The organism is Variovorax sp. AC194 (genome assembly GCF_979257995.1).
Map to the genome: position 1 here is coordinate 3,367,533 of NZ_OZ409823.1, position 55,346 is coordinate 3,422,878.

General features: G+C 67.7%; 52 protein-coding genes, 3 tRNA genes and 1 pseudogene (2 of these 56 cut by a window edge). 40 read left to right on the top strand and 16 right to left on the bottom strand.

What is annotated here, in order from left to right; translation table 11 throughout:
* The 4 genes in view from ACZYRS_RS16125 to ACZYRS_RS16140 are tightly spaced (at most 5 nt apart) and all read left to right on the top strand, a layout consistent with a single transcriptional unit that may run on beyond the window.
* Positions 1 to 807: the 3' portion of a cobyric acid synthase gene (locus ACZYRS_RS16125; RefSeq protein WP_463420051.1), read on the top strand. The gene continues 660 nt to the left of window position 1, outside the view; 807 of the gene's 1,467 nt are visible here — the last part of the coding sequence; its start codon lies beyond the left edge, outside the window; it ends in the stop codon at positions 805 to 807.
* Complete coding sequence (gene cobT / locus ACZYRS_RS16130; RefSeq protein WP_463420052.1) at positions 804 to 1,853, top strand: nicotinate-nucleotide--dimethylbenzimidazole phosphoribosyltransferase; 1,050 nt, start codon at positions 804 to 806, stop codon at positions 1,851 to 1,853. The genes ACZYRS_RS16125 and cobT overlap by 4 nt, the downstream gene beginning before the upstream one ends.
* Before the next feature lie 5 nt (positions 1,854 to 1,858).
* Entirely contained in the window at positions 1,859 to 2,653 is a 795-nt protein-coding gene (locus tag ACZYRS_RS16135) for an adenosylcobinamide-GDP ribazoletransferase (RefSeq protein WP_463420053.1), read from the top strand.
* Positions 2,650 to 3,216: a histidine phosphatase family protein gene (locus tag ACZYRS_RS16140; protein WP_463420054.1), complete on the top strand. Its 567-nt coding sequence runs from the start codon at positions 2,650 to 2,652 to the stop codon at positions 3,214 to 3,216. The genes ACZYRS_RS16135 and ACZYRS_RS16140 overlap by 4 nt, the downstream gene beginning before the upstream one ends.
* Here ACZYRS_RS16140 and ACZYRS_RS16145 read toward each other — a convergent pair whose 3' ends face one another.
* From ACZYRS_RS16145 to nth, 3 genes are all read right to left on the bottom strand, one after another.
* The gene (locus tag ACZYRS_RS16145; protein WP_463420055.1) at positions 3,217 to 4,128 is read right to left on the bottom strand and encodes a hypothetical protein; all 912 of its coding nucleotides are present in this window, start codon (positions 4,126 to 4,128) and stop codon (positions 3,217 to 3,219) included.
* A 121-nt stretch (positions 4,129 to 4,249) separates the two neighbouring features.
* Complete coding sequence (locus ACZYRS_RS16150; RefSeq protein WP_463420056.1) at positions 4,250 to 5,098, bottom strand: Ivy family c-type lysozyme inhibitor; 849 nt, start codon at positions 5,096 to 5,098, stop codon at positions 4,250 to 4,252.
* A 10-nt stretch (positions 5,099 to 5,108) separates the two neighbouring features.
* The gene (nth, locus tag ACZYRS_RS16155; protein WP_463420057.1) at positions 5,109 to 5,756 is read right to left on the bottom strand and encodes an endonuclease III; all 648 of its coding nucleotides are present in this window, start codon (positions 5,754 to 5,756) and stop codon (positions 5,109 to 5,111) included.
* Positions 5,757 to 5,895: 139 nt separating this feature from the next.
* Between nth and ACZYRS_RS16160 the strand changes: the two genes are divergently transcribed.
* The gene (locus tag ACZYRS_RS16160) at positions 5,896 to 7,083 is read left to right on the top strand and encodes an aminotransferase-like domain-containing protein (protein WP_463420058.1); all 1,188 of its coding nucleotides are present in this window, start codon (positions 5,896 to 5,898) and stop codon (positions 7,081 to 7,083) included.
* Positions 7,084 to 7,087: 4 nt separating this feature from the next.
* Here the strand turns inward: ACZYRS_RS16160 and ACZYRS_RS16165 are convergent, their stop codons facing one another.
* Entirely contained in the window at positions 7,088 to 7,315 is a 228-nt protein-coding gene (locus ACZYRS_RS16165; RefSeq protein ID WP_124461569.1) for a hypothetical protein, read from the bottom strand.
* A gap of 75 nt (positions 7,316 to 7,390) precedes the next feature.
* Here ACZYRS_RS16165 and ACZYRS_RS16170 point away from each other — a divergent pair, with 75 nt between their 5' ends.
* Positions 7,391 to 7,714, top strand: a complete 324-nt coding sequence (locus ACZYRS_RS16170; protein ID WP_463420059.1) for a DUF6172 family protein — start codon at positions 7,391 to 7,393, stop codon at positions 7,712 to 7,714.
* A gap of 4 nt (positions 7,715 to 7,718) precedes the next feature.
* Here ACZYRS_RS16170 and ACZYRS_RS16175 read toward each other — a convergent pair whose 3' ends face one another.
* Positions 7,719 to 8,783, bottom strand: coding sequence for an Ldh family oxidoreductase (locus ACZYRS_RS16175; RefSeq protein ID WP_463420060.1), 1,065 nt, complete (start codon positions 8,781 to 8,783; stop codon positions 7,719 to 7,721).
* 14 nt (positions 8,784 to 8,797) lie between these two features.
* A complete protein-coding gene (locus ACZYRS_RS16180; protein WP_463420061.1) occupies positions 8,798 to 9,763 on the bottom strand; it encodes a Bug family tripartite tricarboxylate transporter substrate binding protein in 966 nt (321 codons plus the stop codon).
* A gap of 145 nt (positions 9,764 to 9,908) precedes the next feature.
* On the opposite strand from ACZYRS_RS16180, the gene ACZYRS_RS16185 reads away from it, so the two are divergent.
* The 7 genes from ACZYRS_RS16185 to ACZYRS_RS16215 all read left to right on the top strand — a co-directional run bounded on the left by ACZYRS_RS16185 (position 9,909) and on the right by ACZYRS_RS16215 (position 17,390).
* Positions 9,909 to 10,712, top strand: coding sequence for an enoyl-CoA hydratase/isomerase family protein (locus tag ACZYRS_RS16185; protein WP_463420062.1), 804 nt, complete (start codon positions 9,909 to 9,911; stop codon positions 10,710 to 10,712).
* Between the two features lie 23 nt (positions 10,713 to 10,735).
* Positions 10,736 to 11,830, top strand: coding sequence for an acyl-CoA dehydrogenase family protein (locus ACZYRS_RS16190; RefSeq protein ID WP_463420063.1), 1,095 nt, complete (start codon positions 10,736 to 10,738; stop codon positions 11,828 to 11,830).
* Between the two features lie 2 nt (positions 11,831 to 11,832).
* Positions 11,833 to 13,029, top strand: coding sequence for an acyl-CoA dehydrogenase family protein (locus ACZYRS_RS16195; protein WP_463420064.1), 1,197 nt, complete (start codon positions 11,833 to 11,835; stop codon positions 13,027 to 13,029).
* Positions 13,030 to 13,079: 50 nt separating this feature from the next.
* Entirely contained in the window at positions 13,080 to 14,297 is a 1,218-nt protein-coding gene (locus ACZYRS_RS16200; RefSeq protein ID WP_463420065.1) for a CaiB/BaiF CoA transferase family protein, read from the top strand.
* A 19-nt stretch (positions 14,298 to 14,316) separates the two neighbouring features.
* Positions 14,317 to 15,486 carry an acyl-CoA dehydrogenase family protein gene (locus ACZYRS_RS16205; RefSeq protein ID WP_463420066.1) on the top strand — a complete coding sequence of 390 codons (1,170 nt, stop codon included), beginning with the start codon at positions 14,317 to 14,319 and terminating at the stop codon, positions 15,484 to 15,486.
* Positions 15,487 to 15,509: 23 nt separating this feature from the next.
* Complete coding sequence (locus tag ACZYRS_RS16210; RefSeq protein ID WP_463420067.1) at positions 15,510 to 16,538, top strand: Bug family tripartite tricarboxylate transporter substrate binding protein; 1,029 nt, start codon at positions 15,510 to 15,512, stop codon at positions 16,536 to 16,538.
* Between the two features lie 66 nt (positions 16,539 to 16,604).
* Positions 16,605 to 17,390, top strand: a complete 786-nt coding sequence (locus tag ACZYRS_RS16215) for an IclR family transcriptional regulator (protein WP_198787553.1) — start codon at positions 16,605 to 16,607, stop codon at positions 17,388 to 17,390.
* Between the two features lie 38 nt (positions 17,391 to 17,428).
* Here ACZYRS_RS16215 and serB read toward each other — a convergent pair whose 3' ends face one another.
* Both serB and mfd read right to left on the bottom strand, forming a co-directional pair.
* Positions 17,429 to 18,142 (bottom strand): phosphoserine phosphatase SerB, encoded by a 714-nt coding sequence (gene serB, locus ACZYRS_RS16220; RefSeq protein ID WP_463420068.1) that lies wholly within the window; start codon positions 18,140 to 18,142, stop codon positions 17,429 to 17,431.
* Positions 18,139 to 21,632, bottom strand: a pseudogene (gene mfd / locus ACZYRS_RS16225) (transcription-repair coupling factor). Before mfd ends, serB begins: the two are co-directional and overlap by 4 nt.
* 115 nt (positions 21,633 to 21,747) lie before the next feature.
* Between mfd and ispD the strand changes: the two are divergent.
* A complete protein-coding gene (gene ispD / locus ACZYRS_RS16230; RefSeq protein ID WP_463420069.1) occupies positions 21,748 to 22,461 on the top strand; it encodes a 2-C-methyl-D-erythritol 4-phosphate cytidylyltransferase in 714 nt (237 codons plus the stop codon).
* Positions 22,458 to 22,952: a 2-C-methyl-D-erythritol 2,4-cyclodiphosphate synthase gene (gene ispF / locus ACZYRS_RS16235; protein WP_463420070.1), complete on the top strand. Its 495-nt coding sequence runs from the start codon at positions 22,458 to 22,460 to the stop codon at positions 22,950 to 22,952. The genes ispD and ispF overlap by 4 nt, the downstream gene beginning before the upstream one ends.
* Positions 22,953 to 22,970: 18 nt before the next feature.
* On the opposite strand, the gene ACZYRS_RS16240 is transcribed toward ispF, so the two are convergent.
* Both ACZYRS_RS16240 and ompR read right to left on the bottom strand, forming a co-directional pair.
* Positions 22,971 to 24,383, bottom strand: coding sequence for a sensor histidine kinase (locus tag ACZYRS_RS16240; protein ID WP_198787558.1), 1,413 nt, complete (start codon positions 24,381 to 24,383; stop codon positions 22,971 to 22,973).
* Between the two features lie 74 nt (positions 24,384 to 24,457).
* A complete protein-coding gene (gene ompR, locus ACZYRS_RS16245; RefSeq protein ID WP_007837017.1) occupies positions 24,458 to 25,189 on the bottom strand; it encodes an osmolarity response regulator transcription factor OmpR in 732 nt (243 codons plus the stop codon).
* 172 nt (positions 25,190 to 25,361) lie between these two features.
* On the opposite strand from ompR, the gene ACZYRS_RS16250 reads away from it, so the two are divergent.
* A complete protein-coding gene (locus ACZYRS_RS16250; RefSeq protein WP_198787559.1) occupies positions 25,362 to 25,718 on the top strand; it encodes a hypothetical protein in 357 nt (118 codons plus the stop codon).
* A 59-nt stretch (positions 25,719 to 25,777) separates the two neighbouring features.
* Positions 25,778 to 26,479, top strand: coding sequence for an SIMPL domain-containing protein (locus tag ACZYRS_RS16255; protein WP_198787560.1), 702 nt, complete (start codon positions 25,778 to 25,780; stop codon positions 26,477 to 26,479).
* A 30-nt stretch (positions 26,480 to 26,509) separates the two neighbouring features.
* Here ACZYRS_RS16255 and ACZYRS_RS16260 read toward each other — a convergent pair whose 3' ends face one another.
* On the bottom strand, positions 26,510 to 27,280 hold the full coding sequence (locus ACZYRS_RS16260) for a 3-hydroxybutyrate dehydrogenase (protein WP_463420071.1): 771 nt from the start codon (positions 27,278 to 27,280) through the stop codon (positions 26,510 to 26,512).
* A gap of 26 nt (positions 27,281 to 27,306) precedes the next feature.
* On the opposite strand from ACZYRS_RS16260, the gene ACZYRS_RS16265 reads away from it, so the two are divergent.
* The 6 genes from ACZYRS_RS16265 (at position 27,307) to rimO (ending at position 33,338) form a co-directional block, all read left to right on the top strand.
* Positions 27,307 to 28,302 (top strand): alpha/beta fold hydrolase, encoded by a 996-nt coding sequence (locus tag ACZYRS_RS16265; protein WP_463420072.1) that lies wholly within the window; start codon positions 27,307 to 27,309, stop codon positions 28,300 to 28,302.
* Between the two features lie 14 nt (positions 28,303 to 28,316).
* Complete coding sequence (locus ACZYRS_RS16270) at positions 28,317 to 30,557, top strand: RelA/SpoT family protein (protein WP_463420073.1); 2,241 nt, start codon at positions 28,317 to 28,319, stop codon at positions 30,555 to 30,557.
* Positions 30,558 to 30,605: 48 nt separating this feature from the next.
* Positions 30,606 to 30,682, top strand: a tRNA-Val gene (locus ACZYRS_RS16275).
* A gap of 171 nt (positions 30,683 to 30,853) precedes the next feature.
* A complete protein-coding gene (locus ACZYRS_RS16280; protein ID WP_198787564.1) occupies positions 30,854 to 31,222 on the top strand; it encodes a hypothetical protein in 369 nt (122 codons plus the stop codon).
* 70 nt (positions 31,223 to 31,292) lie between these two features.
* Positions 31,293 to 31,853: a polyhydroxyalkanoate synthesis repressor PhaR gene (phaR, locus tag ACZYRS_RS16285; protein ID WP_093433111.1), complete on the top strand. Its 561-nt coding sequence runs from the start codon at positions 31,293 to 31,295 to the stop codon at positions 31,851 to 31,853.
* 78 nt (positions 31,854 to 31,931) lie between these two features.
* Positions 31,932 to 33,338, top strand: coding sequence for a 30S ribosomal protein S12 methylthiotransferase RimO (gene rimO / locus ACZYRS_RS16290; protein ID WP_463420074.1), 1,407 nt, complete (start codon positions 31,932 to 31,934; stop codon positions 33,336 to 33,338).
* A gap of 78 nt (positions 33,339 to 33,416) precedes the next feature.
* Here rimO and ACZYRS_RS16295 read toward each other — a convergent pair.
* Both ACZYRS_RS16295 and ACZYRS_RS16300 read right to left on the bottom strand, forming a co-directional pair.
* Positions 33,417 to 33,501: transfer RNA gene (locus ACZYRS_RS16295), tRNA-Leu, on the bottom strand.
* Positions 33,502 to 33,665: 164 nt separating this feature from the next.
* Positions 33,666 to 33,750, bottom strand: a tRNA-Leu gene (locus tag ACZYRS_RS16300).
* 81 nt (positions 33,751 to 33,831) lie between these two features.
* Here ACZYRS_RS16300 and rnr point away from each other — a divergent pair.
* A complete protein-coding gene (rnr, locus tag ACZYRS_RS16305; RefSeq protein ID WP_463420075.1) occupies positions 33,832 to 36,102 on the top strand; it encodes a ribonuclease R in 2,271 nt (756 codons plus the stop codon).
* Positions 36,103 to 36,149: 47 nt separating this feature from the next.
* A complete protein-coding gene (locus ACZYRS_RS16310) occupies positions 36,150 to 36,917 on the top strand; it encodes an SDR family oxidoreductase (RefSeq protein ID WP_463420076.1) in 768 nt (255 codons plus the stop codon).
* 15 nt (positions 36,918 to 36,932) lie between these two features.
* On the opposite strand, the gene ACZYRS_RS16315 is transcribed toward ACZYRS_RS16310, so the two are convergent.
* Positions 36,933 to 38,393, bottom strand: coding sequence for an NAD(P)H-hydrate dehydratase (locus ACZYRS_RS16315; protein ID WP_463420077.1), 1,461 nt, complete (start codon positions 38,391 to 38,393; stop codon positions 36,933 to 36,935).
* Positions 38,394 to 38,423: 30 nt separating this feature from the next.
* Here ACZYRS_RS16315 and ACZYRS_RS16320 point away from each other — a divergent pair, with 30 nt between their 5' ends.
* Positions 38,424 to 38,852: a hypothetical protein gene (locus ACZYRS_RS16320; RefSeq protein ID WP_463420078.1), complete on the top strand. Its 429-nt coding sequence runs from the start codon at positions 38,424 to 38,426 to the stop codon at positions 38,850 to 38,852.
* Here ACZYRS_RS16320 and ACZYRS_RS16325 read toward each other — a convergent pair.
* Positions 38,842 to 40,095 carry a D-amino acid dehydrogenase gene (locus ACZYRS_RS16325; RefSeq protein ID WP_463420079.1) on the bottom strand — a complete coding sequence of 418 codons (1,254 nt, stop codon included), beginning with the start codon at positions 40,093 to 40,095 and terminating at the stop codon, positions 38,842 to 38,844. The genes ACZYRS_RS16320 and ACZYRS_RS16325 overlap by 11 nt on opposite strands.
* A 77-nt stretch (positions 40,096 to 40,172) precedes the next feature.
* Entirely contained in the window at positions 40,173 to 41,498 is a 1,326-nt protein-coding gene (locus ACZYRS_RS16330; protein WP_463420080.1) for an amidase, read from the bottom strand.
* 215 nt (positions 41,499 to 41,713) lie between these two features.
* Between ACZYRS_RS16330 and rpsB the strand changes: the two genes are divergently transcribed.
* From rpsB to lpxB, 14 genes are all read left to right on the top strand, one after another.
* On the top strand, positions 41,714 to 42,472 hold the full coding sequence (rpsB, locus tag ACZYRS_RS16335; protein ID WP_198787571.1) for a 30S ribosomal protein S2: 759 nt from the start codon (positions 41,714 to 41,716) through the stop codon (positions 42,470 to 42,472).
* An 81-nt stretch (positions 42,473 to 42,553) separates the two neighbouring features.
* Positions 42,554 to 43,477, top strand: a complete 924-nt coding sequence (gene tsf / locus ACZYRS_RS16340; RefSeq protein ID WP_463420081.1) for a translation elongation factor Ts — start codon at positions 42,554 to 42,556, stop codon at positions 43,475 to 43,477.
* A 97-nt stretch (positions 43,478 to 43,574) separates the two neighbouring features.
* Complete coding sequence (gene pyrH, locus ACZYRS_RS16345; protein WP_093433099.1) at positions 43,575 to 44,297, top strand: UMP kinase; 723 nt, start codon at positions 43,575 to 43,577, stop codon at positions 44,295 to 44,297.
* Between the two features lie 11 nt (positions 44,298 to 44,308).
* Complete coding sequence (frr, locus tag ACZYRS_RS16350) at positions 44,309 to 44,869, top strand: ribosome recycling factor (protein WP_198787573.1); 561 nt, start codon at positions 44,309 to 44,311, stop codon at positions 44,867 to 44,869.
* Between the two features lie 8 nt (positions 44,870 to 44,877).
* A complete protein-coding gene (gene uppS, locus ACZYRS_RS16355; RefSeq protein WP_463420082.1) occupies positions 44,878 to 45,606 on the top strand; it encodes a polyprenyl diphosphate synthase in 729 nt (242 codons plus the stop codon).
* Positions 45,607 to 45,625: 19 nt separating this feature from the next.
* Positions 45,626 to 46,471, top strand: coding sequence for a phosphatidate cytidylyltransferase (locus tag ACZYRS_RS16360; protein ID WP_198787575.1), 846 nt, complete (start codon positions 45,626 to 45,628; stop codon positions 46,469 to 46,471).
* A complete protein-coding gene (gene ispC, locus ACZYRS_RS16365; RefSeq protein WP_463420083.1) occupies positions 46,468 to 47,655 on the top strand; it encodes a 1-deoxy-D-xylulose-5-phosphate reductoisomerase in 1,188 nt (395 codons plus the stop codon). The genes ACZYRS_RS16360 and ispC overlap by 4 nt, the downstream gene beginning before the upstream one ends.
* A gap of 24 nt (positions 47,656 to 47,679) precedes the next feature.
* Complete coding sequence (gene rseP / locus ACZYRS_RS16370) at positions 47,680 to 49,050, top strand: RIP metalloprotease RseP (RefSeq protein ID WP_463420084.1); 1,371 nt, start codon at positions 47,680 to 47,682, stop codon at positions 49,048 to 49,050.
* A 39-nt stretch (positions 49,051 to 49,089) separates the two neighbouring features.
* A complete protein-coding gene (gene bamA / locus ACZYRS_RS16375; RefSeq protein WP_463420085.1) occupies positions 49,090 to 51,525 on the top strand; it encodes an outer membrane protein assembly factor BamA in 2,436 nt (811 codons plus the stop codon).
* Complete coding sequence (locus ACZYRS_RS16380) at positions 51,526 to 52,071, top strand: OmpH/Skp family outer membrane protein (protein ID WP_198788445.1); 546 nt, start codon at positions 51,526 to 51,528, stop codon at positions 52,069 to 52,071.
* Positions 52,072 to 52,085: 14 nt separating this feature from the next.
* Positions 52,086 to 53,063: a UDP-3-O-(3-hydroxymyristoyl)glucosamine N-acyltransferase gene (lpxD, locus tag ACZYRS_RS16385; protein WP_463420086.1), complete on the top strand. Its 978-nt coding sequence runs from the start codon at positions 52,086 to 52,088 to the stop codon at positions 53,061 to 53,063.
* Positions 53,060 to 53,533 (top strand): 3-hydroxyacyl-ACP dehydratase FabZ, encoded by a 474-nt coding sequence (fabZ, locus tag ACZYRS_RS16390; RefSeq protein WP_463420087.1) that lies wholly within the window; start codon positions 53,060 to 53,062, stop codon positions 53,531 to 53,533. The genes lpxD and fabZ overlap by 4 nt, the downstream gene beginning before the upstream one ends.
* A gap of 23 nt (positions 53,534 to 53,556) precedes the next feature.
* Positions 53,557 to 54,345: an acyl-ACP--UDP-N-acetylglucosamine O-acyltransferase gene (gene lpxA, locus ACZYRS_RS16395; protein ID WP_198788448.1), complete on the top strand. Its 789-nt coding sequence runs from the start codon at positions 53,557 to 53,559 to the stop codon at positions 54,343 to 54,345.
* A gap of 10 nt (positions 54,346 to 54,355) precedes the next feature.
* Positions 54,356 to 55,346: the 5' portion of a lipid-A-disaccharide synthase gene (lpxB, locus tag ACZYRS_RS16400; RefSeq protein ID WP_463420088.1), read on the top strand. Its footprint extends 158 nt past the window's final position; the window shows 991 of its 1,149 coding nt (coding positions 1-991); its start codon is at positions 54,356 to 54,358; its stop codon lies off the right edge, out of view.

Genomic DNA, 55,346 nt, shown 5'->3' on the forward strand with positions numbered 1-55,346 from the left:
GCGCTGACCGGCGTGCCCACCGTCGCGACGCTGCCGATGTGGTGGCAGCACGGCCTGCCCGAGGAAGACGGCGTGTTCGACGACCGCAGCCGCGCGAGCGGCAAGGTGACGAAGACCGTGGCCGTCATCGCCTATCCGCGCATCAGCAACCTCGATGAATTCCAGTCGCTCAAGAACGTGCCCGGCGTGCGGCTGGTCTGGGCGCGCACGCCCGCCGACGTGGCCGGCGCCGACTGGATCGTGCTGCCCGGCTCCAAGCACACGAGCGGCGACCTCGCCTGGCTGCGCGCGCAGGGGCTGGACAGCGCCGTGGCCACGCATGCATCGCGGGGCGGTGTGGTGCTGGGCATCTGCGGCGGGCTGCAGATGCTGGGGGAGGCGCTGGTCGATCCGCACGGCATCGACGGCAACGCGCCGGGCCTCGGCCTGCTGCCGCTGGTGACGGTGTTCGAACGCGAGAAGACCGTGCGCCATCGCAGCGCCACCTTTGGCGCGCTGACCGGCAACTGGGCGGCGCTCTCGGGCGTGCCGATGGCCGGCTACGAAATCCACCACGGCCAGACCGCCGCCCACCCGCAGATGGCCGAGGACGGCCACGCGGTGATGCCCGAGGGCCTGGCCTGGCAGAACGCGCGCGGCAATGTGCTCGGGCTGTACCTCCACGGCCTCTTCGAGGATGCGGCGGTGCTGCATGCACTGTTCGGCGCGGCGGCGCCCACGCTCGACAGCACCTTCGACGGCCTGGCCGATTTCATCGACACCCATTTCGACGCCGGCGTGCTTGCCGGCCTGATTGAATTCGCATGAACGACACGATTCCCTCTATTCCCACCCTTTCCGATATCACCGATGCCGCGCTGGCAGCCAGGCTGCAGCACGCGATCGACAACAAGACCAAGCCGCTCGGCGCGCTCGGCCGGCTCGAGACGCTGGCGCTGCGGATCGGCACGATCCTGGGCAGCGAAACGCCGGTGCTCGACGCGCCGCAGATGCTGGTCTGCGCGGGCGACCATGGGCTCGCGGCGCGCGGTGTCTCGGCGTATCCGAGCGACGTGACCTGGCAGATGGTCGAGAACTTCCTCGCGGGCGGCGCGGCGGTCAGCGTGCTCGCGCGGCAGCATGGGCTGGCGCTCACGGTGGTCGATTGCGGCGTGCGGCGCGATTTCCAGGCCCGTCCGGGGCTGGTGTCGCGGCGGATCGCGGCCGGGACGGCGGATGCGTCGGCCGGCCCCGCCATGACCGCCGCGCAGTGCGCGCAGGCCATCGCCAACGGGCGCGAGGTGGTGCGCGTGCTGCCGGGCAATGCCTTGTTGCTGGGCGAGATGGGCATCGGAAACAGCTCGTCGGCGGCGCTGCTGCTGGCGCGGCTCGCGGGGCTGGACATCGGCGCTTGCACGGGGTCGGGCACCGGTCTCGACGCGGCGGGGCTCGCACGCAAGCGCGAGGTGCTGGGCGAAGTGCTCGCACTGCATTCGGCCGCGACCGAGCCGCTCGACGCTCTGGCCGCATTCGGCGGTTTCGAGGTCGCCACGTTGGTCGGCGCCGTGTTGCAGGCGGCGGAAGAACGCCGGGTGATCGTTGTCGACGGCTTCATCGCCAGCGCCGCGGTGCTCGTCGCACAAGCGTTGCAGCCGCATGTGACGCAGCGCTGCGTCGCCGCGCACAGCTCGGCGGAGCCGGGACATGCGTTGCTGCTCAAGCACCTCGGGCTGGAGCCGCTGCTGAACCTCGATCTGCGCCTGGGCGAAGGCTCGGGTGGCGCGCTGGCCTGGCCGCTGCTCGAATCGGCGTGCCGCATCCTGCGCGAGATGGCGAGCTTCGAGGCGGCGGGCGTGTCGCGCAAGGACGCCTGAGCTTCATGAACGGCGTTCGCCATTTCCTGCTCGCGCTGCAGTTCTTCACCCGCGTGCCGGTGACAGGGGCGCTCGCGGCGTGGGTCGGATTCAGTCCGCAGATGCTGCGCGCGAGCGCGGCGCATCTGCCCGGCATCGGGTGGCTCGTGGGCGGTGTGGCGGCGCTGGTCTTCGTGGCCGTGGGTGTCGGGTTGCAGAGCGTGGCGGGCGCATTCGCCGCAGCGGTGCTGAGCACCGTCGCCACCGTGATGCTGACAGGCGCCTTCCATGAAGACGGCCTCGCCGACGTCGCCGATGGCCTGGGCGGTTCGGCCAACCGCGAGCGCGCGCTGGAAATCATGAAGGACTCGCGCATCGGCGCCTTCGGTGCCGTCGCGCTGGTGCTCGCGCTGGGCCTGAAGTTCGCGCTGCTCGCCACGCTGGCCGGGCGCGGGCTGGAGGCGGTGGCCGTGGCGATCGTCGGGGCGCATGTGCTGTCGCGTTTGGCGCCGCTGTTCCTGATCCGCTGGCTGCCCTATGTCGGCGACAGCGGGGCGAGCAAGGCGAAGCCGCTGGCCGATGCGATCGGCGGCGGGGCGCTGGTCATCGCGGTGCTGTGGTCGGTGCCCGCGGTGGCGCTGCTGCTGTGTGCGCATGACGCGGTGCATGTCGTCGCTGCGCTGCTGGCCGCCGTCGTGGCGGCAGGATGGATGGCGCGTCTTTTTATCCGTCGCCTGCAGGGCTTTACGGGCGACGGCCTGGGCGCGACGCAGCAGGTCTGCGAACTCGCGATCTATCTCGCGCTGGCCTGGCAGGCATGAGAAAGCTCTGGCTGCTGCGCCATGCGCCCGTGATCGCGGCACCCGGCCTCTGCTACGGCGCGACCGATCTCGAAGCGGAAGCCGAAGCCACGCGGGCCGCCGCGCAACGCATCGCGCCCTTGCTGCCGGCCGGCATCGCGCTGCGCAGTTCGCCGCTGCGGCGTTGCGTCGCGTTGGCCGATACCATCGCGGCGCTGCGCCCCGACCTGGCCGTGCAGCACGACGCCCGCCTCGCCGAGATGAGCTTCGGCGCGTGGGAAGGCCGTCCATGGTCCGCCATTGCGCGCGAGGAGTTCGAGGCCTGGACCGGCAATTTCGCCGACGGCATCGCCGGTGCGAACGGCGAGAGCGTGCGCGCCTTCATGCAGCGCGCGGCCGAAGCGCACGACGAATGGCTGTCGGGCGAGGGCGATGCGCTGTGGGTCACGCACGCCGGTGTGCTGCGCGCAGTGACGCTGCTGCAGCGCGGCATCCGCTGCCCCGCAAACGCCGCCGACTGGCCCGCGGGTGAACTCGCATTCGGCGGTTGGCTCACTTTCGAACACCCTCCAATCGGCCGATAACTACGCCCGCGCGAACCACAGTTCGAAGTGGTTGAAGCGCACGTTGTTGCACAGCTTGGATGCCAGCTCGGTCATCGCGGGCGCCGGAACCACTTGGCTCGCTGTCGCCGCGCGCACCCGGTCCAGCGCCGCGGGCGAGACCTTGTCCTTGCAGTAGCGCACGCTGTTCTGTTTCGGCGTGTTCTGCGCGGGCACGAGCTCGATGCCGGGCACGATCATCCCGGCCTGCCGCAACCCCTCCGACGCCTTGGTCGCGGCCGGCCAGTCGGCCCGGTCGCCCACCTGCAGGTAGATGCGGATCGGCAGCGAGGCGCTGTCCAGCGCCGCCGCCACGAGGCTGGGCGCGGCGGCCGCCGTCGCCGGCTCGGCCGCGACGCTCGCCGCGGCCGGCGTGCCCCAGGCCTGCATCGCGGAGAGTCCCGCCTTGTCGAAGAAGCTGTAGATCGCCTGGCTCGCCACGCGCTCCTCGGGCGTGGCGTTGGGCCGGTTGCCGGCCTCGGCGGTGCTTCGGAACAGCGCGACGATCTGCCCGGACACCTGCTTGTCGATGCCGTCGCCGGCCGAGAGGCTGTTGAGCAGCACGATCGCCATGTCCACCTGCGGGCGCTTGTCGGAGGTGAGCAGCGGGCCGAGCTTGAGCAGCATGTCCGCGTCGCGGCGGCTGCGCTCGGCGAGCTCGCGGCGGGCGATGTCTTCCTGGTCGAAGTAGCGCTGCAGCTTGGTGAAGCCCGTGGCGACGAGGCCGGCGAGCACGGTCGTCAAAAGCCAGAAGCCGACCTTGGAATCGCCGAAGGCCGAGAGGCGGTCCATGAGCGAGGGCGGACCCTTCGGTGCGGCGAGGGATTTGCGCACTTCCATCCGGAAGAACTCCTCCTCGCGGATGTCTTGCTGCTGCTCGGGCGTGAGTGCCATGGCGTCTGCCTCCTCCACGGGTGGTGGTGGCGTGCAGTGTCTGCCTCCGGCGGCGGTTGCACATCCATCGTTGGAGGTAGACGGCGTAGTGCGTTGGGGGGCGGCCGGGCGCCCCGTCAGTTCAGTTCTTCTGGCGCCATTGCTCGCGCCAGAGCTTGTCCAGCTGCGGCGCGAGCGCCTGTGGCGGCGCGCCCACGAGGGTGTTCTTTCCGTTGCGCTGCACCAGCCCGTAGATGCGGCCCGAGCCCTGGTCGTAGAGCGCGACGGCGTTGTTGTCGTGGCAGTCATGCGGCTTGCAGAAGGCGTGCAGCACATAGCGCGTGCCGTCCACGGTGACCCATTGCGGCTCGGGCGCGGGGCCTTCGCGGCGCACCAGCCAGCGGTCGTTTTCCTTGGCGCCGAGCGCGGCGCGCCAGGCTTTCTGCATGGCCGGGCCCTGTGCGAGCGCGGCCGGGCTGCCCGTCGGCGGAGCGGGCTGCTTCGTGGCTGCCGGTTCCATGGGCGGCGTCGCGGCACGGGCCGAGCCGTCGCATCGCCAGTAGCGCAGCTTCATCAGCTCAGGGCCCAGTTGGCCCGCCACCGGCTTGGCGGCATCCAGCGTGATGGACTGGCCGCGCGTTTCGCGAAAGACCAGGAAGGTGAGGGCACCGGCCTTTTCCACCTCGCTCATCAGCGCGACGTCGAAGCGCGCGGGCGGCTGGCTGTTGCCGAAGAAGCTGTGCGCCGTCTCGGGCGACTGGCCGACCACGCGGCGCTTGCCGCTCTCGACGATCAGCTGGTCTTCGCGCACCTGCAGGGTGGGCGCGGACGCATCGGCGCACGCGGTCGACCAGCGCCCGCCATAGGCCGCCATGGCGTCGGGCGGCAGGCCCTTGCCGCCTTGCTGCGACCAGGCCGCGGCCGGCAGGAAAGCGGCTGCCGAGAGCAGCGCGGTGGCGAGGAGGGCGCCGTGGGTTTTCGAGATCGTCATGCGCAGGTCGTCAGGCGGTTTTCGGGGCCGGTGTCTTGGGCTTGTAGTCGCAGTAGGGCGCCACCGCGCACTCCCAGCAGCGCGGCTTGCGCGCCACGCAGATGTAGCGGCCGTGCAGGATGAGCCAGTGGTGCGCGTGCAGCCGGTATTCTGGTGGGACGCGCTTCTCCAGCTTGAGTTCCACCTCCAGCGGCGTCTTGCCCGGCGCGAGCCCGGTGCGGTTGCCCACGCGGAAAATGTGCGTGTCGACCGCCATCGTCGGCTCGCCGAAGGCCACGTTGAGCACCACGTTGGCGGTCTTTCGGCCGACGCCGGGGAGCGCCTCCAACTCGGCGCGCGTCTTCGGCACCTCGCCGCCGTGCAGCTCGACCAGCATGCGGGAGGCTTCGATCAGGTGCTTCGCCTTGCTGCGATAGAGCCCGATGGTCTTGATGTAAGGCTCCAGCCCCTCGACCCCCAGGTCGTAGATGGCCTGCGGCGTGTTGGCCACCGGAAACAGCTTGCGCGTCGCCTTGTTCACGCCCACGTCGGTGGCCTGCGCCGAGAGCAGCACGGCGGCCAGCAGCTCGAAGGGGGTGTCGTATTCGAGCTCGGTCTCGGGTGTGGGGTTGGCCGCCTGCAGAATGGCGAAGAAGAGGGGGATGTTGTCTTTTTTCATGGGGCTCGAAGGCGCCGCGCGCATTTGCCGGGGGCGCAGGGCGGCGACAGGCGCAATATATCGTTGAAAGACGATAGCCTTACGCAGCATTCATGCACCCGCCTTTCGCGACAATGGCGCCCAGAAAGTGAGACTGACCATGCAATTCGCCTCCCGCCTCGACAACGTCGAAACCTCCGCCATCCGCGAACTCTTCAAGCTGCTCGGCAAGCCCGGCATCATCAGTTTCGCGGGCGGTTTCCCGGACAGCGCGATGTTCGACGTCGAGGGCCTGAAGGAAGCGAGCCAGAAGGCACTCACCGAGGAGCCCGGCGGCGCATTGCAATACGGCGCCACCGAAGGCTACGAGCCGCTGCGCAGCCAGCTCAGTTCCTTCATGAAGACCAAGGGCGTCGATGTGGACCCGAGCGGCCTCATCGTCACCACCGGCAGCCAGCAGGCGCTGGACCTCTTGGGCAAGACCATGATTTCCCCCGGCGACAAGGTGATCGTCGAAGGCCCGACCTTCCTGGCCACCATCCAGTGCTTTCGCCTCTACGGCGCGCAGCTCATCAGCGCACCGATCGACGCCAACGGCGTGAAGACCGACGAGCTGGAGAAGCTCATCGCCGAGCACAAGCCCAAGTTCGTCTACCTGATCCCGACCTTCGGCAACCCCAGCGGCGCGATGCTGACGCTGGAGCGCCGCAAGAAGGTGCTCGAACTTGCCGTGAAGTACCAGACGCTGATCGTCGAGGACGACCCCTACGGCGATCTCTATTTCGGCGAAGCACCGCCCCCTTCGATCCTCGCATTGAGCAAAGACGTTCCGGGCAGCCGCGAACTGCTCGCGCACTGCGGGAGCCTCAGCAAGGTGCTGAGCCCGGGCCTTCGCATCGGCTGGATGATCGCGCCCGCCGAGCTGCTCGCCAAGGCGACGATGTGCAAGCAGTTCAGCGACGCGCACACCAGCACCTTCTCGCAGGCCACGGCCGCGCAGTACCTCAAGAGCGGCCGCATGCCCGCGACGCTCGCGCATGTGCGCGAGGTCTACGGCCAGCGCGCGCAGGCGATGGGCGCGGCATTGAAGCGCGAACTGGGCGATGCGGTGAGCTTCACGCAGCCCAACGGCGGTCTGTTCTTCTGGGCGCGCCTGACGGGCGCCAACGGCAAGCTGGCCGATGCAAATGAACTGGCCAAGCGCGCGATCGAGAAACTCGTGGCCTTCGTGCCCGGCGCGCCGTTCTTCGCCGAGAAGCCCGATGTGGCGACGCTGCGTTTGAGCTTTGCGACCGCCGATATGGCCAAGATCGAAGAGGGCGTCAAGCGACTCGGTCAGGCCCTGTAAACAATCAGGGCGAGCGATGCAGGCGGGGCGCCGCCAGCAGGTCCAGGTTGTCCGCGATGGCCGCATCCACGTTCGGATAGCGGCCTTTCATTTTCGAGAGCGTCATGATGGTCTGCAGCGCCTTCAGGTCCTTGACCGAGGGCGCGACCTTGATCTGCGCGATGGCCGCGGAGGCGTTGCCGCCGTTCACCAATGCCATCACCTTGCTTGCCCAGTCGTTCGCGCGCGCCATGTCTATCACCTGCTTTCCATTGAACCGCCGACTGTACACAGCGCGGCACTCCCCACCAGGGGGTTACGATCAACCATGAGAAAAACCTTTCAGCTCCAGGTCGAGGGCAAGCACCCCGACCGTCTCGTCGAAGCCATCAAGCACGAGATCGCCAAGTACATCAAGCGCGAACGCCGCCGCGATCTGCCCGAGGGCAGCGACTTCTGGGACTTCGATTGCAAGTTCGGCGCGTCGGCGGAAACCGCCGAAGTCGCCCAGGTGCCGGCCATCAACAAGCTGATCGACGGCATCGTCAAAGACGGCGGCAAGCAGTTCTATATCGAGATCCTCGCCAAGCCCGGCAAGCGCACGCCCCGCCCCGCCGGAGAGCGGACCGAAGCGCCGCCCGAGGAAGACTGAACCTCTAGATCAGCGCCTTCGCCAGCTGCAGCCCGTGGCGCTGCTCCGCGTCCTGCAGCGAGCGCGCGATCGACGGGTGCAGCCGCACCCCGTTCTTCGATTGCGCATCCCGTCGTTTCAACCCGCCTTCGCCCGGCAGCCGGACCGGCTTCGCAGCATCGATGGGCGTGTTGTCCCGGCACTGGGCCGCGACATGGTCCATCTGGCGCAGGAACGCCTCCTTGCCGCCGAATGCATGGAGGTCGTGCAGCGTGATGTGCACCGTCGCGCCCCAGCCTTCTTTCGGGTCGGCCCGGCCGAAGCCCGCCAACCCCGACGTCAACGTTTCCACCAGCAGCGCCATGCCATAGCCCTTGTGGCCGTGGCTCAAGCCGCCCACGGGCAGCAGCGTGCCGGGCGGCTGGTCGAACAGCACCTGCGGGTCGTTGGTCGGCTGGCCGGCCGCGTCGATGAGCCATTCCTCGGCGAAGGTCTCGCCGGCCGCGCGCTTGCGGTTGCTCATGCCGTTGGTGGTGATCGAGGCCGAGATGTCGACCATCACGCCGCCCTGCGAGAGCGGAAAACCCATCGCCAGCGGATTCGGCGTGAACACGGCCTGCGTGCCGCCGAAGGGCGCGACGCTTGCGGTGTTGGGGTCGGAGCAGGCCAGGAGCATCAGCATGTCTTCCTGCAGCGCGCGCAGCATGTAGACGGCCAGGCACGCGATGTGGTGGCTGCGGCGGATCACGAGCGAAGCGGTGCCGAGCTCGCGCGCACGCGGCACCAGCAGGTCCATGCCCTGGTCCATGAGCCACGGGCCGGGCAGGCGCTTGCCGTCCCACAGCACGGCGGCGGGGCGGTCCGACAGCACCTGGGGCGCGCCGTCGCGTGTCATGCCGCCCGATTCGACTTCCTTTACGTAGCCGGCCAGGAGCGCCAGGCCGTGCGTGTCGTGGCCCAGAAGGTCGCCTTCGACGAGGGTGCGCGCGACGCTGTCGGCCATCGATGCGGCGAGGCCGGCTTTCTGCAGCAGGGCGCTCGCGTAGTCCTTGAGTGCATCGGCGCGGTAGAGCGGGGAGATGTCGTTCATGCCCCCATTCTGGTTCACTCGGGCTTGATGTTGGCGATGGCCGCGATCTTGCGAAAGCGCGCGATTTCCTCGAGGTGAAAGCGCTGCATCTTCTCGGGCGGATAGGGCATCAGCTCGCCGCCGGTCTTGAGCACGAAGGCGCGCGCCTCGTCGGTGGCGAGCGTCTTCTGCAGCGCATCGGCGAGTTTGGTGGTGATGTCGTCGGGCGTCTGCGAGCGCAGGTAGAACGACACCCAGCTGTACTGCACGTACTCGTTGAACCCCTTCTCGCGGATCGTCGGCACGTTGGGCACGTCGGGGTTGCGCGCTTCGCCGGACACCGCGAGCGCCTTGAGCTTGCCCGACTTGATGAGCTGCATCGCCCCGCCCAGGTCGACCAGCGCGAAGTCCAGCTGGTTGCCGATCACGTCCGTCATGATCGGCGCCTGCCCCTTGTAGGGCACGTTGGTGAACTCGCAGCCGGCCACGTTGGCCAGCCACGCCGCCGCCAGCTGGTAGCCGGCCGAATAGGTGCCCACGTTCAGGGGCTTGGTCTTTGCCGCCGCCAACAGCGCCTCCAGCGTTGCGAAGCGCGAGTCGTTCGACACCACGATCACGTTCATGCCGCGCGTGAGGCCCGAGACGGGCTTGAAGTCCTTGACCGAGTCGTAGCCCAGGTCCTTGATCACCAGCGGGTTCACCGCCATCGGTGAGTTGCTCGCCAGCAGCAGCATGTAGCCGTCGGCCGGCGCGTTCTTGACCGACTGCAACGCGATGATGCCGTTGGCGCCGGGCTTGTTCTCCACCACCACCGCCTGGCCGATCTGCGCGGCGAGCTGGTCGCCGAAGTAGCGCGCGGAGTTGTCCGAGCCGCTGCCGGGCGTGAACGGCACCACGATGCGGATCGGCCGCGTGGGAAAGGCATTCGCCTGCGCGAAGCCCTTGCCCGCGACCGCCGAGCCTGCCAATGCCAGCAGCAGCTGGCGCCTGTTTGTCTCCATCTTTTTTGCTCCTGATTCCGTGATTGAACCGGTCGTTCGGGCTGCGTGCCCGTTTTTTCGGGTCGGTCCAAATAATAATACATATGTGCTTTTAAAAACTACGTATCTGTTATATCTTCGAAAAAGACAGAACGACAGGAGCCACATGACCGCTGAAGCGAACCTCGCCGGAAACGATCCGGCCACGCCCGACCTCGCGATCCATCGCACCGGCCACACGGCCACGGTGGAGATGCGCCGGCCGCCCCACAACTTCTTCGACCTGGCGTTGATCTCCGCGCTGGCCGACGCCTTCGAGGCGCTGCAGGCCGACCCCGAGTGCCGCGCCATCGTGCTGGCCGCGCAGGGCCGCTCGTTCTGCGCCGGTGCCGACTTCTCTGCGCCACAACCGCCCGCGGGAGAGCGCCGCGATCCGGCCGAGCTCTACCGGCAGGCCGTGCGCCTGTTCGCCGTCACCAAGCCGGTGATCGCCGCGGTGCAGGGCCCCGCGGTGGGCGGCGGTCTCGGGCTGGCGCTGGTGGCCGACTTCCGCATCACCTGCGCCGAGGCGCGCTTCAGCGCGAATTTCGCGCGGCTGGGCTTTCACCCCGGTTTCGCATTGAGCTACACGCTGCCGCGGCTCATCGGTCCGCAGAAGGCGGCGCTGCTGCTGTACACCGGCCGCCGGCTGGACGGCGAGGAGGCGGTGCGCATCGGGCTGGCCGACGAACTGGTGGCGCAGGACGCGGTGCGAAGCCGCGCCCAGGCGCTGGCCGAAGAGATCGCCGTGTCGGCCCCGATCGCCGTCGAGTCGACCCGCGCGAGCCTGCGCACCGGTCTGGTCGAATCGGTGCGCGCCGCCGTCGAGCGCGAGGCCGGCGAGCAGCGCCAGCACTTCCAGACCAGCGATTTCCGCGAAGGCGTGGCCGCGATGGCGCAGCGCCGCGAGCCCGTCTTCGGGCGCCGCTGAGCAGAGCGAAGCCGGAGCACACGATGATCGACTTCTCCCTCGGTGAAGACCTCGCGCTGGTGGCCGAGACGGCCCGGCGCTTTTCCGACGAGCAACTGCTGCCGTCGCAACGCGATTTCGAAGCGCGGCGCGCGGTGGCGGATGCGGTGCTGCGCGAAGCCCGCGACATCGGTTTCGACCGCATCGACTGGCCCGAGGCCAGCGGCGGCGCCGGCATGGGCGCGGTGGCGCGCGCGCTGGTCCTGGAGCGCCTGGCGGCCGGATGCCCGGGCGCGGCGATCGCCCTGCAGCCGCTGGGCAGCGTCGCGCATGCCTTGCTCGCGTTCGGCGGCGAAGCGGCGTTGCGGCGCTGCGCCGCGCCGCTCGACGCGCCCGGCCTGCGCGCGGTGCTGGTGTTCGATCACCGGGATGCGTGGCAGGGCGGTGCGGACACGCTGACCGGCAGCGCGCCGTGGCTGCCCGCCGATCGCGTGGACCTCCTGGCGGTGTTGAGCCGCACGGGGCTGAAGATCGTCACGCGCGGAATCCGCGTGACGCCCGTGCCAGGCGCGGGCCTGCGCGCGGCGGGGGCTGGCGAGATCCGCGTGGACCGTGTGCCGGTCGATGCGGCCTGGACCGATCCCGCGGCCGCCGCGCTGGCGCTGGCGCATGCGCGCGTTCACCTGTCGGCGCTCATCGTGGGCCAGATGCATGCGGCGGCGGAGTACTCGCGCAAGTACGCGCTGGAGCGGGTGGCTTTCGGCCGTCCGATCGCGCACCACCAGGCGCTGGCTTTCCTGATCGTCGACATGCACAGCGCGGTGGACGCCGCGCGCCAGTTGCTGCACGAGGCGGCCTGGCGGCTCGATGCCGCACAGCCCGCGACGGAGGCCGCGGCAACGGCGCTCGTCGAGGCGATCGAGAACGCCGTCTTCATCGGTTCGAACGCGGTGCAGATCCTCGGCGGCGCGGGCTTCATGCGCGACTACCCGGTGGAAAAGCACATGCGCGAACTGCGCGCGCTGGGCCTGCTGCTCGGCGGCGCGGATGCGGCGCGCGACGACGCGCTGGGTGATGCACTGACTGATGCACCGCTCGCACCCTTTTCTTTTCTCGCCGCCGGCGCACTGGGAGCCTGACCATGGATTTTTCGATTGCCCCAGAAGACCAGCAACGGCTGCAGACCTTGCGCCGGCTCGGCCGCGAGGAGATGCGCCCGGCCGGCTGGCGCGCCGACCGCGCCGGCGCACCGCTGCCGGTGGACGATCCGTTCTTCGTGCGCATGCTCGCCGAGGGCTTCGGCCGCACGCGCTGGCGCCCGCCCGGGGCGGATGCGAGCAGCGAAGAGACGCAGGCCGCGCCCAACAAGGCCAGCTCGGCCGTGGCGCAGGTGCTGCTCGCCGAAGAGGGCGCCTACTGGGACCGCGGCATCGGCGTCGCGCTGCCGGGCCCGGGCCTGGGCGAGCCGCCGATCCTCTCGATGGGCACGCCCGAGCAGAAGGAGCGCTTTCTCTCGCCGTTCGTGAATCCCGCGCGGCCGATCTGGGGCGCGTTCGCGATGACCGAGCCCTCGGGCGGCTCCGACGTGGCCAACATCAAGACCCGCGCGCGGCGCGAGGGCGACCACTGGGTGCTCGACGGCGCGAAGTCGTTCTCGGGCAATTCGGGCCGCGCCGAATGGATCGTGGTGTTCGCCACCATCGACCCCGCGCTCGGCCGCGCGGGCCACCGCGCCTTCGTCATCGAGCGCGGCACGCCCGGTCTGGCCGACTTTCGCATCGAGAAGAAGATGGGCCTGAAGGCGTACGAGTCGACCTCGTTCTTCCTTGCGGACTGCCGCGTGCCGGCGGCCAACATGCTCGGCGGCGAGGCTTACTACACGCAGCGCTCGGGCGGCTTCAAGGGCGCAATGAACACCTTCAACGCGGGCCGTCCCGCCATCGCGGGCATGGCCGTGGGCATCGGCCGCGCGGCGCTCGACGAGGCCGCGGCGTTCATGCAGGCCCATGGCCTCGCAGCGTACCTGCGGCTGCGCGACCGGCTCGAGCGCTCGCGCCGCAAGCTCAAGGCGGCGCTGCTGCTGGCGCTGCGCGCGGCCTGGCTGGCCGACCAGCGCCAGCCGAACATGGTCGAGGCCTCGGCCTCGAAGGCGCTCGCGCCGCCCGCGGCCTTCGAGGCCGCGAGCTTCGCGATGGAGGTGATGGGGCTCGCGGCGGGCCGCGGCGACCACCTGATCGAGAAGCTCTTTCGCGACGTGAAGGCGCTCGACATCGTCGAGGGCACGGGGCAGATCCAGCGCGTCGTGATGGCGCGGCATCTGGTGGGCCTGCCGAACTGAGGCCGGGCTCCGGCCGGCTGAACTTTTCATTTCTTCTTTTTTTCTTCTCCATGACCGATTCGACTTCCAACGCGCCCTGCGGGCCGCTCAAGGGCATCCGCGTGCTCGACCTCACGGCCGTGGTGCTCGGCCCGCTGGCCACCCAGACGCTGGCGGACTATGGCGCCGACGTGATCAAGGTGGAGCCGCCCGAGGGCGACATGATGCGGGCCAACGGCATCTCGCAGAACCCGGGCATGAGCTCGATCTTTTTGGCCGTCAACCGCAACAAGCGCTCGCTGGCGGTGGACCTGAAATCGCCCGAGGGCATCGCGGCGTTGCGCGCGCTGATCCCCACGGTCGACGTGGTGGTGCACAACATGCGCGTGGCGGCCATCGAGCGCCTGGGCCTGGGCTACGAGGCGGTCTCGCGCCTGAACCCGCGCATCGTGTACTGCGCCGCGACCGGCTTCGGGCAGGACGGCCCGCACCGCGACAAGCCGGCCTTCGACGACATCATCCAGGCCGCCTGCGGGCTGGTGGGCGTGGGCTCGGCGGGCCGCGAGCAGCCCGACTACACGCCCAGCCTGATCGCCGACAAGACCACGGGCCTGGCCGTCTGCAACGCGGTGCTGGCGGCGCTGCTGCACCGCGAGCGCAACGGCGCGGGGCAGTACGTGGAGGTGCCGATGCTCGAGACCATGACCGCCTTCGTGCTGGCCGAGCACATGGGCGGCATGACCTTCCAGGGCTCCGCGGTGAAGGCCGGCTATCCGCGGCTGCTCGAAGGCGGGCGCAAGCCCGCGCGCACGCGCGACGGCTGGATCAGCATGCTGCCCTACACCGAGCGCCACTGGCAGGCGTTCTTCGTGGAGGTCGGGCAGCCCGAGTTGGCCGAGCGCTACAGCATCGCCAACCGGCAGGAGCGCAACACGCACGTGAAGGCGCTGTACGGGCACCTGCGCGAACTCACGCCGCTGAAGACGACCGCCGAGTGGATGGCGCTGTGCGAGAAGCTCGACATTCCCGCCACGCCGATCTACACGCTCGACGAACTGCCGGCGCATCCGCACCTGAAAGCCGTCGGCCTGTTCGAGGACGCGGTGCATCCCACCGAGGGGCCGATCCGGCAGGTGCGCCCGACCGCGCGCTTCTCGGCCACGCCGACGCGGGTCTACCGGCAGGCGCCCACGGTCGGGCAGCACACGAGCGAGATCCTGCGCGAAGCCGGGCTCGCGGAAGAGGAGATCGCGCGCCTGAAGGACCGGCGCGCGGTCGCCGGCCAATGAAGAAGCAACGGAACACGCCATGAACTTCGAACTCGAGGACGAGCACCGCATGCTCAAGGAACTGGTCGCGCGTTTCGTGCGCGACGAACTGCTGCCGCTGGAGCCGGCGGTGCTCAAGAGGGAGGCCGAGGGCGGCCGCCTCATGCTGATGCCCGAGGAGCACGCGCGGCTCGATGCGCTGTCGCGCGACCTCGGCCTCTGGGGGCTCGACGCCCCGGGCGAGCTCGGCGGCTCCGACCTGCCGGTGACGGCGATGGCGGGCGTCAACGAGGAGCTGGGCAAGACCATCACGCCCTACGACCTGCCGCCCGATTCGCCCAACCTGCGCATGCTGCTCAAGACCGCGGACGCGGCGCAGACCGAGCGCTACCTCGCGCCGTATGCGCGCGGCGAAACGGTCTCGGCCATCGCCATCTCGGAGCCCGGCGCGGGCGCCGACCCTTCGGCGATGAGCACCCGCGCGGTGCGCCAGGCCGATGGCGGCTGGGTGCTCAACGGCCGCAAGATCTGGATCAGCCGCGCCGAGCGCGCCGACTGGACCATCGTGATGGCGGTGACCGACAAGGCGCTGGGTTCGCGCGGCGGCATCTCGGCGTTCATCGTGGACAAGGACACGCCGGGCTTCGTGGTGGAGCGCCGCATCCCGATGCTGGGCGGCACGTCGACCTACGAGATCAGCCTGCAGGACTGCCGCGTCGGCGCGGGCCAGCTGCTGGGCGTCGAGGGCCAAGGCTTCGCGCCGATGCAGGCGCGGCTGTCGAGCCGCCGCGTGCAGATGGCCGCCTGGTGCATCGGCCGCGCACAGCGCGCGCTGGACATGGTGTGCGAGTACGCGCCGATGCGAAAGACCTTCGGCGCGATGCTCTCGGAGCGCCAGAGCGTGCAGTGGAGCGTGGCCGACGCCGCCACCCGCATCCACGCCTGCCGCCTCATGACCTACGAGGCGGCCGCGCGCATCGACCGCGGCGAGGAGGCGCGCGCGCAGGTTTCGATGATCAAGGTCTTTGCCACCGAGATGGCCTGGGACGTGGTCGACATGGCCATGCAGGTCTTCGGCGCCATGGGCATGACCAAGGAAATGCCGCTGCAGCAGATGGCCAACGAAACCCGGCTGATGCGCATCTACGAAGGCCCCAGCGAAGTGCATCGCTGGGTGGTGGCGCGCGAGCTGCTCGGCTCGCGCCGCTGATGGAAGAACAAGGAGACAGACCCATGAAAGACAAGACACACGCAGGCCCGCAACAGGCGGGCATCGGCCGGCGCAGGCTCCTGCAGCTGGGCGGCGGCGCCGCGCTGATGGGCGCGGGCGGCTTGCCCGTGCTCGCGCATGCACAGGGACAGGCGCAGGCATTCCCGTCGCACGCCATGCGCTTCATCGTGCCGTTCCCGCCCGGCAGCGGCACGGACATCACGGCGCGGCTCTTTGCCAAGGGCATCGGCGATCTCACGGGCCAGCCGGTGACGGTGGAAAACAAGCCCGGGGGCAACGGCTTCATCGGGGTGCAGACCGCGCTGAACCCGCCGCACGACGGGCACACGGTGTTCATCGGCAGCAACTCGACGCTCACGACCAATGCCGCCACCTTCCGCAAGCTGCCCTACGACCCGATCGCCGACTTCGCGCCGATCACGCTGCTGTCGCGCGGCGCGTGCCTGTTCATCGTGCCGGCGAGCTCCGCCTACCGCACGCTGGACCAGCTGGTGGCCGACGCGCGCAAGCGTCCGGGCAAGCTCAACTACGCGAGCGGCTCCATGTCGTACACGCTCTATTCGGAGTGGTTCAACGAGATGGCGAAGATCAAGACCGCCGGCATCAACTACAAGGGTGCCGGCGAGGCGGTGAACGCGGTGATGACGGGCGAGGTCGACTTCGCCGTGGTCGATGCCACCGGCGCCAACGAACTCGCACGCTCGGGCCGCGTGCGCGCGCTGGCCTTCACGGCGCCCCAACGCTCCATCGTGCTGCCCGACGTGCCGGCCATCGGCGAGGCCGGCTGGCCCGACTACCTGGCGGTGAACTGGGTGGCGGCCGCGGTGTCGTCCAGGACGCCGCCCGCTGCCGTCGAGCGGCTCGGCGCGCTCTTCGCCAAGGCCGCGCAGACCCCGGAGATCCAGGCGTACTACCGCAAGCAGGGCACCGAGCTCATCATGTCGTCGGCGGTCGAACTGCGCCGCTACCAGACCGAAGAGATCGGCCGCTGGAAGCGGCTGGTGGGCATCACGGGCATCGAGTTGCAGTAGCATCGCCCGCGGTCCGGCCGCGGTGCGTTTTGGGGAGGCGCCGGCCCGGGACCGTGGAGAAAACAAGTGGAGCAATCGGTCATCAAGACGGCGGGGCGGGTGTTTCAGGTGCTGGAGTACCTGAGGGAGACGAGGCGGCCGGTCACCGTGCGCGAGATCTCCGAACGCCTGGGCTATCCGCTGTCCAGCGCGCAGGTGCTGCTCAAGAGCATCGCCACGCTGGGCTACCTGCGCTACGACTCGTCGCTGCGCGCCTACCTCGCGACACCGCGCCTGGCCTCGATCGGCGACTGGGTGATGGACTCGATGTTCCAGGGCGGGCAACTGCTCACGGTGCTCGGCGACATCGCGCGCGAGACCGGCTTCACCGCGATCCTGGCGGTGGAGAACGACATCTACGCGCAGTACGTGCACGTCATCTTCGGCAGCCGCGCGATCCAGTTCAACGTGCAGCCGGGCACGCGGCGGCTCCTGTGCATGTCGGGCACCGGCTGGGCGCTGCTGGCGGCCAGCAGCGACGACCACGTGGCGCGCACCATCCATCGCAGCAATATCCGCCTGAAGCCCGGCGGCCAGACGGTCGATGCGGACTACGTGAAGGCGCGTGTGCAGGAGTCGCGCGAGCGCGGCTATGCGTTCTCGCGCGGCGTGGTGACCGAGGGCATCGGCATCATCGCGCTCGGCTCGGCGTCGAGCGCATCGGGTGCACGTTTCGCCGTGGGGGTGGGCGGCCTCGTGGAGCAGCTGGAGCGCGCGGCGGACACGGTGGTGCCCGCGATGCGGGAGCGCCTTCTCGGTGCGGCCGCCAAGGCGCCCGCCACCGAGGCCGGCGCGGCGGACAGTCCCGCCTGAGCGGCGGCTTCGGGCTTCGGAACGGCCGCCGGTCCTGGTCAGGGCCGGACGATTTCCAGCAGGCGGTCGAGCCCGCCTTCGTTGATGGCGACCATCGCCTGCTCGCGCACCTTCGGCTTGGCGTGATAGGCCACCGAGAGGCCGGCTTCGCCCATCATCGGCAGGTCGTTCGCGCCGTCGCCCACGGCGATGGTCTCTTGCGGCGAAATGCCCATGAGCGACGCCACTTCGAGCAGCGTGCGGCGCTTTTCGGCGCCGTCGCAGATGTCGCCCCAGCTCTGCATCACCACCTGGCCGGTGAGCTTGCCGTCGGCCTCGTCGAGCAGGTTGGAGCGCGCGAAGTCGATGCCCAGCCGGTCCTTCACGCGGTTCGCGAAGAAGGTGAAGCCGCCCGACACCAGCAGCACCTTGAGGCCCGCCTTCTTGCACGCCGCGACCAGTTCGGCCGCACCGGGGTTGAGCTTGAGCCGCTCGTCGTACACCTGCTGCAGCGCTTCGACCGGCACGCCCTGCAACAGCGCGACGCGGCGGCGCAGGCTCTCCTTGAAGTCCTTGATCTCGCCGCGCATCGTGGCCTCGGTGATCGCGGCCACCTCGGCCTTCTTGCCGACGGCATCGGCGATCTCGTCGATGCATTCGATGTTGATGAGCGTCGAGTCCATGTCGAACGCGATCAGCTTGAAATCGGCCAGCGCCAGCGGCGGCTTCACGCGCTGGAGAACGAGACCGGGAGAGATTTCTGTAGCGCTCATGCGGGGGCGATTTCCTTGACGAGGGGTTGACCGAGGCTGCGCAGCACATCGCGCACCATCTGCGCACGCTCCTTCGGCTCTTTCAGTGCGCGCTCGATGCGCAGCTTTTCGTTGCCGGCGAGCTTGATGTGCTTGTTCTTCTGGATGAGCTGGATGATCGCCATCGAATCGACCGGCGGGTCCTTCTTGAAGGTGATGTTGATGATGCCCGGCGCCGCATCGACCTTCACCACGCCGTAGGGCCTCGCGAGCACGCGCAGGCGGTGCGTGTCGATGAGCGTCTGCGCCTGCGGCGGCAGCTTGCCGAAGCGGTCGACGATTTCTTCGAGCAGCGTGTCGATCTGGTCGGGCGTCTTCGCGGTGGCCAGCTTCTTGTAGAACGACAGGCGCAGGTGCACGTCGCCGCAGTAATCGTCGGGCAGGAGGGCGGGAGCGTGCAGGTTGATCTCTGTCGTGACCGAGAGCGGCGACAGCAGGTCGGGCTCCTGCCCGGCCTTGAGCGCGCGCACGGCTTCGCTCAGCATCTCGTTGTAGAGCTGGAAGCCGATCTCCATCATGTTGCCGCTCTGGTTTTCGCCGAGCACTTCGCCGGTGCCGCGGATTTCCAAATCGTGCATCGCGAGGTAGAAGCCCGAGCCCAGCTCTTCCATCTGCTGGATGGCGTCCAGGCGCTGGGCCGCGTGCTTGGTAAGGCCTTCGGTGTCCGGCACCATGAGGTACGCATAGGCCTGGTGATGCGAGCGCCCGACGCGACCGCGCAGTTGGTGCAGCTGCGCGAGGCCGAACTTGTCGGCGCGGCTCATCACGATGGTGTTGGCGGTGGGCACGTCGATGCCGGTCTCGATGATGGTCGAGCACAGCAAGAGGTTGTAGCGCTGCGCCACGAAGTCGCGCATCACGCGCTCCAGTTCGCGCTCGGGCATCTGGCCGTGGGCCACCGCGATGCGGGCCTCGGGCAATATTTCCTCGAGCTTCTGGCGGCGGTTCTCGATGGTCTCGACCTCGTTGTGCAGGAAGTAGACCTGCCCGCCGCGCTTCAATTCGCGCAGCACGGCTTCGCGGATCACGCCCGTGCCTTCGTTGCGCACGAACGTCTTGATGGCCAGGCGCCGCTGCGGCGCGGTGGCGATCACGCTCAGGTCGCGCAGGCCTTCGAGCGCCATGCCCAGCGTGCGCGGAATCGGCGTGGCGGTGAGCGTGAGCACGTCGACCTCGGCGCGCATCGCCTTCATCGCCTCCTTGTGGCGCACGCCGAAGCGGTGCTCCTCGTCGATGATGAGCAGGCCCAGGTTCTTGAACTTGACCGACTGCGAGAGCAGCTTGTGCGTGCCCACCACGATGTCGATCTGGCCCTCGGCCAGCCCCTTCGCGGCGGCCGTGATTTCCTTGGCCGAGCGGAAGCGGCTCATCTCCGCCACCTTCACCGGCCACTTGGCGAAGCGGTCCACCAGCGTCTGGTAATGCTGCTCGGCCAGGAGCGTGGTGGGCGCGAGGAACGCGACCTGCTTGCCGCCGGTGATCGCGATGAAGGCGGCGCGCAGCGCCACCTCGGTCTTGCCGAAGCCCACGTCGCCGCAGACCAGGCGGTCCATCGGTTGGGGCGAGATCATGTCCTGCACCACGGCGTGGATCGCGGCCTTCTGGTCGGCGGTTTCCTGGAAGCCGAAGTCGTTGGCGAACACCTCGTAGTCGGCGGCCGAGTAGCGGAAGGCGTGGCCCTGGCGCGCGGCGCGGCGCGCGTAGATGTTGAGCAACTCGGCGGCCGAGTCGCGCACCTGTTCGGCGGCCTTGCGCTTGGCCTTTTCCCACTGGCCGGAGCCCAGCCGGTGCAGCGGCGCCTCGTCGGCGCTCACGCCGGTGTAGCGGCTGATCTGGTGCAACTGCGAGACGGGCACGTAGAGTGTGGCCTTGTCGGCGTACTCCAGGTGCAGCATCTCCTGCAGCAGGGGCTTGCCTTCGGCGTCGACGCCCTGGCCCAGGTCCATGTGCATGAGCCCGCGGTAGCGGCCGATGCCGTGCGCGGTGTGCACCACCGGGTCGCCGACGTTGAGCTCCGAGAGGTCCTTGATCAGCGCCTCGACGTCGCTGACCTGTTCCTGCTTCTTGTTGCGCCGGCGCGTGGTCGGCGCGGTGGCGAAGAGCTCGGTCTCGGTGACCAGGTCGATGCCCTGTTCGCGCCAGGCGAAGCCCGACGCCAGCGCGGCGGTGACGATGCCGATCTTCTCGTCGGTGGAGGCCTCGAACTCGGCCAGCGAGTCGAAGGCCGGCGGGCTCACGCCGCTCGCGCGGAGGAAGTCGAGCAGGCTCTCGCGTCGGCCATCGCTCTCGGCGATCAGCAGCACGCGGTGCGGCGTGGCGGCGATGTGCAGCTTCAGGCCCACCAGCGGGTCTTCGGCGCCGCGCACCACGGCGAAGGGCGGCAGCCGGTCGAACTCGGCGTAGGGCGTGTCGGTGGCGATGTCGCCGCCTGCATTTCCTCGAATGGCCAGCTGCGCGTGCGGCTTGGCGCGCTGGTAGAACTGCTCGGCGTTGAGGAACAGCGCCTCGGGCGGCAGCGCGGGGCGCTCGGGGTCGCCGCGCACGAGCCGGTAGCGCTCGTTCGTGTCCTGCCAGAAATGCTGGAACGCGGGTTCGAGGTCGCCGTGCAGCACGATGGTGGCGTCGGGGCCCAGGTAGTCGAACACCGTGGCCGTCTCGTCGAAGAAGAGGGGCAGGTAGTACTCGATGCCGGCGGTGGCCACGCCGTTGCCCATGTCCTTGTAGATGCGGCTCTTGGTCGGGTCGCCCTCGAGCAGTTCGCGCCAGCGGCTGCGAAAGCGCGCGCGGGCGTCGTCGTCCATCGGGAACTCGCGGCCCGGCAGCAGGCGCACCTCGGGCACGGGGTAGAGGCTGCGCTGGGTGTCGGGGTCGAAGGTGCGGATGGAGTCGATCTCGTCGTCGAACAGGTCGACGCGAAACGGCACCAGCGAGCCCATCGGGAAGAGGTCGATCAGCCCGCCGCGCACCGCGTATTCGCCCGGGCTCACCACCTGTGTCACGTGGCTGTAGCCGGCCAGCGTGAGCTGCGCCTTGAGCCTGGATTCCTCCAGCTTCTGCTTGGCCTTGAAGTGGAAGGTGTAGCCGGCCAGGAACGATGGCGGCGCGAGGCGATAGAGCGCGGTGGTGGCGGGCACCAGCACCACGTCGGCCTCTTTCTGGCTGATGCGCCAGAGGGTGGCCAGTCGCTCGCTGATCAAGTCCTGGTGCGGCGAGAAGCTGTCGTAGGGCAGCGTCTCCCAGTCGGGAAAGAGGGCGCAGCGCAGGTCGGGCGCGAAGAAGGCGATCTCGTCGATGAGGCGCTGCGCGTCGTTGGCGTCGGCCGTGAACATCGCGGTGGCGCGGCCGGCGGCCTTCTCGCGCATCCCCAACTGCGCGAGCAGCAGGGCATCGGCCGACAAGGGGGGCGCGGCAGCGTGAAACGCTTGCCCGCCGTGAGGTGGGGGAGGTCCATGGAACGCTTCGAAAAATGCAAGACACCCCGCGCCGGCTGGCGAGGGGTGTGCGAAGGTCAATTCTAGAATGGCGGCCCTTTCCCCGCTTGTCGGCCATCGGCCCGTGCTGCACCTATGTCTTCCTCCCGATTCTTCGTGCTGATTCCCTGCGCCGGCTCCGGCCACCGCGCGGGCGGCGTGCAGCCCAAGCAGTACCGGCGGCTCGCGGGGGCGTCGATGGTGGCGCACACGGTGGAGGCCTTTCGCGCGCTGGCCGGCCGTTTTGCCGGGCTGGCGGTGGTGGTGTCGCCGGACGACCGCGAGGTGCAGGCCGCGCTGCCGCGCTTTCCGGGCAACGACGAGTACCTGCTGCAGGTCGGCGGCCTGACCCGGGCGGCCACGGTGCGCAACGGCCTCGTGGCGCTGCGGCAGAAGGGCGCCGGGGCGCACGACTGGGTGCTGGTGCACGACGCGGCGCGTTGCCTCGTCACCTCCAGCCAGATCGAGGCGCTGATCGCCGCCTGCGAGCACGACGCCGTCGGCGGCCTGCTGGCGCACCGGCTGGCCGACACGCTGAAGGTGTCCTCGACCGACAGCCGCGTCTCCCAGACCCTTTCGCGGGCCGACAAGTGGCTCGCGCAGACGCCGCAGATGTTCCGCATCGGCATGCTGCTCGACGCGCTGGAGCGCGTGGGCGACGCGGTGACCGACGAGGCCAGCGCCATCGAGGCGATCGGCCTGGCGCCGCTCCTGGTGCCGGGCAGCGCCCAGAATTTCAAGATCACCTTTCCCGAAGATTTCGCCCTGGCCGAGGCGGTGCTGCTCAGCCGCAAGAAAGCCATCGCATGACGACTGCCGCCTCCTTCAACATCCGCGTCGGCGAGGGCTGGGACGTTCACCAGCTCGTGGCGGGGCGCAAGCTCATCCTGGGCGGCGTCGAGGTACCCCACACCACGGGCCTCTTGGGACATTCGGACGCCGACGTGCTGCTGCACGCGATCACCGATGCGCTGCTGGGCGGCGCGGGGCTGGGCGATATCGGCCGGCATTTCCCCGACACCGACGTGCAGTTCCGCGGTGCCGATTCGGCCGTGTTGCTGGCCGAGGCGGCGCGCCGCGTGCGGGCCGCCGGCTGGGAGATCGGCAACGTCGACAGCACCGTGATCGCGCAGGCGCCCAAGCTCGCGCCGCACATTCCGCGCATGTGCCAGCGCATCGCGGACACGCTGGGCATCGCGCTCGATCAGGTCAACGTGAAGGCCAAGACGGCCGAGAAGCTCGGCCCGGTCGGCGAGGGCCGCGCGATGGAAGCGCGCGCGGCGGTGCTGCTGCACCGCTGAGCGGCCGCAAAGATCGCGTCAGGCGGGCTTCTTGCCGCCCGGCACTTCGCCCGGCTTGGGCGTCGGCATGGCGCGCGGCATGCGGATGTGGGCCGCGAGCCCACGCCCCGGCGTGCTGGTGAGCGCGAAGGTGCCGCCCATGCGCTCGATGTTCTTCGCCACGATCGACAGGCCCAGGCCCGCGCCCGCGGCCGAGGTGCGCGCCGCGTCGCCGCGGAAGAACGGCTTGGTCAGCTGCGAGAGCAGGGCGGGCTCGACGCCCGCGCCGTGGTCGCGCACCTTGATCAGCACCGCGTCGTTGTTCGCCTGCGCCTGGATCGTGACGTCCGCGACGCCGGTGGCCGGCGTCTTGCCGTAGCGCCGGGCGTTCTCCACCAGGTTGGAGATCACGCGGGTGAGTTCGACCTCGTCGCCCAGCACCCGCAGGTCGGGCGGGACCTCGACCTTGATGTTCATCTCCTCGTAGTCCTGCACGGCGTAGGTGCAGGCATCGACCACGTCGCGCAGCAGCACGGGCCGCGGATCGACATGGTCGGGCCGCGCGTAGTCCAGGAACTTGTCGATGATCGCGTCGAGTTGGGCGATGTCGGCGGCCATGTGGTCGCGCGCGTCCTCGTCGGCCACGCTCATCTCGGTTTCCAGGCGCAGGCGCGCGAGCGGCGTGCGCAGGTCGTGCGAGATGCCGGCCAGCATGATCGCGCGGTCCTGCTCGATCTTGGCGAGCTGGTCGGCCATGCGGTTGAAGCCGATGTTGACCGCGCGAATCTCGTTGGTGCGGGCGCGCTCGTCGAGCCGGTGCGCCTCGTATTCGCCCTCGCGCACCTGCATGGTCGCGCGCGACAGCTGCTTGAGCGGCAGGTTGATGAGCCGCGTGATCAGCGCCGCGCCGGCCAGCGACAGCGCCATGGCGGTGCTGAGCCAGACCAGCCAGGTGCGGCCGCCCACGCGGCTGAAGCGCGTGGGGTCGAGCAGCAGCCAGTAGGTGTCGCTCTCGATGGTGAAGCCGATCCACAGGCCCGCCTCGTCGTTCACGCGGCTGGCCACGGTGGTGCCTTCGCCGAGCTGGTCGATCAGCTCCTCGGTCACGCGCAGGTCGAGCGCGCCGCTGGTGTAGGGCTGGAAGCGGTCGTTCGGTTCGCGCGGCAGGATGCGCACGCCCTCCTGGTCGGCCAGCGTCTTGATCAGCGAGACGCGGGTGATGGCGTCCGAATACACCAGCGCCGCGCGCGTGAGGTTCACGAGCGAGGCGATCTGGTGGGCCGTTTGAATGGCGCGCGGTTCGTATTCGAGCGAGCGAAAAGTCTGCAGCCAGGCGACCGTGCAGCCGATCAGCAGCAGCGCGAGCAGGAAGAAAGTGCGCCAGAAAAGGCTGAAGCCCAGCTTGAGGCCGGGGCGGCGGTCACGCTGGGAGCCCTCCAGCGGGCTCGGCATCGTGACCTGTGCGCCGTCCTCCTGCTGGGAGCCGGGTCTGGCGGATTGGCCGATGGCCACCTCTCAACGGCGCGTCAGGCCGTGCCGTCCGGCACGAACACGTAGCCCACGCCCCAGACGGTCTGGATGTAGCGGGGCGCCGCGGCGTCCGACTCGACCAGCTTGCGCAGGCGCGAGATCTGCACGTCCAGGCTGCGGTCGAAGGGCTCGAATTCGCGGCCGCGCGCCAGCTGGGCGAGCTTTTCGCGCGACAGCGGCTGGCGGGGGTGGCGCACCAGCGCCTTGAGCATCGCGAATTCGCCGGTGGTCAGCGAGAGCTCTTCGCCGTCCTTCTTGAGCGTGCGGGAGCCCAGGTCGAAGGCGAACGGGCCGAAGGTGACGGTCTCGTTCTCGGTGGAGGGGGCGCCGGGCGCCTCCAGCGGCGGGCGGCGGCGCAGCACGGCGTGCACGCGGGCCAGCAGTTCGCGGGGGTTGAAGGGCTTACCGAGGTAATCGTCGGCGCCGACTTCCAGGCCGACGATGCGGTCCACGTCTTCACCCTTGGCGGTGAGCATGATGATCGGCGTGCGGTCGTTGGCGGCGCGCAGGCGCCGGCAGACCGAGAGGCCGTCTTCGCCCGGCATCATCAGGTCGAGCACGATCAGGTCGACCGTGTCGCGCAACAGGATGCGGTTGAGCGCCTTGCCGTCCTCGGCCACGATCACTTCGAAGCCTTCCTGGGTCAGGTAGCGGCGAAGCAGGTCACGGATGCGGGCGTCGTCATCGACGATCACGATCTTGTCAGTGCGAGCGGGAACTTGAGTCATTTCTACAACGTTGAATTTGTAACAGCGCCGATTCTGAAGGCGTTAGCACCCCATCGAGCCGGATTTACTTATGGTTTGACACTAAGTTACAAAACTTGCGGACGCTCGCCCTCTGGTCATCCGACGTTAGCTTGACGGTGGCAAAGTCCCTCTGCCTTATGACAAATGCTCAATGAGACTTCCTTTTCCAGCACTTCCATTGCTTCTTGCCTGCGCCTGTGGTCCGACATGGGCCGTTTCGGGTGATTTTTTCAGGGTCGGCGAGGTACGCCGCAGCGAAGTGCGGGATGCAGTGGCCGCCCACCGGGCGGCGCAGCGAGAGGAAATTCGCCGCGAGGAGGCCGCCGCCGGCCGGCGCCTGACAGCCGCCGAGCTGTTCGAGCTGCGGCAGCAGGTGCGAGGCCAGTGGACGCCGCCCAGCGTGGGTGCCCTGGCGAATTCGGCAGAATCGCAGCCAGCCGAGCGCATCTCGCCGGCCCCGGTGCCCGCTGCCCGTTCGCTCACCGCGCCGCGCAGCCAGCGCCATTGACGCCCGACGCGCCACCGCGCGCGGGTGTTCCTGCCAACAAACCTAGGGAGTCCCTTGTCTTGAAAAAAATCAAATTGCTCGCCGTCTGCGCCGCCCTGGCCGCCGCCGGTTCCGCGCTCGCCCAGAACGTGGTCGCCCCGGCACCGCAGAACGTGCTGCAACTGACCGCCTCCGGCACGGTAGAGGTCCAGCAGGACCTCTTGAGCATGACGCTCGTGACCACCCGCGACGCGACCGATGCGGCCACCGTGCAGACCCAGCTGAAGGCCGCGCTCGACGCCGCCCTCACTGAGGCCAAGAAGAACGCGCAGACCGGCCAGCTCGACGTGCGCACCGGCAACTTCAGCCTGTCGCCGCGCTACACCAAGGACGGCAAGATCAACGGCTGGCAGGGCTCGACCGAGCTGGTGCTCGAAGGCCGCGACTTTCCGCGCATCACGCAGACGGCCGGCCGCATCACCACGCTCAGCGTGGGCAACGTCGGCTTCGGCCTGAGCCGGGAGCAACGCGCCAAGACCGAGGCCGAGGCGCAGAACATCGCAATCGAGAACTTCAAGCAGAAGGCCAACGAATTGGCCAAGGGCTTCGGCTTCGTGGGCTACACGCTGCGCGAGGTGTCGGTGAACGCGAACGACGGCGGCCCGCGCCCACGGGTGATGGCGATGCAGGCCAAGTCGTTCTCAGCCGACTCAGCCGTGCCGGTCGAAGCCGGCAAGACCAGCGTGATCGTGAACGTGTCGGGGTCGGTGCAGCTCAAGTAAAGAAGCGAGTTGGCACCGTCGGGCGGCGCTTTATTGCGCTGTCCAGCCGCCGTCCATTTGCCAAGCAACGCCGCGCACCTGGTCGGCCGCCGGCGAGCACAGGAAGACCGCGAGGCCGCCCAGTTGCTCGACCGTCGTGAACTGCAGCGAAGGCTGCTTCTCTCCCAGCAGATCGTTCTGCGCCTGCGTGGCCGAGATGCCTTCGCGCGCCGCGCGGTCGTCGATCTGCTTTTGCACGAGCTGCGTCAGCACCCAGCCGGGGCAGATCGCGTTGCTGGTGATGCCGGTGGTCGCGGTCTCGAGCGCGACCGACTTGGTGAAGCCGACGATGCCGTGCTTTGCCGCCACGTAGGCCGACTTCTGCGCCGAGGCAACGAGGCCGTGGGCCGATGCGACGTTGACGACGCGGCCCCAGTTGGCCTCGCGCATCGCGGGGATCGCCAGGCGCGTCGTATGGAATGCGCTGGTGAGGTTGATGGCGATGATCGCGTCCCAACGTTCGACCGGGAAGTCCTCGACCTTGGCGACATGCTGGATGCCGGCGTTGTTCACGAGGATGTCGACACGGCCGAACTTCGACGCGGCGAACTTCATCATGTCCTCGATCTCCCCGGGCTTGCTCATGTCGGCGCCGTGGTACTCGGCGCGAACGCCGAGCGCTTCGATCTGGGACCTGGGCGTCTCGGCATCGCCGAAACCGTTGAGCACGATGTGCGCGCCTTGCTGGGCGAGGGCCTTGGCAATGGCGAAGCCAATGCCGCTGGTGGACCCCGTGACAAGCGCGGTTTTGCCTTTGAGCATGAAGATCAATCTCCGGATGAATTAGGATGCAACGAGACCATTATCCGCACCACGACTTCCCCGTTTTCATGACCGAACCGACGCTTCATTACGTGGCATGCGACGACGCCCAGGGCGGCCATCGCATGGCCTATTGGCAATGGGGCGACGAGCGCAGCGCGCATGTCGTGGTCTGCGTGCACGGGCTCACCCGGCAGGGGCGCGACTTCGACGTGCTGGCGCAGGCCATCGTCGCGCGCGCGGGCGGCGACGTACGCGTGATCTGCCCGGACGTTGTGGGGCGCGGGCGCAGCGACTGGCTGCGCGAGCCGGCCTTCTACCAAGTGCCTGTCTATGCGGCCGACATGGTCGCGCTGATCGCCCAGCTGCAGCGCGAACAGGCCATCGACACGCTCGACTATTTCGGCACCAGCATGGGCGGGCTGATCGGCTTCGTGCTGGCGGGCCACAAGGAACTGCCGCTCGCGCGGCCGGTGCGCCGCTTCATCGCGAACGATGTCGGCCCGACGATCGAGGCTGTCGCGCTGCAGCGCATCGCCGCCTATGTGGGGCAGGGCGGTCGCTATGGCAGCGTGAAGGAAGCGGCCGACGCGATGTGGGCGATCTCGACCAGCTTCGGGCCGCACACGCCCGAGCAATGGCTCGCGCTGTCGCAGCACATGGTGGTGCCTGCGTCGCAGCGCACGGCCGATGGCGCGGCCAAGGTCGAAACCGGCGGTGATGCCGGCGGTGCCTCGTGGATGCTTCACTACGACCCGGCCATCGCCGTGGCGCTGCGCGCGATCACGCCCGAAGCGGCGGCGCAGGGCGGCGCGATCATGTGGAGCCTGTACGACGCCATCCAGGCGCGCACGCTGGTGACGCGCGGCGCCGTGTCGGACCTGCTCTCGCGCGAGACGGCCATGGCCATGACAGAGCGCGGGCCGAAGGCGGCGCTGGTGGAGTTCGAAGGCGTGGGCCATGCGCCGACCTTCGTCGATCCCGCGCAGGTCGCCGTCGTCACTTCCTTCCTGTTCGATTGATGGGGTGAAGCAGCGTGAAGCGCGAGTCCTCGAGCCTGCAGACGGCACCTCTGTCCGATACCGCCGTGGTCGACTATCCGTTGTCCGCGGCCACGGCCGACCGCACGCCGGTGATCGAGAACATGCTCGCCCGCGCCCGTGCGTTCGCCGAGCCGCTGATCGCCGATGAAAAGCTCGACACGGGCGAGAACACGCTGGCGCACGCCGATGCGGTCGCTGCCATCGTCGCCAAGATGGGCGGCTCCGAGGCCATGCAGGCGGCGAGCTATCTCGTCTATTCGTGCCAGCACCTGAACCGCCCGCAGGAGGTGATCGCCAAGGTCTTCGGCGACAACTTCGCGGCGCTCGCAGTCGAGACCACCAAGCTGGTGCGCGTGCAGGAGCAGGCCCGCTCGGCGTCGCAAGGCCATCACATCGAAGGCGCCGGTGCGCAGACCGAGAACGTGCGCAAGATGCTGCTGGCGTTTTCGCGCGACCTGCGCGTGGTGATGCTGCGGCTTGCGTCGCGCCTGCAGACCTTGCGCCATGCGGCGGCCAGCAAGCAGCCGGCACCCGAGAGCGTGGCGCGCGAGTCGCTGCAGGTGTTTGCGCCGCTGGCCAATCGCCTGGGCATCTGGCAGGTGAAGTGGGAAATCGAGGATCTTTCGTTCCGCTTCATCGAGCCTGAAACCTACAAGTTGATTGCGCGCCTGCTCGACGAGAAGCGCATCGAGCGCGAAGGCCACGTCGAGCAATTGCGCTCGGAGCTCGAGCGCGAACTGCAGGCCGAGGGCGTGCACGCCGCGGTGCAGGGGCGGCCCAAGAACATCTACAGCATCGTGAAGAAGATGCGCGGCAAGTCGCTCGACTTCGCGCAAGTGTTCGACATCCTCGCGCTGCGCGTGGTGGTGGCGGACGTGAAAGACTGCTATGCGGCGCTCGCCTGGGTGCACACGCATTTCCAGCCGATTGACGAAGAGTTCGACGACTACATCGCGCGGCCCAAGCCGAACGGCTACCAGTCGCTGCACACCGTGGTGCGCGAGCTGGTCGATGGCAAGCCGGGCAAGCCGATCGAGATCCAGATCCGCACTGAGGAAATGCATGACCACGCCGAGCATGGCGTGGCGGCGCACTGGGCCTACAAGGAAGCAGGGCACAAGGGCTATGCGGGCGTCTGGGCGAGCGGCGAGTACGACGCGAAGATCGCGGTGCTGCGCCAGCTGCTGGCCTGGGAGCGCGATCTCTCGGGCGGCCTGCAGGGGCAGGGCCTGTTCGACGATCGCATCTATGTGCTGACGCCGGATGCGGCCATCGTCGAATTGCCGCAGGGCGCGACGCCGGTGGACTTTGCTTACACGGTGCACACCACGCTGGGCCATCGCTGCCGCGGTGCACGCGTCGATGGGGCCATGGTGCCGCTCAACACGCCGCTGTCGAACGGGCAGACGGTGGAGATCATCGCGGCCAAGGAAGGTGGTCCTTCGCGCGATTGGCTCAATGCCGAGTTGGGCTATCTGGCGAGTCATCGTGCGCGTGCCAAGGTGCGCGCATGGTTCAACGCGCAGATCACGCACGAGACCGTCGCGCGCGGACGCGAAGCGGTCGAGAAGCTGCTGCAGCGCGAAGGCAAGACGGCCATGCGGCTGGAGGACCTGGCGTCGCAGCTCGGCTTCAAGTCGGCGGACCATTTGTTCGAGGTGGTGGGCAAGGACGAGTTTTCCCTCCGCAACATCGAGACGCTGCTGCGTCCGCCGGAGCCGGCGCCCAATCCCGACGACGGCGTGCAGATCAAGAAGGCGCGCGGCAGCGAGAAGTCCGGCAAGGGTGGCGTGCTGGTGGTGGGCGTGTCGTCGCTGATGACGCAGCTGGCCAAGTGCTGCAAGCCGGCGCCGCCCGATGCCATCAGCGGCTTCGTCACGCGCGGCCATGGGGTCAGCGTGCACCGCAGCGATTGCAGCAACTTCCGCACGATGTCTTCGCGCGATGGCGAGCGCGTGATCGATGTCGAATGGGGCGCGACGAAGAAGGGTGGCGATGCGCCGGTCTATGCGGTCGACGTGTCTGTCGAAGCAGCCGATCGCCAGGGGCTGCTGCGCGATATCTCCGATGTGTTCGCGCGGGAAAAGATGAACGTGATCGGCGTGCAGACGCAGTCCGTGAAGGGCACGGCGTGGATGACGTTCACTGTGGAAATCGCCGACGCGGCGCGGCTGACGCAGGTGCTCGGCATCGTCACCGCAGTTGTTGGTGTGCGATCTGCACGTCGCCGCTAAAAAGCGTGTTTTCTCCTGCTACAATAGCTGCTTCTCGGACACATCCTTAGGCGCGTAGCTCAGCTGGTTAGAGCACCACCTTGACATGGTGGGGGTCGTTGGTTCGAGTCCAATCGCGCCTACCAATTTCTGTTCCAACTTCCGGCCAACCACCGGGTCTGTTGGACAGAGCTTTCACCGGGTTCCCCGGTGTTTCAATCGTCCCTTGTGGTGATGCAGAAAAAGACCATGGCCATGTTGTTGTGCTACCTTGGCCGTTCTGCAAATCCCTTCCCAATTTCTTGACAAGCGATCCGATGAATACGCGATCAACGCTGGTTGATCGGACTCATGCCGACACGCGCGTTGCCGCGTTGTTGCGGCAGGCGCCCATCGAGTTTGCGCGCGCGGTCTACGGCATCAATGACCATGCAGGCGGCCGCACCGACACCATGGCGGCGCGCGAAGTGGCAAGAGCCCTTCGGCAAGGCGTGGCGGTGACCGAGGAGCGCGCCGAACAGCGCGCCCGCGCCTATCTGCCGACCGCGGGGCAGGAGCACTGCCCGCGTTGCTGGGTGGTCTACGGTCACAAGAGCCCGCTTCGCTTTCGCGAGGCGACCGAAGAGCGCCCCGAAACAGCCGCCTGCCACGCATGCGGCGCCGAGTACGCGACATCGCAGGGCTGAAGTGCAGTGCGCGGTCAGGGTAAACCTTGTCGCGATGCAGCAAAACCGCTCCCTAGAATCATCCGATGACATGGGCGTCCATGTGAAGGAGTCCGCAGTGCAGAGCAAGAAGTCCGGGGTCAAACCGGTACAGCGTGTGATCAAGAAGTACCCCAACCGAAGGCTCTACGACACCGAGACATCCACGTACATCACGCTGACCGAGGTGAAGCTGCTGGTCATCCAGAATGCCCAGTTCGTTGTGCGCGATGCCAAGACCGGCGACGACCTCACGCGCAGCATCCTGTTGCAGATCATCCTGGAAGAAGAAGCGGGCGGCGCGCCGATGTTCACCGAGCAGGTGCTGGCCAACATCATCCGTTTCTACGGCCAGGCGATGCAGGGCTACATGGGGCCGTACCTGGAGAAGAACATCCAGGCCATGACCGAAGTGCAGGCCCAGCTCGCCGACAAGGCCGAGGGCCTCACGCCCGAGATGTGGTCGAAGTTCATGACCATGCAGTCGCCGATGCTCCAGGGTCTCATGGGCAACTACGTCGAGCAATCCAAGAACGTCTTCCTGCAGATGCAGGAGCAGATGCAGAAAAACACCGAGCAGGTACTGGGGGCCTTTGGCATCAAGCGTCCCTGAGTGGCTCCGGGCCACGCGAAGGCGGGGCTTGTCCAATGATTGCCCGACTGTCACCGATAGCTGGGACAATAGAGGGATATGAGCGAAGTTGCCTCCCCCGAACGAACGACCACGTCGACCGCCCCCAAGGTCGGCTTTGTGAGCCTGGGCTGCCCCAAGGCCCTGACAGATTCCGAATTGATCCTGACCCGGCTGAGCGCCGAGGGTTACCAGACCTCCAAGACCTTCGAAGGTGCCGATCTGGTGATCGTCAACACCTGCGGCTTCATCGACGATGCCGTGAAGGAAAGCCTGGACACCATCGGTGAAGCGCTGGCCGAGAACGGCCGCGTGATCGTCACTGGGTGCCTGGGCGCCAAGACCGGCGACCAGGGCGGCAACCTGGTGCGCCAGATGCACCCGAGCGTGCTGGCCGTGACCGGTCCGCACGCCACGCAAGAGGTGATGGATGCGGTGCATGCCAACCTGCCCAAGCCGCACGATCCCTTCATCGACCTGGTGCCGAACAACTTCGGCATCGCCGGCCTCAAGCTGACGCCGCGCCACTATGCGTACCTGAAGATCAGCGAAGGCTGCAACCACCGCTGCACCTTCTGCATCATCCCTTCGATGCGCGGCGACCTCGTGTCTCGGCCGGTGGGCGACGTGCTTGGCGAGGCCAAGGCCCTGTTCGAAGGCGGCGTGAAGGAGCTGCTGGTGATCAGCCAGGACACGTCGGCCTACGGCGTCGACGTGAAGTACCGCACCGGTTTCTGGGACGGCAAGCCGGTCAAGACCCGCATGCTCGAGCTGGTGCGCACGCTTGGCGAAATTGCCGAGCCTTACGGCGCGTGGGTTCGCCTGCACTATGTGTACCCGTACCCGAGCGTCGATGAAATCATCCCATTGATGGCGAGCGGCCAGGTGCTGCCTTACCTCGACGTGCCGCTGCAGCACAGCCACCCCGATGTGCTCAAGCGCATGAAGCGCCCCGCCAGCGGTGAAAAGAATCTGGAGCGGCTCGCGCGTTGGCGCGAGGTGTGTCCGGAGCTGGTGATCCGCAGCACTTTCATCGCCGGCTTCCCCGGCGAGACGGAGCAGGAGTTCGAGCATCTGCTCGACTTCATCCGCGAGGCCGAAATCGACCGCGCCGGTTGCTTTGCCTACAGTCCGGTCGAAGGCGCGACCGCCAACGATATCCCCGGCATGCTGCCCGAGGCCGAGCGCGAAGCGCGCCGCGCCCGCTTCATGGAAGTGGCCGAAGCCGTATCGATCGCCAAGTTGCAGAGGCGCGTCGGCGCGACGATGCAGGTGCTGGTCGATTCAGCTCCCGGCATGGGCCGCAAGGGCGGGGTGGGGCGCACTTACGCCGATGCGCCGGAGATCGACGGCACCGTGCGGCTGCTGCCGCCCGAGAAGATCAGCAAGACGCTGAAGGTCGGTGAATTCACTCGCGCGCGCATCGTGGGCGCCGAGGGCCATGACCTGATCGCATTGCCGATTTGATGATTCGAACAGGCAAGAAAAAAGCCACCGGATGCCGGTGGCTTCATTCGAAAGACCTGGTAGGGGTCTCGTTGTCTTTGGTGCCCAGAAGAGGACTCGAACCTCCACGATGTTACTCGCTAGTACCTGAAACTAGTGCGTCTACCAATTCCGCCATCTGGGCATTTCAGGAAAGCCTACGAGTATACCAAATCGAACGCAGCGATTTCGCCGCGGCGAAGGAATTCGTGGGTTGTTTGGTGCCGGCTCAAATTCGAGCGGGCAAGAAAAAAGCCACCGGAGGCCGGTGGCTTGAATCGAAGGACCCGGTAGGGGTCTGTTTAAACTTGGTGCCCAGAAGAGGACTCGAACCTCCACGATGTTACTCGCTAGTACCTGAAACTAGTGCGTCTACCAATTCCGCCATCTGGGCCCACATACCTGCAAAAGCAAGTACGTTTTGAATTTCAGGAAAGAAGGAGATCATATCAAAAATAATGTCAATTCCAGCGGCTTGCTGGACGAATTCGAAGGCACTGTTCAAGGACATCGCGACGGTCACGGCTTCGTGCAACGCGATGACGGCGAGGCGGACATCTACCTGCCCCCGAACGAGATGCGCGCGGTGCTGCACAAGGACCGCGTCAAGGCGCGCGTCGTGCGGCAAGACCGCCGCGGTCGTCCCGAAGGACGCGTGGTCGAGATCGTCGAGCGCCCCGAGCAGCCGATCATCGGCCGCCTGTTGCACGAAGGCGGCATCTGGCTCGTAGCCCCTGAAGACAAGCGCTATGGGCAGGACGTCCTGATCCCCAAGGGCGCGACCGGTCCCGCCAAGGTGGGGCAGGTGGTCGTGGTGCAACTCACCGAGCCGCCGGCGCTGTTCGGCCAACCCGTGGGCCGCGTGCGAGAAGTGCTGGGCGAGATCGACGACCCCGGCATGGAAATCGAGATCGCCGTGCGCAAGTACGGCGTGCCGCACGAGTTTTCCGCGGAATGCCTGGCCGAGGCCAAGGCCTTGCCCGAGAAGGTTCGTCCCGCCGACAAGAAGGGGCGCGTGGACCTCACCGACATCCCGCTCGTCACCATCGACGGCGAAGACGCCCGCGACTTCGACGACGCCGTGTACTGCGAGCCCGCCAAGGTGGGCCGCGGCAAGGGCTGGCGATTGCTGGTCGCGATCGCCGACGTCAGCGCCTATGTGCAGACCGGCTCGGCCATCGACATCGACGCCTACGACCGCGCCACCAGTGTCTACTTTCCGCGTCGCGTCATTCCGATGCTGCCCGAGAAGCTCTCGAATGGCCTGTGCTCGCTGAACCCCGAGGTCGAGCGCCTGTGCATGGTGTGCGACATGCTCGTGGCCGCCGATGGCGAGATCTACGCGTACCAGTTCTACCCGGCCGTGATGTTCAGCCATGCGCGCTTCACGTACACCGAAGTGGCCGCGATCCTGGGCAACACGCGCGGACCGGAAGCCGCGAAACGCAAGGACCGCGTCAAGGACCTGCTGAACCTCGCCGACGTCTACAAGGCCCTGCTCAAGCAGCGCGGCAAGCGCGGCGCGGTCGACTTCGAGACCACCGAGACGCAGATCATCTGCGACGACGCCGGCCGCATCGAGAAGATCGTGCCGCGCACGCGCAACGAAGCGCACCGCCTCATCGAAGAAGCGATGCTCGCGGCCAACGTCTGCAGCGCCGACTTCATCGCCGAAGGCAAGCACCCGGGCCTGTTCCGCGTGCACGAAGGCCCGACGCCGGAGAAGAAGGAGATCCTCCGCGGCTACCTCAAGGCCATGGGCGTGGGCCTCACCATCACTGACGATCCGAAGCCCGGCGAGTTCCAGGCGATCGCCGAAGCCACCAAGGAGCGCCCCGACGCGCAGCAGATCCACACCATGCTGCTGCGCTCGATGCAGCAGGCGATCTACACACCGTTCAACAGCGGCCACTTCGGCTTGGCCTACGAGGCGTACACGCATTTCACCAGCCCGATCCGTCGCTATCCCGACCTCCTGGTGCACCGCGTGATCAAGGCGATCCTCACGAAGACGCGCTACCAGCTGCCGATGCTGCCGACGCCGGGCGAGGCGCACGCCAAGCTGGCCAAGCGGCTCGCGTCGCGCGTGAAGGCGCCGACGACCAAGCCGCAGAAGGCGACCATCGCGCCCACCAAGGAAGTGCTGGCCTGGGAAGCCGCGGGCCTGCATTGCAGCGCAAACGAACGCCGCGCCGACGAAGCCAGCCGCGATGTCGAGGCCTGGCTCAAGTGCAAGTACATGCGCGAGCACCTGGGCGAGGAGTACGGCGGCGTGGTCACCGCGGCCACGACCTTCGGCATCTTCGTCACGCTCGACGCGATGTACGTCGAGGGCCTGGTGCACATCACCGAACTCGGCGGCGAATACTTCAAGTTCGACGAGATGCGCCAGGAGCTGCGCGGCGAGCGCACCGGCATCCGCTATGCCATCGGCACGCGGGTGCGCGTGCAGGTGAGCCGCGTCGACCTGGACGGCCGCAAGATCGACTTCCGCCTCGTGCGCGAAGGCGAAGACCTGACGGCGCGCGCCATGAAGGACAAGGGTGCCGGCTCCGGCGGCGTGCCGGTGAAGGCGTCGGCCAAGCGTGGCTCGCGCCACAAGGCGGAGGCGGCCACCAGCGACCAGCGGGCGGAGCGCAGCACGGCGGCCGTTGCCGCCGGGCCGCAATCGGCGATGCAGGCCTTCAAGTCGGCGGTCAAGAAGGCCGCCAACAAGATGAAGGGGCGCAAGCCCCGCCGCGGGTGACACGCACCCGCCCCCAACAACAGACAGCCGAGCAGGAGACATTGAGCATGAGCGTTGAAAGCAACAACAAGGGCCGCATCGCGATCGTCACGGGCGCCGGTTCCGGCATCGGCCGGGCCGCCGCGCTGGCACTGCTGGGCGATGGCTGGAGCGTGGCCCTCGCGGGCCGTCGCCTGGAGCCGCTGGAGCAGGTGGCCGAGGAGTCGGGCGCCAGCGCGCGCGCGCTGGCGGTGCCGACCGATGTGTCGAATGCCGAATCGGTGCAGGCGTTGTTCGCCGCTACCGTGGAGCGCTACGGGCGCGTGGACCTGCTGTTCAACAACGCCGGCGTGGGCAACCCGCCCGGCCCGTTCGAGGACTGGACGCCCGCGCAGTGGCAGGGCGTGGTCGACATCAACCTGACCGGCATGTTCTTCTGCATCCAGCAGGCGTTCCGCACGATGAAGGCGCAGGTGCCGATGGGCGGCCGCATCATCAACAACGGCTCCATCTCGGCCACCGCGCCGCGCCCGAATTCGATTGCGTACACCGCGACCAAGCATGCGGTCGAAGGCCTGACCAAGACCGCCTCGCTCGATGGCCGCAAGTACGACATCGCCGTGGGCCAGGTCGACGTGGGCAACGCGATGACCGAGCTGGCCGCGCGCATGGCCAAGGGCGTGCCGCAGGCGAACGGCGAACTCGCGATCGAGCCGCTGATCGACGTCAAGATCGTGGGCCAGTCGGTGCTCTACATGGCGAACCTGCCGCTGGAAGCCAACGTGCTGTTCCACACCATCATGGCCACGAAGATGCCCTTCGTCGGGCGCGGCTAGGAAGCTGGGAAGCGGTCAGACGGGCGCCCGGCGTGCCAGCGTGCCCGCCGTGAGCGGGGCCGCATCGGCCGGCCAGGTGTCGGCGATGTGGCCGTGCCGCCAGACGGCTTCGCAGGCCGCCTGGAATGCCGGTTGCTGCGCTGCGAGCGCGGCGCCGATCATGCCCGCGAGCACATCGCCGGTTCCGGCCGTTGCGAGCCGGGCGTTGCCCGTCAGGTTGAGCACCGCGGGCGCGCTGCTGTCGTCGGCGATCACCGTGCCCGATCCCTTGAGCACGGCGACCACGCCAAAGCGCGACGCGAGCTGGCGGGCTGCCGCCAATCGATCCGCCTGAACGTCGCCAGCCGTGCAGCCGAGAAGGCGCGCCGCTTCCAGTGGATGGGGCGTGATCACGGTCGGTCTTCCGCGCCGGGCGCGCGATGCCAGTTGCGTCTGCAAGGCGCTGTCGGTCGCGACGGCGTTGAGCGCATCCGCATCGAGCACCAGCGACGCCGCCGTCGCCAGCACGCGCGGCAGCACCGAGCGAACGTCCGTGCCGCCACCGCAGCCGCAGACCGCGGTCATGCCCGAGAGGTCGAGCGCGTTGGCGTCGCGGAGCATCAACTCGGGTTGCGCCGTGTCCACCGGCGCGGCGCTGGGGTCTAGCAAACCGACGAACACCCGGCCGGCACCCGCATGCAGCGCAGCCGATCCGGCCAGCAACGCGGCGCCCGCCATGCCCGACGCGCCTCCGATCACCGCGACATCGCCGTAGCTGCCCTTGTGCGATGCGTGGGTGCGGGCCTGCGCCTTGGGGGCGCCTGCCAGGCGCGCGGTCGGCGGCTCGGCGGTGTCGCCGCAACCCAGGTCGTCGAACCACACCGCGCCTGCGGCATCGCGGCCGTGTGCCGTGAAGAGGCCGGGCTTCAGGGTCAGGAAGGTCACGCAGAAACGAGCCGTGTCTGCATGGGTGCCGGTGCTGCCGGACAGCACGCCCGTGTCCGCGTTCAGTCCGGACGGCACATCGACGCTAAGCACCGGCTGGCCCTTTGCATCCATCTCGCGCAGCCACTCGGCCATGACGCCCTCGGGCGGCCGGGTCGATCCGATGCCCAGCAGCGCATCGATCGCCAGTTCGTATTCGGCAGGCGGCTTCTGCGCAAAGATGACGCTGGCATCGCGGGCACGCTGCAGCGATGCCTTGGCATCGGGCGGCAGCCGGCTCTCGTCGCCCACGAAGGTGACGATCGGCATGAAGCCCCGGTGCTGCAACTGCGCCGCGGCTTCGAAGCCGTCGCCGCCGTTGTTGCCCGGTCCGCAGGCGATCCAGACCGTGCGCGCATGCGGCGCGATCGCCATCGCGAGCCGCGCCACGGCGAGGCCGGCGCGTTGCATCAGCGTGTGGGCGGGCAGGGCGGCGGCAGCGGCCTGCTCGATGCGGCGCGTGGCCGCGATGTCGAACAGGTCGGCGACGGTGGCGGAGGTGATGCGGTGCATCGAGGCATTTTGCCGCCCTATGATCGACGGATGAAGCTCAAGAGCCTTGGCTGGCTGCTCGTCCTGCTGCTGGCGGGAATCGTCTTTTTCCTGGCCGCGACGATGGCGTGGATCGCCGGCCTGGCGTGGTCGCTCGGTTTGCTGGGCCTCGTGTGGGGCACGTTCCTGCTGGCTGAAGTGAAGCGCTGGGTGCCGCTGCGCGACGTGACCTGGGTCGCAGGCGTGGCCTATGGCGTCGGCGTGATCCGCTGGTTCGACCTGCCGGTCGAGGGGCTGTCCTTCACGCAGCGCTGGCTGATGTTCGGCGCCGGTCTGCTGTGCCTTGTTTTCTTTGCGCTCGTGGCGCCCGCGCTGTTGGCGTGGGGCGCCCAGAAGCTCAGGCCACCGGCGGCACCCGAGCTCCCGACCGAGAAGCCGCCGAGCGCAGAGATGCTTCGGCGGTGGGGTCCTAGAGATTGAGGCGCTCGACGCCCAGGCCTTCCAGATCGACGCCCGGATCGCGTCCGCCGATCAAATCGCCCAGCACGCGCGCGCTGCCGCACGACAGCGCCCAGCCGCTCGAGCCGTGCCCCAGGTTGAGCCACACGCCGGGGATGCCGCTGGCGCCCAGCACCGGCGGGCCGTCGGGGAGCATCGGGCGCGCGCCTTTCCATTGCTGCACGCCCGATTGCAGCGTCACCGCGCCCGGGAACCAGTCGTGCAGCACCTTGTAGAGCGTCTGGATCGCGGCAGGATTCATCGTCTCGAGCGAGCCGCCGATCTCGGCGCTGCCCGCCACGCGCACGCGCTGGCCCAGGCGCGAAATGGCGACCTTGTAGCGCTCGTCCATCACCGCGCTGCGCGGCGCATTGAGCGGCTCGCGCACCGGCGCGCTGACCGAGTGGCCGTAGACCGGCGCGAGCGGAATCCGCAGGCCCAGCGGCCGCAGCAGCGTCGCCGAGGCCAGGCCGGCGCACACGATCACCGCGTCGAAGCGCAGCGCCTCCGAGCCGCTGGCGAGCGACAGCGAGGTGGGCGCCGCGCGGCTGAGCGGCGCGATGTCGCAGTTGAAATGAAACTGCGCGCCGTGCGCCTCGGCCTCCCACTTGAGCAGCAGCGCGAACTGGCGGCAGTTGGCCACTTCGTCTTCCGGCAGGTGGATGGCGCCCGCGAGCGGCGTGTCGGCGTTGAGCGCGGGCTCGATCCGGCGGGCCTCGTCGGCATCGACTTCGCGGAACACGCTGCCGGCCGTGCGCAGCACTTCGAGGCCGGGCTGGATCAGCTTTTTATCGCGCTTGGAGCGCAGCAGCACGAGGTAGCCGTCGCTGCGCTCGTAGCTGAGCTCGCGCGCCTCGCTCACCTCGTGCAGCCGGGTGCGGCTGTAGAAGGCCAGGCGCTGCATGCGGGCGCGGTTGGCGAGGTACGTTTCGAGCTTGCAGGCCTTCTGCCAGCGCGACATCCAGCCCAGGTCGCGGGCGCCGAGCGGCCAGCGCAGCTTGACGGCCCCGTGCGAGGAGAGCAGCGAGCGCAACACTTTCATGCGCATGCCCGGCGCGGCCCACGGCGTGACGTAGCCCGGCGCGACGACGCCGGCATTGGCGAAGCTGGCTTCTTCTGCCGCGGCGCCGCGGCGTTCGAACACGGTCACTTCATGGCCGTCGGAGACCAGTTCCCAGGCGGTGGTGACGCCGATGATGCCGGCGCCCACGATCGCGATTTTCATTGATTGTTCAGAGGTAAAGGAGACGGCTGACGCCTGTGAAAAGGCGTGGACAGCTATTGGCTCATTGGCGTCATTGGCTATTGGTTTTGCAGCGCCCGCTCCGCCTGCAGGGCGATGGCGAGCACGGCGTCATCATGCAGCGCGGCGTGCCACAGCATCAGGCCGACCGGCAATTCGCCGGCGGCGTGGCAGGGCAACGAGATGGCGCAGCCGTCGAGCATGTTGACGATCGACGGATTGCGCAGCAGCAGCGCGTTGACGCGGAAGAATTCATCGTCGCGCTCGGCCCCCGGCGCCACGCTCGCGATGGACGGCGCAGTGAGGGGCACGGTCGGCGAAAGCACGGCGTCGAAGGGCGCCAGCGCCGTCTCGACGCGGGCGATCCAGGCGCGGCGGGCGTTGATGAGGTCGATGTACTCGTGCGCCTTCATCATGGCGCCGCGCAGGATGCGCTGGGCCACGCGCGGGTCGTAGCCCGCGCCGCTGCGCTCCAGCAGCAGGCGATGCCAGGCGTGCGATTCGGCCGCGGAGAAGCCGCCGGTGGCGTTGATGGACTGCAGGTCGGCCAGCTCGGGCAACTCGATGTCCTCGATGCGGGCGCCTGCGGCGCGAAGCGTTTTCAGCGTGCGTTCGAAGGCGGCAGCCACGGCCGGCTCGATGCCGTCGAAGAACACGTTCTTCACGACCGCCAGCTTGTAGGCGGCGAGTGGCGCCGTGCCGGCCGTCACGCGGCGTGCCGCGAGGATTTCGTGCGCGGTGATTGCATCGCGCACCGAGCGCGTCATGGCGCAGACGGTATCGAGCGTGGTCGACAGCGGCAGTGCGCCCTCGGCCGGCACCAGGCGAGCGGTGCTCTTGAAGCCGACGATGCCGTTCAACGCGGCCGGGATGCGGATCGAGCCGCCCGTGTCCGAGCCCAGGCCGATGAAGGCGGCGCCGCTGGCCACCGAGATCGCCGCCCCGGAGGAGGAGCCGCCCGGGATGCGGGGCGTGGCCTTGTCGCTCACGTTGACCGGCGTCCCGTGGTGCGGATTGGTGCCCACGCCCGAGAAAGCGAATTCGCTCATGTTCGTGCGGCCCGTGGGCACGCCGCCTGCGGCGCGCAACCGCGCCACCGGGATGGCGTCGGCCTTGGCGGCCGGCGCATGGGACAGGACGACGGACCCCGCGGGCGTTGGCTGGTCAGCGATGTCGAACAGATCCTTGGAAGTGAAGGCGAGGCCGGCGAGCCTGCTTGCGGGATTCGCTTCGGCGGCGCTCTGGCGGGCCTCGTCGAACATCGTGCGGGTGAAAACGTGGGCGCAGGCCGGGGACTGCGAGATTTCGATGGCGCGCTCCATTTCGGTGCGTGCATCGGAGCCACCTGCCTGAAGGGTGAGACGGGCGGCGTGAAGGTCGTTCATGGGGTGGCTGCGGGGGCGCCGCGAGCGGCTCGGTTCAAGAGGGAAAGAGGGGCTGCGGCCGTGCTATACTCTTTGGGTTTCGCTGGTCGAGCGACGGCTCCCGTTGCATCCAGCCAAACACATCCGCAAACCGGCCCAATCAAGGTGTTGTGACTCCATTCGAAAGGAGCGCAAAACGGGCTGGATTTTAGACCCAACCTTTGGAGTAATTTCTAATGTCTACCACCATGCGCGAAATGCTGGAAGCCGGTGTCCATTTCGGTCACCAAACCCGCTTCTGGAACCCCAAGATGGCTCCGTTCATCTTCGGTCATCGCAACAAGATTCACATCATCAACCTGGAAAAGTCGCTCCCGATGTTCCAGGACGCGATGAAGTACGCCAAGCAACTCACGGCCAACCGCGGCACGATCCTGATGGTCGGCACGAAGCGCCAGGCCCGTGAAATCGTCGCCGCTGAAGCCCGCCGCGCCGGCGTGCCTTTCGTGGACACCCGCTGGCTCGGCGGCATGCTGACCAACTTCAAGACCGTCAAGACCTCGATCAAGCGTCTGAAGGACATGAAGGCCCAGCAAGAAGCCGGCCTCGACAGCCTGAGCAAGAAAGAGCAGCTCACCTTTTCGCGTGAAATCGAGAAGCTCGAGAAGGACATCGGCGGCATTCAGGACATGACCGCGCTGCCCGACGCCATCTTCGTGATCGACGTGGGCTTCCACAAGATCGCCGTGGCCGAAGCCAAGAAGCTCGGCATTCCGCTGATCGGCGTGGTGGACTCCAACCACTCGCCCGAAGGCATCGACTACGTGATCCCCGGCAACGACGACTCGTCCAAGGCCGTCACGCTGTACGCACGAGGCATTGCCGACGCGATCATCGAAGGCCGCAACAGCGCCACCGGTGACGTCGTCAAGGCCATCGCCGAAGGCAGCAACAGCGACGAATTCGTCGAAGTCGAAGAAAGCGCTTCGGCCTGATCGGTTCTCTCGCGAGCCTGAAGAAGGGGCTTTGGTGCCCCTTTTTTTTAACCTGATTTTTGGATTTACGGAGATACACAAATGGCTGCAATCACCGCAAGCATGGTCGGCGAACTGCGCGCAAAGACCGACGCGCCGATGATGGAATGCAAGAAGGCCCTGACCGAGGCCGAAGGCAACATGGAAAAGGCCGAAGAGCTGCTGCGCATCAAGCTCGGCAACAAGGCTGGCAAGGCATCGGGCCGCATCACCGCCGAAGGCGTGGTCACGGCTTTCGTCGACGGCGCTGCCGGCGGCATGATCGAGATCAACTGCGAAACCGACTTCGTCACCAAGAACGACAGCTTCCTGGCCCTGGCCAACGCCGCTGCGATGCTGGTCGCCAAGAACAACCCCGCGGACATCGCCGCGCTGGGCGCGCTGCCCTACGAGCAGGACGGCTTCGGCCCCACGCTCGAGGACGTGCGCAAGGGCCTGATCGGCAAGATCGGCGAGAACATGAGCTTTCGCCGCTTCAAGCACTTCGCGGGCAACGGCAAGCTGGCTTCGTACCTGCACGGCACGCGCATCGGCGTGATGGTCGAGTTCGAGGGCGACGACACGTCGGCCAAGGACGTCGCGATGCACATCGCCGCCATGAAGCCGGTCGCCATCCAGGCGTCGGACGTTCCTGCCGACCTGATCGAAAAAGAGCGCGCCGTTGCCGCCGGCAAGGCGGAAGAAGACCGCAAGACGGCCGAAGCCGAAGGCAAGAAGCCGCAGCCGGCCGACATCGTTGCCAAGCGCATCGAAGGCGGCGTGCAGAAGTACCTGAAGGAAGTCTCGCTGCACAACCAGCCGTTCGTGAAGAACGACAAGCAGACCGTCGAGCAGATGCTCAAGGCCGCCAGCACGTCGATCAAGGGCTTCACCCTGTACGTGGTCGGCGAAGGCATCGAGAAGAAGGTCGACGACTTCGCAGCCGAAGTGGCCGCGCAAGTTGCAGCAGCCAAGGCCGCTGCTTAAGCCATAAGGCTTCCAACGACGGCGCGTGCTCGCGTGCCGTCGTTTTTTCATCGCTACGTTTTACACTCGTCACCGCCAACCCCAAAGGAAATTGCCCATGTCTGATGCCCGCCCAGCCCACAAGCGAATCTTGTTGAAGCTGTCGGGAGAGGCATTGATGGGCGATGACGCCTTCGGCATCAACCGCGCGACCATCGTTCGCATGGTCCAGGAAGTGGCCGAGGTGGTGAACATGGGCGTCCAGGTGGCGGTCGTGATCGGCGGGGGCAACATCTTCCGCGGCGTGGCCGGCGGCTCGGTCGGCATGGATCGCGCTACCGCCGACTACATGGGCATGCTGGCCACCGTCATGAACTCGCTGGCGCTGGCCGATGCGATGGACAAGCAGGGCCTCATCGCCCGCGTGATGTCCGCCATCGCGATCGAGCAGGTCGTGGAGCCCTATGTGCGCCCCAAGGCCCTGCAGTACCTCGAAGAGGGCAAGGTCGTGGTGTTCGCAGCCGGTACCGGCAATCCGTTCTTCACCACCGACACGGCCGCCGCGCTGCGCGGTGCCGAAATCGGCGCCGAGCTGGTGCTCAAGGCGACCAAGGTGGATGGCGTCTATTCCGCCGACCCCAAGACCAACCCCGACGCAACGCGCTACGTCTCGCTCAGTTTCGACGAGGCGATCGCAAAGAATCTCGGCATCATGGACGCCACGGCCTTTGCGCTGTGCCGCGACCAGAAGCTGCCGATCAAGGTGTTCTCGATCCTCAAGAACGGCGCGTTCAAGCGCGTCGTGATGGGCGAGGACGAGGGCACGCTGGTGCATGCCTAGGAGTATTTGAGATGACCATTGCAGACATCCGCAGTGCGACCGACGCGAAGATGAATCAGTCGCTCGCCGCATTCCAGAACAACCTCACCAAGATCCGTACCGGCCGCGCCAACTCGGCGCTGCTCGACTCGATCCACGTCGAGTACTACGGCTCGCAAGTGCCGCTCAGCCAGGTGGCCAACGTGTCGGTGCTCGACTCGCGCACCATCAGCGTCCAGCCCTGGGAAAAGGGCATGGGCGCCAAGATCGAGAAGGCTATCCGCGAAAGCGACCTGGGGCTGAACCCGGCGTCGATGGGCGACCTGATCCGCGTGCCGCTGCCCGCCATGAGCGAAGAGCGCCGCAAGGAAATGACCAAGCTGGTCCGCAACGAAGGCGAAACCGCCAAGGTCGCCACGCGTAACCTGCGCCGCGACGCGAACGAAGCGGTCAAGAAGCTGGTGAAGGACAAGCTGGCGTCCGAGGACGACCAGAAGCGCGCCGAGGCCGACATCCAGAAGGTCACCGACCGCCATATCGCGGAAATCGACCGCCTGGTCGCGGCGAAAGAAGCGGAGATCATGGCCGTTTGAGGCCCGTCATGGCCTCTTCGCCGCCGTCACTGCCGCGCATTCCGCACCACGTTGCCATCGTCATGGACGGCAACGGCCGCTGGGCGACGCGGCGGTTCATGCCCCGCGTGGCGGGGCACAAGCAGGGCGTCGAATCGCTGCGGCGCTGCGTTAAGGCCTGTGCCGATCGCGGCGTGGGCGTGCTCACCGTGTTTGCGTTTTCCTCGGAGAACTGGAACCGTCCCCCCGAAGAAGTCTCCGGGCTGATGGAACTGATGGTGGGCGCACTCGCGCGCGAGGTGCCGCGCCTGAGCCGCGACGGCGTGCGGCTGCATTTCGTCGGCGAGCGCGCGGGCCTTTCCGCCAAGATGGTGGCCGCGCTGGTCGAAGCCGAGGCGAGCACGGCGCACAACACGCGGCTCGTGCTCAACATCTGCTTCAACTACGGTGGGCGCTGGGACATCGCGCAGGCCGCGGCCAAGCTGGCCGCGCAGGGCCTTCCGATGACCGAGATGAACATGGACCGCGCGATGGCGCTGGCCCACGTGCCCGACCCCGACCTGTTCATCCGCACCGGCGGCGAGCAGCGGCTGTCGAATTTCCTGCTCTGGCAAAGCGCCTACGCTGAGCTCTTCTTCAGCGACAAGCTCTGGCCCGAGTTCGACGAGGCCGCGCTGGACGAGGCCATCGCCGCATTCCAGAGCCGCGAGCGCCGCTTCGGCCAAACCTCGGCACAGGTCTCGACGGCTGCGGCCTGAAGACCCTACAACCTCCCGCATGCTCAAACAACGCATCCTCACGGCGATCGTGCTGCTCGCGATCCTGCTGCCAGCGCTGTTCTATCGACACTACATTCCCTTCGCCTGCGTGATGCTGGTGCTGATCGGCGCGGCCGCGTGGGAATGGGGGCGCCTGAACGGCTACGGGCAGGGCATGTCGCTGTTCCTCGGCGCCGAGATGGTGGTGCTCTGCGGACTTTCGTGGTGGCTGGGGCTGCTGGAGCAGCCGCTGGTCCTCATGTGGACCCTGGCGAGCGCGGCCTGGGTGCTCGGCGGCGCGGCGCTGCTGCGCGTGGCGGTGCCGGGCTGGCCCCGCATTCCGCGCGGGCTGCGCCTGGTGGGCGGCCTGCTGGCGCTGTGGGTCGCGTGGCTGGCCGCGGTGCAAGCCCGCATGGTCGGCATCAACTTCCTGCTGTCGATCCTGGTGCTGGTCTGGGTGGCGGACGTGTTCGCCTATTTCGCGGGCCGCGCCTTCGGCCTGAAGTTCACGCGCGGCAAATTGGCCCCGGCCATCAGCCCGGGCAAGAGCTGGGAAGGCGTGTGGGGCGGAATGATCGGCGTCGTTGTGCTGGCCTTTGCCTGGGTCTGGGCCGACCGCTACTTCGGCGCGACGGTGCCCAGCCTCTACACCCGCCTGAACGAACGCGGCTGGTGGCTGCTGCTGATCGGCGCGGTGTTTCTCGCTGCGATGAGCGTCGTCGGCGACCTCGTCGAATCGCTGATCAAGCGCAGCGCCGGCGCCAAGGACAGCAGCCGGCTGCTCCCCGGCCACGGCGGCGTGCTCGACCGCGTGGATGCCCTCTTGCCGGCACTTCCCATTGCCATGATGCTGGCCTTCCTGTGAACACTCCCAAACAACGCGTCACGGTGCTGGGCTCGACCGGATCGGTCGGCGTCAGCACGCTCGATGTCATTGCGCGGCACCCCGAGCGCTTCGAGGTGTTCGCGCTGTCCGCCGCCACCAAAGTGGACGAAATGCTCGCGCAGTGCGCGCAGTTCTCGCCGCAGTTCGCCGTCATGGCGAGCGCGCCGCACGCCGAAATGCTCGCCGAGAAGCTCAAGCAAAGCGGCCTGAAGACGCGCGTGCTGATGGGCCCGGATGCTATTGAAAACATAGCTTCGCACGACGACGTGGATGCCGTCATGGCCGCCATCGTCGGCGCTGCCGGGCTTGGGCCGTGCCTGGCCGCGGCGCGCGCCGGCAAGCGCCTTCTGCTGGCCAACAAGGAGGCGCTGGTCGTCGGCGGCGAACTGTTCATGCGCACGGTGCGAGAGGGCGGCGCCACGCTGCTGCCCATCGACAGCGAGCATTCGGCCATCTTCCAGTCGCTGCCCGAGGACCCATCCACCTGGGCGCGGCGCATCGACAAGATCATCCTGACCGCTTCAGGCGGCCCGTTCCTCACCCGTTCGCCCGGCTCTCTGGGCGCCGTGACGCCCGAGCAGGCCTGCGCCCATCCGAACTGGGTCATGGGCCGCAAGATCTCGGTCGACTCGGCCACGATGATGAACAAGGCGCTCGAGGTGATCGAGGCGCGCCACCTGTTCGGCGTCTCGCCCGAGCAGATCGAGGTCGTCATCCATCCGCAGAGCGTGGTGCACTCGATGGTGCAGTTCACCGACGCTTCGGTCATCGCCCAGCTCGGCACGCCCGACATGCGGGTACCGATCGCGGTCGGCCTGGCCTGGCCCGAGCGCATCGAGAGCGGGGCGGCGCGGCTCGATTTCCGCCAGATGGCGTCGCTGACCTTCGACGCGCCCGACGCGGCACTCTTCCCCGGCCTGGGTCTTGCGTGGCATGCGTTGCGCGCCGCACCGGGCACGACGGCGGTGCTCAACGCGGCCAACGAGGTCGCCGTGGAGGCTTTTCTGGACCGGCGCCTGCGTTTCGACCGCATTCACGCGGTCAACATGGAAACTTTGGAAACCGTCGCCCCCTCCAAGCCGGCATCGCTGGCCGACCTGCTGGCGCTCGACGCCAGCGCCCGGGCGGCCGCCAATGCCGCGGCGCTGCGTTTCGCGGCCTGACTTTCTCCATTCGCAGAGGATCCGATGCTCACTGTCATAGCCTTCGTGGTTGCACTCGGCGTCCTGATCGCGGTGCATGAATACGGTCACTACCGCGTGGCCGTCGCCTGCGGCGTCAAGGTGGAGCGCTTCTCGGTCGGCTTCGGCAAGGCGCTGTTCCGTTGGCAGCCCAAGCGCCAGCACCCGGGGCAGCAGACCGAATTCGTCATCGCCGCCTTTCCGCTGGGCGGCTACGTCAAGATGCTCGACGAGCGCGAGGGGCCGGTGGCGCCCGAGGAGCGGCATCGGGCCTTCAACACCCAGCCTCTGCGTTCGCGCGCTGCCATCGTGGCGGCGGGCCCCATCGCCAACCTGTTGCTGGCGATCGTGCTCTACACGGCCGTCAACTGGATCGGCGTGGAAGAGCCGGTCGCAAGGCTCGCGCAGCCGGTGGCGGCTTCGCTGGCCGAGGCTGCGGGCCTGCGCGGCGGTGAACACATCACGCGCGCCGGCTTCGACGGCGATCTGACGCCGGTCCAGTCCTTCGAGGACCTGCGCTGGCGCATGACGCAGGGCGCCCTCGACGCCCGCGATCTGACGCTCGAAGTGGCCGGCGAAGACGGCAAGCCCGCGCGCCAGCTCGTGCTGCCATTGAGCCGGATGGAGGCCAAGGACGCCGATCCGCAGATGTTCCGCAAGATCGGCATCCTCGCCCCGCTGACCCGGCCGGAGATCGGCGACGTCATGGCCGGCAGCGCCGGCGAGCAGGCGGGCCTGCGCAAGGGCGACTTGGTGCGCGCCGTCGGCAATACGGCCATCTACGACGGACAGCAACTGCGCGAGGTGATCCGCGCGTCGGTCGACGGCAGCCAGCCGCGTACCCAGGCCTGGCAAATCCAGCGTGACGGCCAGCCGCTCTCGCTCCAAGTGAAGCCCGAGGTGCGCGAGGAGGGCGCCGCGAAGGTCGGCCGCATCGGCGCCTACGTCGGCGCGCCGCCCGACATGGTGACGGTGCGCCAGGGCCCGGTCGACGGCGTCTGGCGCGGCGTGGTGCGCACATGGGAGATGTCCGCATTGACCGTCCGCATGATGGTCAAGATGGTGACCGGACAGGCCTCGCTCAAGAACCTGAGCGGCCCGCTGACCATTGCCGACTACGCGGGCAAGTCCGCGAGCCTCGGCCTGACCCAGTACCTGATCTTCCTGGCGGTCATCAGCGTGAGCCTGGGCGTGCTCAATCTCATGCCGCTGCCGGTCCTCGATGGGGGACACCTGATGTATTATCTTTGGGAGGGCCTGACCGGCAAAAGCGTCTCTGACGCCTGGATGGAACGGCTTCAGCGCGGCGGTGTCGCCTTGTTGCTGGTCATGATGTCGGTCGCACTCTTCAACGACGTCACGCGGCTCTTTGGTTAACTTTCTGCCCGGCCCTTTCCGTGCCGGCTCAATTCTCAGATGAACAAAAACTCCAATCGCTTTCGCCTGCGTAGCGTTGTCGCGGTGGTCGCCAGCGCACTTGCAGCCACGGCAGCCTGGGCCGTCGAGCCTTTCACGGTGCGCGACATTCGCGTCGAAGGCTTGCAACGCGTCGAGGCCGGCACGATCTTCGCGTCGCTGCCAGTGCGCGTGGGCGATACCTACAGCGACGAACGCGGCTCGGCCGCCATTCGCGCGCTGTTCGACCTGGGGTTGTTCAAGGACGTCCGCATCGACGTGAACGGCAACGTGCTGGTGGTGATCGTCGAAGAGCGCCCGACCATCGCGGACGTCGATTTCGTCGGCACCAAGGAATTCGACAAGGCAGCGCTGCAGAAGGCACTGCGCGAAGTGGGCCTCACCGATGGCCGTCCCTACGACAAGGCGCTGGCCGATCGTGCGGAGCAGGAGCTCAAGCGCCAGTACGTGAGCCGCAGCCTCTACAACGCGCAGGTCGTGACGACCGTCACGCCCATCGAGCGCAACCGCGTCAACCTGACGTTCACCGTCACCGAAGGCGATTCGGCGCGCATCCGCGAAGTCCACATCGTCGGCGGCAAGGCCTTCAGCGAATCGACGCTGCTGAGCCTGTTCGATCAGGACAGCGGCGGCTTCATGAGCTGGTACACCAAGTCCAACCAGTACTCGCGCGCCAAGCTCAACGCCGACCTCGAAACCCTGCGTTCGTACTACATCACGCGCGGCTACCTCGAGTTTCGCATCGATTCGACCCAGGTGGCCATCTCGCCGGACCGCAAGGACCTGTCGGTCACGGTCAACATCACCGAAGGCGAGAAGTTCGTGGTGGCCGGCGTCAAGCTCAACGGCAACTACCTGGGCCGCGACGACGAATTCAAGTCGCTGATCACCATCAAGCCCGGCGAGCCCTACAACGGCGAACTGGTCACGGAAACCACCAAGGCGTTCAGCGACTATTTCGGCACCTTCGGCTACGCCTTCGCCCGCGTGCAGGCCGTGCCCGATATCGACCGCGTCAACAACCGCGTCACGCTCACGCTGCAGGCCGAGCCTTCGCGCCGCGTGTACGTGCGCCGCGTGTCCGTCGGCGGCAACAACAAGACCCGCGACGAAGTGATCCGCCGCGAGTTCCGCCAGTTCGAGGCCTCCTGGTACGACGGCGACAAGATCAAGCTCTCGCGCGACCGCGTGGACCGCCTGGGCTTCTTCACCGAAGTGAACGTCGAGACCCAGGAAGTGCCCGGCTCGCCCGACCAGGTGGACCTGACCGTCAACGTGGCTGAAAAGCCCACCGGCAGCCTGCAGCTGGGTGCCGGTTACTCGAGCGCGGAAAAGGTCGCGCTGACCTTCGGCATCTCGCAGGAAAACGTGTTCGGCTCGGGCAATTTCCTGGGCGTGTCGGTCAACACCAGCAAGTACAACCGCACGCTGTCGCTGACCACCACCGATCCGTACTTCACGAAGGACGGCATCTCGCGCACGATCAGCGTCTATCACACGACCACGCGACCGTACTCGACCAACATCGACGGCGACTACAAGCTGGTGAACCAGGGCGCGTCCATCCGTTTCGGCGTGCCGTTCAGCGAAGTCGACACGATCTTCTTTGGCATCGGGCTCGAGCGGTATGCGTTCGATCCGAACACCTCGACCTCGTTCTCCGGGCTCTACACGCCGCCGTCCTACCTTCGCTACTTCCAGTGCCAGAAAGATGCGACGGGCCTGTTCGTGACCGGTTGCGACCAGAAGAGCGTGTGGGGCGTGCCTCTCACCGTTGGCTGGGGCCGCGACAGCCGGGACAGCGCGCTGATCCCGACGACCGGTCGCCTGCAGCGTGCCAACCTCGAAGTCGGCGCCGCTGGCGACATGCAATACGTCAAGACGAACTACCAGTACCAGCAGTTCTTCGCGATCAACAAGCAGTACACCTTCGCCATCAACGGCGATGTGGGCTACGCGAAGGCCCTGGGCAGCAAGGTCTACCCGATCTTCAAGAACTTCTATGCGGGCGGTCTCGGTTCGATCCGTGGTTTCGAGCAGAACTCGCTCGGTCCGCGCGACGTGCCGTTGCTCGGCCAGACCGAAGGTGCCGCACTGGGCGGTACCAAGAAGGCGGTCTTCAACGCCGAGCTCAGCACGCCGTTCCCGGGTGCCGGCAACGACCGGACCCTGCGCCTGTACGGCTTCTTCGACGTGGGCAACGTGTTCGGCTCGCGCGCACCGGGCCTGACCGACGAGCAGTACAAGGCGCAGAAGAAGTTGCGCGCCTCGGTCGGCCTCGGTATCAGCTGGATTTCGCCATTGGGCCCGCTGCGCCTTGCGTACGCTTTCCCCGTCAAGTCGCAAAAGGAAGTGCTCGATCCGAACACCGGCTTCATCGTGATCCCGAAGGATAGAATCCAGCGCTTGCAATTCCAGATCGGAACGTCTTTCTAAATGAAGCATTTGATTCGCGCCGCGGCTGGCGCGTTGTTGATTCCCGCTTTCGCGATCGTGGCTGCGCCTGCACAGGCGCAGGAAACCTTTCGCATCGGCTTCGTGAATCCGGACCGCGTGCTGCGTGAAGCGCAGCCGGCCAAGGCAGCCCAGGCGAAGCTGGAAGCCGAGTTCCTCAAGCGCGAGAAGGACCTGACCGCGCAAGGCGACGCACTGAAGACGGCCTCGGAGCGGTTCGAGCGCGAAGCGCCGACCATCTCCGAAAGCCAGCGGGCAACGCGCCAGAAAGCGTTGATCGACCAGGACCGCGAATTCCAGCGCCGTCGCCGCGAGTTCCAGGAAGACCTGAATGCGCGCAAGAACGAAGAGCTCCAGCAGGTCTACGAACGCGCCAACCGCGTCGTGAAGCAGGTGGCCGAAGCTGAAAAGTACGACGCCATCCTGCAGGAAGCGATCTACATCAATCCGAAGCACGACATCACCGACAAGGTGATCAAGGCGCTGAACGCGTCGGTCGGCTCCACAGCGCCCGCGGCCGGCAAGTAACGCCGCGAACCGGCGTGTCGCTGCAGCTCGGAGCCATCGTTGACGCCCTGGGGGGCGAGCTTCATGGTGATGCCACGCTGTCCATCGAGCGGCTCTCGCCGCTCCAGAATGCGCAGCCTGATGCGCTCAGTTTCCTGAGCCATCCCAAATACCAGCAGGAACTGGCGGCCTCCAAGGCCGCCTGCGTGATCGTGTCGCCTGCCATGCAGGAGGCCGCTGCCGCGCGGGGCGCGTTCATCGTCACGCCCGACCCCTACCTCTACTTTGCGCGCCTGACGCAGCTCTGGAAGGCGCACCACGCGCGCCCGGAGGCCGATCTCATCCACCCGTCCGCCGTGATCCATACGGAAGCGCACGTCGACGCGACGGCCCGCATCGGCGCGCTCTGCGTGGTGGAGCGGGGCGCACGGATCGGCGCGGGCACGGTGCTCAAGTCGCGCGTGACGGTCAGCGAAGACTGCACGATCGGCGATCGCTGCCTGCTGCACCCGGGCGTGGTGATCGGCGCCGATGGCTTCGGCCTGGCGCTGCACCAGGGCGCCTGGGTCAAGATCGAGCAGCTGGGCGCGGTGCGCATCGGCAACGACGTGGAGATCGGCGCCAACACCTGCATCGACCGCGGCGCGCTGGACGACACCGTGATCGAAGACGGCGTGAAGCTCGACAACCTGATCCAGATCGGCCACAACGTGCGCGTCGGCAAGAACACCGCCATGGCGGGCTGCGTCGGTGTGGCCGGCAGCGCCACCATCGGGGCCAACTGCACCTTCGGCGGCGGCGCCATCGTGCTGGGCCATCTGACGGTGGCCGACGGCGTGCACGTGTCCGCCGCGACCACCGTGACCCGATCGATTCACAAGGCCGGCCAGTACACCGGCATGTTTCCCATCGATGACAATGCGAGCTGGGAAAAAAATGCGGCAACGCTCAAGCAGTTGCACAGCCTGCGCGAACGACTGAAGGCGCTGGAGAAGGCTCCCCCGAAAAAATGACGACGATGCAGGAACAGAAAATCATGACGACGCTCGATATCCATCAAATCCTCAAGCTGCTCCCCCACCGCTACCCGTTCCTGCTGGTGGACCGCGTGCTGGACATGGAAAAGGGCAAGCGCATCACGGCGCTCAAGAACGTGACGATGAACGAGCCGTTCTTCAACGGCCACTTCCCGCACCGTCCGGTGATGCCGGGCGTGCTGATGCTCGAAGCCATGGCGCAGGCCGCGGCCCTGCTGTCGTTCCACTCGCTGGACATCGTGCCCGACGACAACACCGTCTACTACTTCGCCGCCATTGACGGCGCGCGCTTCAAGCGCCCCGTGGAACCCGGCGACCAGCTCACGCTGGAAGTCGAGATCGAACGCATGAAGGCCGGCATCTCCAAGTTCAAGGGCCGCGCGCTGGTAGGCAGCGAACTGGCCTGCGAAGCCACGCTGATGTGCGCGATGCGCCAGATCAGCTGACCCGGCCCCTGTCACTTCAAGGCATGACCCAGGTTCATTCGACAGCGCTCGTCGACCCCCAGGCACAACTCGACGCCTCGGTCTCGGTCGGGCCCTACACCGTCATCGGCCCGCACGTGCGCGTCGGGGCGGGCACCACCATCGGTGCGCACTGCGTGATCGAGGGGCGCACGACCATCGGGCGCGACAACCGGATCTTCCAGTTCTCGTCCCTCGGCGCGATCCCGCAGGACAAGAAATACGCGGGCGAGCCGACCGAACTGGTCATCGGCGACCGCAATGTCATTCGCGAGTTCTGCACCTTCAACCTCGGCGTGCCGGGGGCAGGGGGCGTGACCCGCGTGGGCAACGACAACTGGATCATGGCGTACACGCACATCGCGCACGACTGCCATGTCGACAACCACACCACGCTGGCCAACAACACGACGCTCGCGGGCCACGTGCACCTGGCCGACTGGGTCACGGTCGGCGGGCTCACCGGTATCCATCAGTTCGTCTCGGTCGGCGCGCACGCCATGGTCGGCTTCGCGAGCGCGGTTTCGCAGGACGTGCCGCCCTTCATGCTGGTCGACGGCAATCCGCTGGCGGTTCGCGGCTTCAATGTCGTGGGCTTGCGCCGGCGCGATTTCTCGGCGCAGCGGCTCGCGGCGGTCAAGCAGATGCACAAGCTGCTGTACCGCCAGGGCAAGACGCTCGAAGAGGCGCGCGCAGGCATCGCCGCGCTGACCGCCGAGATGCCAGAGGCGGCGGCAGACGTTGCCTTGATGGAATCCTTCCTCGCCAGCTCCACGCGCGGCATCGCGCGTTGACGTGACGCCGATGCAGACAGCCGAACAGCGACGCTTCGCGCTGGTCGCGGGCGAAGCGTCCGGCGACCTGCTCGCAGGGCTTCTGCTCGACGGCCTGCAGGCCCGCTGGCCCGACCTCCAGACCGCCGGCATCGGCGGCCCCCGCATGCTCGCGCACGGCTTCCAGAGCTGGTGGCCGCAGGAAAAGCTCGCGGTGCGCGGCTACATCGAAGTGCTGCGGCACTACGCCGAAATCGCCGGCATCCGCCGCCAGCTCAAGGCGCGGCTGCTGCAGGAGCGGCCCGCGCTCTTCATCGGCGTCGATGCGCCCGATTTCAACCTCGATCTCGAAGCGGGCCTGCGCAGCCAGGGCATCAAGACCGTGCATTTCGTCTGCCCCTCGATCTGGGCCTGGCGCCCCAAGCGCATCGAGAAGATCCGGGCGGCCGCCGACCATGTGCTGTGCATCTTCCCGTTCGAGCCCGAGCTGCTCGAAAAGCAGGGCGTGGCCGCGAGCTACGTGGGGCATCCGATCGCCAACGTGATCCCGATGACGCCCGACCGCGCCGCGGCGCGCGCCGCGCTGGGCCTGGCGCCCGATGCGCAGGTCGTCGCCTTGCTGCCGGGCAGCCGCCGCTCCGAGATCCGCTACCTGGCCGCCCGTTTCTTCGCGGCCGCCGCGCTGATGCAGAAGGCGCGGCCCGCGCTCCAGTTCATCGCGCCCATCATCCCCAGCCTTCGTGCCGAGGTCGACGCCTTGCTCCAGGCGAGCGGCATGGCGGGCCGGGTCAAGCTGCTCGACGGCCAGTCGCACGCCGCGCTGGCCGCCTGCGACGTCACGCTGATCGCCAGCGGCACCGCCACGCTGGAGGCGGCGCTCTTCAAGCGGCCGATGGTCATCGCGTACAACATGAACGGGCTCTCGTGGCGACTGATGCAGCGCAAGCAGTTGCAGCCGTGGGTCGGATTGCCCAATATCCTCTGCCGCGAGTTCGTGGTGCCCGAGTTGCTGCAGGAAGCCG

What these genes read in the sequence shown, in the direction of transcription:
- cobT (WP_463420052.1), top strand. Translation starts at nt 804, where the DNA reads ATGAACGACACGATTCCCTCTATTCCCACCCTTTCCGATATCACCGAT.
- ACZYRS_RS16135 (WP_463420053.1), top strand. Translation starts at nt 1,859, where the DNA reads ATGAACGGCGTTCGCCATTTCCTGCTCGCGCTGCAGTTCTTCACCCGC.
- ACZYRS_RS16140 (WP_463420054.1), top strand. Translation starts at nt 2,650, where the DNA reads ATGAGAAAGCTCTGGCTGCTGCGCCATGCGCCCGTGATCGCGGCACCC.
- ACZYRS_RS16145 (WP_463420055.1), bottom strand. Translation starts at nt 4,128, where the DNA reads ATGGCACTCACGCCCGAGCAGCAGCAAGACATCCGCGAGGAGGAGTTC.
- ACZYRS_RS16150 (WP_463420056.1), bottom strand. Translation starts at nt 5,098, where the DNA reads ATGACGATCTCGAAAACCCACGGCGCCCTCCTCGCCACCGCGCTGCTC.
- nth (WP_463420057.1), bottom strand. Translation starts at nt 5,756, where the DNA reads ATGAAAAAAGACAACATCCCCCTCTTCTTCGCCATTCTGCAGGCGGCC.
- ACZYRS_RS16160 (WP_463420058.1), top strand. Translation starts at nt 5,896, where the DNA reads ATGCAATTCGCCTCCCGCCTCGACAACGTCGAAACCTCCGCCATCCGC.
- ACZYRS_RS16165 (WP_124461569.1), bottom strand. Translation starts at nt 7,315, where the DNA reads ATGGCGCGCGCGAACGACTGGGCAAGCAAGGTGATGGCATTGGTGAAC.
- ACZYRS_RS16170 (WP_463420059.1), top strand. Translation starts at nt 7,391, where the DNA reads ATGAGAAAAACCTTTCAGCTCCAGGTCGAGGGCAAGCACCCCGACCGT.
- ACZYRS_RS16175 (WP_463420060.1), bottom strand. Translation starts at nt 8,783, where the DNA reads ATGAACGACATCTCCCCGCTCTACCGCGCCGATGCACTCAAGGACTAC.
- ACZYRS_RS16180 (WP_463420061.1), bottom strand. Translation starts at nt 9,763, where the DNA reads ATGGAGACAAACAGGCGCCAGCTGCTGCTGGCATTGGCAGGCTCGGCG.
- ACZYRS_RS16185 (WP_463420062.1), top strand. Translation starts at nt 9,909, where the DNA reads ATGACCGCTGAAGCGAACCTCGCCGGAAACGATCCGGCCACGCCCGAC.
- ACZYRS_RS16190 (WP_463420063.1), top strand. Translation starts at nt 10,736, where the DNA reads ATGATCGACTTCTCCCTCGGTGAAGACCTCGCGCTGGTGGCCGAGACG.
- ACZYRS_RS16195 (WP_463420064.1), top strand. Translation starts at nt 11,833, where the DNA reads ATGGATTTTTCGATTGCCCCAGAAGACCAGCAACGGCTGCAGACCTTG.
- ACZYRS_RS16200 (WP_463420065.1), top strand. Translation starts at nt 13,080, where the DNA reads ATGACCGATTCGACTTCCAACGCGCCCTGCGGGCCGCTCAAGGGCATC.
- ACZYRS_RS16205 (WP_463420066.1), top strand. Translation starts at nt 14,317, where the DNA reads ATGAACTTCGAACTCGAGGACGAGCACCGCATGCTCAAGGAACTGGTC.
- ACZYRS_RS16210 (WP_463420067.1), top strand. Translation starts at nt 15,510, where the DNA reads ATGAAAGACAAGACACACGCAGGCCCGCAACAGGCGGGCATCGGCCGG.
- serB (WP_463420068.1), bottom strand. Translation starts at nt 18,142, where the DNA reads ATGAGCGCTACAGAAATCTCTCCCGGTCTCGTTCTCCAGCGCGTGAAG.
- ispD (WP_463420069.1), top strand. Translation starts at nt 21,748, where the DNA reads ATGTCTTCCTCCCGATTCTTCGTGCTGATTCCCTGCGCCGGCTCCGGC.
- ispF (WP_463420070.1), top strand. Translation starts at nt 22,458, where the DNA reads ATGACGACTGCCGCCTCCTTCAACATCCGCGTCGGCGAGGGCTGGGAC.
- ACZYRS_RS16240 (WP_198787558.1), bottom strand. Translation starts at nt 24,383, where the DNA reads ATGCCGAGCCCGCTGGAGGGCTCCCAGCGTGACCGCCGCCCCGGCCTC.
- ompR (WP_007837017.1), bottom strand. Translation starts at nt 25,189, where the DNA reads ATGACTCAAGTTCCCGCTCGCACTGACAAGATCGTGATCGTCGATGAC.
- ACZYRS_RS16250 (WP_198787559.1), top strand. Translation starts at nt 25,362, where the DNA reads ATGAGACTTCCTTTTCCAGCACTTCCATTGCTTCTTGCCTGCGCCTGT.
- ACZYRS_RS16260 (WP_463420071.1), bottom strand. Translation starts at nt 27,280, where the DNA reads ATGCTCAAAGGCAAAACCGCGCTTGTCACGGGGTCCACCAGCGGCATT.
- ACZYRS_RS16265 (WP_463420072.1), top strand. Translation starts at nt 27,307, where the DNA reads ATGCAACGAGACCATTATCCGCACCACGACTTCCCCGTTTTCATGACC.
- ACZYRS_RS16280 (WP_198787564.1), top strand. Translation starts at nt 30,854, where the DNA reads ATGAATACGCGATCAACGCTGGTTGATCGGACTCATGCCGACACGCGC.
- phaR (WP_093433111.1), top strand. Translation starts at nt 31,293, where the DNA reads ATGGGCGTCCATGTGAAGGAGTCCGCAGTGCAGAGCAAGAAGTCCGGG.
- rimO (WP_463420074.1), top strand. Translation starts at nt 31,932, where the DNA reads ATGAGCGAAGTTGCCTCCCCCGAACGAACGACCACGTCGACCGCCCCC.
- ACZYRS_RS16310 (WP_463420076.1), top strand. Translation starts at nt 36,150, where the DNA reads ATGAGCGTTGAAAGCAACAACAAGGGCCGCATCGCGATCGTCACGGGC.
- ACZYRS_RS16315 (WP_463420077.1), bottom strand. Translation starts at nt 38,393, where the DNA reads ATGCACCGCATCACCTCCGCCACCGTCGCCGACCTGTTCGACATCGCG.
- ACZYRS_RS16320 (WP_463420078.1), top strand. Translation starts at nt 38,424, where the DNA reads ATGAAGCTCAAGAGCCTTGGCTGGCTGCTCGTCCTGCTGCTGGCGGGA.
- ACZYRS_RS16325 (WP_463420079.1), bottom strand. Translation starts at nt 40,095, where the DNA reads ATGAAAATCGCGATCGTGGGCGCCGGCATCATCGGCGTCACCACCGCC.
- ACZYRS_RS16330 (WP_463420080.1), bottom strand. Translation starts at nt 41,498, where the DNA reads ATGAACGACCTTCACGCCGCCCGTCTCACCCTTCAGGCAGGTGGCTCC.
- rpsB (WP_198787571.1), top strand. Translation starts at nt 41,714, where the DNA reads ATGTCTACCACCATGCGCGAAATGCTGGAAGCCGGTGTCCATTTCGGT.
- tsf (WP_463420081.1), top strand. Translation starts at nt 42,554, where the DNA reads ATGGCTGCAATCACCGCAAGCATGGTCGGCGAACTGCGCGCAAAGACC.
- pyrH (WP_093433099.1), top strand. Translation starts at nt 43,575, where the DNA reads ATGTCTGATGCCCGCCCAGCCCACAAGCGAATCTTGTTGAAGCTGTCG.
- frr (WP_198787573.1), top strand. Translation starts at nt 44,309, where the DNA reads ATGACCATTGCAGACATCCGCAGTGCGACCGACGCGAAGATGAATCAG.
- uppS (WP_463420082.1), top strand. Translation starts at nt 44,878, where the DNA reads ATGGCCTCTTCGCCGCCGTCACTGCCGCGCATTCCGCACCACGTTGCC.
- ACZYRS_RS16360 (WP_198787575.1), top strand. Translation starts at nt 45,626, where the DNA reads ATGCTCAAACAACGCATCCTCACGGCGATCGTGCTGCTCGCGATCCTG.
- rseP (WP_463420084.1), top strand. Translation starts at nt 47,680, where the DNA reads ATGCTCACTGTCATAGCCTTCGTGGTTGCACTCGGCGTCCTGATCGCG.
- bamA (WP_463420085.1), top strand. Translation starts at nt 49,090, where the DNA reads ATGAACAAAAACTCCAATCGCTTTCGCCTGCGTAGCGTTGTCGCGGTG.
- ACZYRS_RS16380 (WP_198788445.1), top strand. Translation starts at nt 51,526, where the DNA reads ATGAAGCATTTGATTCGCGCCGCGGCTGGCGCGTTGTTGATTCCCGCT.
- fabZ (WP_463420087.1), top strand. Translation starts at nt 53,060, where the DNA reads ATGACGACGATGCAGGAACAGAAAATCATGACGACGCTCGATATCCAT.
- lpxA (WP_198788448.1), top strand. Translation starts at nt 53,557, where the DNA reads ATGACCCAGGTTCATTCGACAGCGCTCGTCGACCCCCAGGCACAACTC.